The organism is Acinetobacter haemolyticus CIP 64.3 = MTCC 9819, from assembly GCF_000369065.1.
Classification (GTDB): Bacteria; Pseudomonadota; Gammaproteobacteria; order Pseudomonadales; family Moraxellaceae; genus Acinetobacter; species Acinetobacter haemolyticus.
The window spans coordinates 303193-360863 of sequence record NZ_KB849799.1 but is presented as its reverse complement, the minus strand read 5'-3'; the positions used below and the strand labels follow the sequence as shown (position 1 = coordinate 360863).

Genomic DNA, 57671 nt, shown 5'->3' with positions numbered 1-57671 from the left:
CTCAAAACTAACGGGGTTTGCAATGGTATACCGATTTGATCTGCACCAACTGCGGCAGCTGGAAGCATTGCAGATAGGCAATGTGCGGCATCGAGCAGCCCAAAAGCAAGGCGATCACGCAAACTTGCCCAAGAAGCTTCTTTAACCAAACTGATATTTAATCCGACATCTTCAAAATAGCCACGTTGTTTGGCCCATAATAAGGCAACACAGTCCAGTAATGGTATGTAGCCAAGCTGCAAGTCTACTTTTTCTAATTCTACTAAATGGCTCATCTATTCATCCTTTAGTTGATTATTTAAAAGTTGTTGCGCATCGAGTAGGCGACGAGCCATCTCACCAATAGTCATGCGATGACTCATGGCATTTTTTCTGAGCAGCTGAAAGGCAGTGTCTTCACTTAAATCATGTAATTGCATCAATAAAACTTTGGCTTTCTCGATATCTTTGCGATCCGCAAGTTTGGTTTTTGCATCTCTAAGATCACCTTCAAGTTTTTTATGCTTTTTATATTGCTCAATTGAAATATCTAAGATGGTATGTAGGCGAGATGGTTCTATACCATCAACAATATAAGCAGTTATGCCTGCATCAATCGCTTGTTTAATGGTGTTTTTATCGGTGTTTTTGGTAAACAATACAGTTGGTAGATCAAAGTTACTGACACAGCTTTCGATTACATCACGATGTGGATGATCCATATCGAGTAAGATTACATCTGCTTGCAGATGTTCAAGTTTGAATATATTTAAGTGATCAAGGGTAAAGCAAGCAACCACATCAAAATCATGTTCTATTAAACAGGTTTTAATGTATTCCGCCCGAGCCTGATCATCGTCTATGAGTACGATCTTGAGTTTCGGCATAAGTATAAAGTCAAACAGTCGGTTTATGCACGTTATGAAGTCAGTGCTGTGGGTTTTATTATTTAAGCAAAATTAATGCCATGAGAAAATTTAATATAGTGCAAAAGTTCCAAAGGCGATCTATTGATGCGCTGTATTGTATCGCTGCTTAAATATTTAACGAAATAATTATTTGGTTTTATCCATCTATTTTATTGGGATGTGCATTTTTGGTGCGTAAAAAGTCATGTTTTGAAGCAAGCTGAATTGTGCTTTAAAACAGGTCATCTGCATATTTGTGTTGATGAGCACAATTTAGTGCGTGTTAAGAAAACTCATTGTTTTGGATAAAATACTTATAAAACAATAGTTAATCAAATATTTTTGTTTGAGTAATAAAATATGGCATGACATTTGCTAAATCTTTACTAAGTCAAAGACGACTTTTCAAATAAAATGTAAGACGGCCAACGATGTCCGATCTGATCGGTTTGTTTACACAATGATTTGTGTCGACAAAGCAGTATACGTTCAGTATAGGAGATGGCAATGTCTTTAGATCTATCGGCTAAAAAAGCCACATCAATTAAGTTATTTAACTTTTCTGCTCCAGCGATGCGGGCATTCCATATGAGTTGGCTTGCTTTCTTCGTATGCTTCTTTGCTTGGTTCGCATGTGCACCTTTGATGCCAGTGATTGCTGGCGAATTCAATTTAACCAAAGATCAGATTGCCAATATCAATATTGCAGCAGTGGCAATCACGATTGTCGTGCGACTTATTGTTGGTCCATTGTGTGATAAATATGGTCCGCGAATCACTTATACCGCTTTACTGTTGATCGGAAGTATCCCTGTATTTGGAGTTGCCGCAGCCAATAGTTATGAATCATTTTTATTCTTTCGACTGTTGATTGGTGCAATTGGTGCAAGTTTTGTCATTACGCAATATCACACCAGCATCATGTTTGCTCCAAATGTTGTCGGAACCGCAAATGCAACAACCGCAGGCTGGGGAAATGCGGGTGGTGGTGCAACGCAAGCACTGATGCCTTTAGTCCTTGCAGCATTGGTAATGTTTGGTGTTGAACAGGCGATGGGCTGGCGTGTTGCGTTAATCGTACCTGGCTTGATGATGGTTATCGTCGGGATCTTATATTGGAAATATACACAAGACTCACCACAAGGCAACTTTAAAGAGCTTCGTGCACAAGGTGTGGTTGTCGGTAGCGATAAAAAAGGTGGATTAGCAATTTTAATGCACGCAGCACGTAACTATCGTGTGTGGATTCTCTTTATCTCTTATGCTGCTTGTTTCGGAATTGAAATCTTCATCCATAACATCATCGCGATGTATTACGTCACGCATTTTGAGTTTGGCTTAAAAGAAGCAGGCTTAGCTGCAGGAATCTTTGGTCTACTTGCATTATTTGCACGTGCTTTAGGGGGGATGGTATCGGATCGAGTGGCGCTTAAAAAAGGATTGGATGGGCGTACAAAGGTTTTATTCCTTCTCATTTTAGGTGAAGGCTTATTCCTGATTCTTTTTTCTCAAATGAACAGCGTGACATTAGCAATTTTGAGTATGACGATTTTCGCTTTATTTACCCACATGGCGTGTGGAGCGACTTATGCATTGGTTCCATTTATTGATCGTGAGGCACTAGGTGGTGTTGCAGGCATTATTGGTGCTGGTGGCAATGTGGGTGCAGTTGCAGCTGGGTTCTTATTGAAAGGTATGTTGGATATCCAAACTTGTTTAATGGTTTTAGGTGGCTTGGTTGTTATTGCTGCGGGTTCTGTAATGTTTATTCGCTTTTCAGTAGAGCATAAAGAAAAAGAGCAGCGTCTATTTGAACAAGCACTTATAGAACGCCACGCAGAACAAAACAGCGCAGCTTAATTGCAATCAGATTTTAGGAGAAACACAATGAAATTAGTGATGATTGGTCACGGTATGGTGGGGCATAAATTCATCGAAGCCATCTTAGAGAAAGCAGATGATGAATTAGAAATTACAATTCTTGCTGAAGAACCTCGCATTGCATATGACCGCGTACATTTGACAGAATATTTCTCTGGTAAATCGGCAAAAGACTTGTCTCTTGCACGTTTCGATTTCGCCGATGCACATGGAATTGATCTTCGTTTAAATACCAAAGCGACTGCCATTGATACAACTGAACAAACCATCACAACCAACCATGGTGATGTGATTCATTATGATAAATTGGTGTTGGCAACTGGTTCATACGCATTTGTTCCACCAATTTCGGGTAACGATCGTGAAAATTGCTTTGTATATCGTACCATCGAAGATTTAGATGCAATCCGTGCAGCAAGTCTAAATGCGAAAACAGGTGTGGTTATCGGTGGTGGTTTACTTGGATTAGAAGCGGCTAAAGCTTTACGTGATTTAAATCTAGAAACCCATGTAGTCGAGTTTGCACCACGGTTAATGGCGGTACAGATTGATGATTTAGGCGGTAAAGTATTACGCCGTAAAATCGAAAACTTAGGTGTAAAAGTTCATACTCAAAAAGCGACACAATGTATCGAAGCAGGGAATGACGCTACACATGTGATGAAGTTTGCCGATGGTAGCGAACTTGAAACAGACATTATTTTATTCTCTGCGGGGATTCGTCCGCGTGATGAATTAGCACGTTCAAGCGGTTTAGCGCTTGGGGAGCGTGGTGGTATCAAGATCAATGATTACTGTCAAACCTCTGATGAAAACATTTACGCAATTGGTGAATGTGCGCTTTGGGACAATAAAATTTATGGTCTCGTTGCGCCGGGCTATGACATGGCACGTATCGCAGCCAAGCATATCTTAGCTGAAGAAACACATTGTTTCGCTGGTGCTGATATGAGCACTAAGTTGAAATTGATGGGTGTAGATGTGGCATCGGTTGGTGATGCTCATGGCATGACACCGAATTCGCTTAGCTATTTCTATGCTGATGAAGATGCATTAGTTTATAAGAAAATCGTTGTCGATGCAGACAAAACCAAATTACTGGGTGCAGTACTTGTTGGTGATGCAAAAGAATATAATGATCTTCTGCAAATGATGTTGAATGGTATGGCATTGCCAGAAACACCTGAAAGCCTGATCATGCCAGGATTTGCTGATTCTGGTGCGAAGGCGGGTGGCAGTGGTGTTGATTTACTTCCAGACAGCGCAACAATTTGTTCATGTAACAACGTGTCGAAAGTAGATATTTGCCAAGCGATTTGTGATGGTTCGACCTCTTTAGGTGCTTTAAAGAAATGTACCAAAGCAGCAACGGCATGTGGTGGTTGTGCGCCATTAGTTACTCAAGTTTTAAAGTCTGAGTTGCAACGTCAGGGTGTAACGGTTAATAACCATGTCTGCGAACACTTCCCATACTCACGTCAAGAGATCTATCACTTGGTGCGTGTCAATGAAATCAAAACATTTGATGATTTGATTCAACAACATGGTCATGGTTTAGGTTGTGATATCTGTAAACCAATGACAGCAAACATTTTGGCATCGTGCTGGAATGACTTTGTATTGGAACCAACGCATGCAGGTTTACAAGACAGTAATGACTACTACTTAGGAAATATCCAAAAGGATGGTTCATATTCAGTTGTACCGCGTATGGCAGGTGGTGAAGTTACGCCAGATGGTCTGATTGCTGTCGGTCAAATTGCTAAAAAATATAACCTTTATACCAAAATTACTGGCGGTCAACGTGTTGACTTATTTGGTGCTCAACTGCACGAGTTACCATTGATTTGGGAAGAGTTGAATGCAGCAGGCTTCGAGTCAGGTCATGCTTACGGTAAATCATTACGTACAGTGAAATCATGTGTAGGTAGCACTTGGTGCCGTTATGGCGTAGATGATTCTGTTGGTTTGGCGATTGAATTAGAAAACCGCTACAAAGGCTTACGCTCACCGCACAAACTAAAAATGGCTGTGTCGGGTTGTACGCGTGAGTGTGCTGAAGCACAAGGTAAAGATGTTGGTGTCATTGCGACAGAAAAAGGCTGGAACCTATATGTATGTGGTAATGGTGGAATGAAACCACGCCATGCAGAGCTTTTAGCTTCTGATCTAGATACTGAAACTTTGATTCGTTATATCGACCGCTTCTTTATGTTTTATATCCAAACTGCTGATCGTTTACAACGTACCAGTGTATGGCGTGACAACATGGAAGGTGGTTTAGATTATCTCAAAGCTGTGATTGTTGATGATTCGCTTGGTCTTGCAGAAGAGCTTGAAAATCGCATGGCACATGTCATTGGAACTTATCAAGACGAATGGCGTACAGCGGTAGAGAATCCTGAGATTCGTAAACGCTTCCAAACTTACATTAATGCAAGCGCTGAAGAGCAAGCTGATCCATATATTCAATTTACTGAAGTGCGTGATCAGATCCGTCCATTAAATGAAGCTGAACGTTCAGTTGATCGTATCCCGATGGTAGAAGCATAAGGAGAATCAAAATGACAAATCTAAAAGACATGAATATGCTTCCAGAAAATCAATGGATTGATGTGTGTCATCTTGATGACATCACGCCAAATACAGGTGTAGGTGCACTTATTGCGGGTCAATCCGTTGCTTTATTCCGCGTAGGGAACGAAAAACGTATTTACGCATTAAGTAATAAAGATCCGTTTAGCCAAGCAAATGTAATGGCGCGCGGTATTATTGGTGATTTGCAAGGTGAGCGTGTTATTGCCTCACCGATTTACAAACAACACTTCAGTTTAGCAACAGGTCGATGCCTAGAAGATAAAGATCAAAAGCTTTCTGTTTTTCCAACCAAAATCGAAAATGGTCGAGTTTGGGTAGGTACTGTTCCGCAAAAAACTTATATTACCAATAATGGTGTTTCTCAAGAAAAACTGAAGCTCGTTTTGATCGGTAATGGTTTGGCTGGAATGCGCTGTCTAGAGGATTTACTCGACATGGCACCTGATCGTTATGATGTGACGGTGATTGGTGAAGAGCCTTGGGGTAACTATAACCGTATCATGCTTTCACCAGTGCTTTCAGGTGAGAAAACTATTGATGACATTATGTTGCATCCACATGCATGGTACAGCGATAAGGGCATCAAGCTTATAGCGGATGATCCTGCGGTGAAAATCGATCGTACTCGTAAAGTGGTACATACGCAAAATGGCGAAAGTGTCGATTATGATCGTCTGATTATTGCAACAGGTTCATCGCCATTTATCCCACCTGTACAAGGCGTGGATTTGAAAGGTGTGATCAGCTTCCGTGATATTTTCGATGTCAACACCATGATTCAATACGCTGAAAGTAAGAAGAATGCTGTGGTGATTGGAGGTGGTCTGCTTGGCTTAGAAGCTGCATATGGTCTTATACAACGCGGTATGAATGTTACGGTTCTTCATTTGATGGATCGTATCATGGAGCGTCAGCTTGATGGTCGTGCCAGTTTAATGTTGCGTCATAGTATTGAGCAAAAAGGCATTAATATTATCACTGAGGCAAATACTGAAGCATTGATTGGTCAAGATGGCCATGTGAGCCAAGTCCGACTGAAAGATGGCACGGTGTTGGATGCTGATCTTGTGGTGTTTGCAGTCGGTATTCGTCCAAATATTGCTTTGGCTCAAAGTGCTGGTTTACGTTGTAATCGTGGTATTTTGGTCAATGATACGATGCAAACATTTGACCCAAGTATTTATGCAGTAGGTGAATGTATTGAGCATCGTAATCAGACTTTTGGTCTTGTAGAGCCATTGTGGGGACAAGCATTTATCTGTGCAACACACTTGGCAGAACACGGTAGTTTAACTTTCAAATCACCAACCGTTCCGACTCAGCTTAAAGTTAGTGGTGTTGATGTATTCTCGGCTGGAAATTTTGAACCGAAAGAAGATTACGAAGACATTATCTTGAATGATGAAAAACGACAAATTTACAAGCGTATCATTATTCAGAAAGATAAAGTCATTGGTGCGGTACTGTTCGGTGATACTGAAGATGGCATGTGGTATGCGGAATTGATTGCAGATCAAACACCAATTTCAACATTTAGAAATAAATTGTTATTTGGTAAGGATTTTGCAATGAAGAAAGCAGGATGAAAGCTAATCCTTTCGTAAAGATTAGGTTAAGCGTTAAAGGCATTGCCGCATATGTTGTGTAGGAGCAGATGTTTTTTGCAAATGCATTGCCTTACTTTTCAGGGATGAAAAGTAACAAAAATCCTTTGTTGAGCTGACGGTACGTCCTTGCTACCGCAGCCCAACAAGGCGGCATCCATGCCGCCTGTCACGGTAATGTTTGAGGAGAAAATTCCAGTATTAGAATGGTGATCTAAGCTAAAACTGGGGAAGAACTCAGAATGATTTTTTAGTTAAGTGTAGAGTTCAGCGGATTAACTAGGTAAAAGGGGCAGTCATGAACAGTTTTCAAAATTTAGAACACAGTCGCTCCGATAAAGCAGAAACAATTATTACAAAAACAACGTGTCCCTATTGTGGGGTTGGGTGTGGTGTTGATGTCACGGTAAATCACAAAGCACAAGGAACAACGGTTCAGGTTGCTGGTGATTTGGAACATCCATCTAATTTTGGACGCCTTTGTATTAAAGGCAGTAATTTGGCGGATACTCTAGGATTAGAGACTCGCGTTTTGCATCCGATGTTTGGTCGTAAGAATCATCGTAAAGTAACGACATGGGATGCAGCCATAGAAAAAATCGCAGATCAATTCCAAGCGTGTATCGATCAACACGGTCGTGACAGTGTGGCATTTTATGTATCAGGGCAGCTATTGACTGAGGATTATTACGTCGTCAATAAGTTTGTGAAAGGCTATTTAGGTACAGCCAATATCGACACCAATTCACGTCTGTGCATGTCTTCAGCAGTTGCCGCGCATAAGCGTGCTTTTGGTGAGGATATCGTGCCAGCAAGTTACGAAGACTTTGAATTTACCGATATGGTGGTGTTGGTGGGTTCTAATACTGCATGGTGTCATCCTGTACTGTACCAACGCATCATGCAGGCGAAAAGTAAAAATCCAGATTTATTCGTTGTTGTGGTTGATCCCCGTTTTACCAGTACCTGTGAACAAGCAGATTTGCACCTTCCAATTTTACCTGGACAAGATGTCGCATTGTTCAATGGTCTATTGCAGTATTTATATAAGAATAACTTTATTGATCAACATTTTGTCGATACACATACAGAAGGTTTAGACACTTTACTAGAATCTAGTCAGACTGAAGCTGATTTTGACTCAGTCGTGAAACGTACGGGAATTTCAGCAGAAAAGCTAAAATTCTTCTTCGAAAAATTTGCAACAACTGAAAAAGTTGTGAGCTTATTTTCAATGGGTGTGAATCAATCTTCTCAAGGGGTGAATAAAGCCAATAGCATTATCAATTGCCATCTTTTGACAGGGAAAATTGGTAAGTTAGGTGCTGCGCCATTCTCAATGACAGGTCAACCGAATGCCATGGGTGGCCGTGAAGTAGGTGGTTTAGCCAATATGTTGGCAGCACATATGGACATCGATAATCCATCACACCAAACACTTGTACAAAACTTTTGGAACAGTCCTGTGATTGCCAATCAAGCGGGACTCAAAGCAGTTGACTTATTCCAAGCTGTAGAGTCTGGGAAAATTAAAGCCATATGGATTATGGCAACCAATCCTGTGGTGAGTTTACCTGATGCGGATCAAGTAAAACGCGCATTGAACAAATGTGAGTTTGTCGTGGTTTCAGATATTTGTGCTGATACAGATACCACAGCTTATGCGGATGTATTGCTTCCTGCGTTAGGTTGGGGTGAAAAAGATGGAACTGTGACCAACTCAGAGCGCCGTATTTCACGTCAAAGAGCTTTTTTACCTGCTCCAAAGCAAGCAAAAGCAGACTGGTGGGCCGTTGCTGAGGTTGCGAAAAAATTAGGTTTTTCTGGTTTTGATTTTAACAATGCATGTGACATCTTTAATGAGCACGCAGCCTTATCTGCGCATCAAAATGCAAGTTTGGATCAACGTGATCAAGTTGAAAACTTTCGTTATTTCAACCTAAAAGGACTAATGAATTTGTCTTTGGATGAATATGATCATTTACGTCCGATCCAATGGCCTGTTTGGGAAAAAGGTCAAAGTACTGCGGTTGAGCAGTTATTTGATCAAGGTTTGTTTAGCCATAAAAGCAAAAAAGCAAAACTGATCCCGACAGTGGCAATTGATCCAGTTCATGCAGTTTCTGAAGATTATCCATTGGTGTTGAATACAGGACGTATTCGTGATCAATGGCACACTATGACACGAACAGGTTTATCAGCAAATCTGACCACTCATCGAGCTGAACCTTTCTGTGAAATTCACCCGAATGATGCTTTGAAATTTGGTATTCGTGATAAAGCATTGGCTGAAGTGAAGTCGCAATGGGGCAGTTGTGTTCTGCGTGTCACTTTGGCTCAAGGTGTTCGCCGTGGTCAAATTTTTGCACCGATTCATTGGACTGAGCAAGTTGCCTCTGATGCCCGTGTCGGAAAAGTGGTCAATCCAGTTGTAGATGCAATATCAGGCGAACCTGAGTTTAAACACACACCTGTTGCGATTCAGCCGTTCCATACGACATGGCAAGGTGTTTTGTATGTTCGAGATGGGTTTGAACAACAAATCAAAACCTCATTGCAAACATGTGCATGGTGGGCAAAAGTTAAAATAGCCAAAGCAGTTCGTTTTGAAATTGCAGATCGTCACAACTTTGATCAAACGCAGAAGAATTTAAAAAGTTTCTTGCCTTTTGTAGATGAAACTTATGAATGGTTGAGTATTGAAGATGTTTCAGCGCAAATGAGTCATAGCATCATTCTGAAAGATGGGATTTTGATTGCCAGTCTTTATATTGCGCCATCGGATATGTTGCCTGACCGTGATTGGGTTGCGAGTTTATTCAAACGTGAGCGTTTAAGTGCATTACATCGTAAAGCACTGCTTGCTGGTATGCCGATGTCAGCCGCAAATAATGATGGACCATTGGTTTGTAGCTGCTTTAAAGTAGGTAAAAATAAGATCATTGAAGCGATTAAAACGCAGAATATTACTCATGAAAAACAAGTGACAGCTTGTCTAAAAGCGGGTGGTAATTGTGGTTCTTGTTTACCTGAGATCAGAGGTTTGATTAAAACCTGCCAGTTGGAGGCGGAAGCATGAATACAGATTTTCCCGCTACAGATCTCGTGATCTTGGCGGGAGGACAGGCACGACGAATGAATGGGATGAACAAACTATTGCAACAGTTTGATGATCAGATTCAATTGTCAAAAATTTGTCAACGCTTTAAATCGGAAGTTCAGCAGATATGGGTCAATAGTCATCGTGATAGCTCGATCTATAAAAGCATAGAGCCGACTGTTGAATGTTTTTCTGATGATCAAAACGGCTTTTTAGGGCCGTTGATGGGAATGAAAAGTGCATGGTCGCGTGTACAAGCAGAATATGCATTATTTATTCCTTGTGATGTGACTTATATCCCAAATCAAGTGCTTGCAAAGCTGCATCGTGCCTTAGAGAAAAATCCGCAAGCATCCGTGGCGTATGTAAATATCAATGGCGATGCCTTGTATCCATTTTGCTTGTTAAAAAGAGCGAGTTTATCGATATTAGAACACCAGCTCGCTGCAAATAAATTAAGTTTAAGAGAAACTTTTAGGCAACTACACGCTCAACACGTTGTTTTTCAAAAGCAAAGCCTGTTTTGCCATAGCATCAATTCATTGGATGAGCTTCAACAATACAAGCAGATGAAAGCTTTTAAACAGATGTTTGTTTCAAACTGATCGGTTAAAAAAGCTTTCTTATTTAGATGTTGATATGGATGTTTAGATTATGGATTTTTGCAAATAAATTTCCATTTCTTCGACTGGAACCATACCACCACCAGTTGCCCAAACAATGTGATTAGCATTATTCATTTGTTGTGCAGTCAGTTGATGCATAGCAGCATATTCTTGGTGCTGACTGATTAAGATTGGACCCAACATTCCAGCTAACGCGGATGGTTCCAGTTTTAAATCTTCTGATTGATTGAGTAGCCCCAATAATTTATACATGCTTTGATCATCCAGTGTGTAGAAAGCATCGAGTAGTCTCTGCATCGCTCGACCCACAAATCCAGATGCGCGTCCTACTGCTAAGCCATCTGCTGCGGTAATGTTATCAATGCCTAGGTCTTGTACTGAGATTTGATCATGCAAGCCTGTTGCTACACCTAGCAGCATGCAAGGTGAGTGAGTTGGTTCAGCAAATATACAATGTACGTGATCACCCAAAGCCATTTTTAAACCAAATGCGACACCGCCAGGCCCACCACCAACGCCACATGGTAAATAAACAAATAAAGGATGCTCTTGATCAACCGTAATATTTTGAGATTCTAATTGTGCTTTTAAGCGTTCACCTGCAACGGCATATCCTAAAAATAAAGTTTTTGAATTTTCGTCATCAATAAAAAAGCAATTTGGATTTTTTAATGCTGCTTTACGACCTTCTTCAACTGCAACACCATAATCCTGTGCGTATTCAATAACGGTAACACCATGTGATCTTAATTTATCTTTTTTCCACTGACGTGCGTCTGCCGACATATGCACAGTGACATCAAAGCCAAGTTTGGCACTCATGATACCAATCGAAAGTCCTAAATTTCCTGTAGAGCCAACGGCAATACTGTATTGACTAAAAAAATCTCTAAATTCTGGACGATCTAATTTTGAATAATCATCTTCAACTGTTAATAAGCCTGCTTGAATGGCAAGTTTTTCAGCCTGATAGAGCACCTCGTAAATACCGCCACGTGCTTTGATCGATCCTGAGATTGGCAAATGACTGTCTTTTTTTAGCCATAATTTTCCAGTGATATCTTGTTTGAAATGAGCTTCAAGTGTTTGCTGCATCGTTGGAATAGAAACCAGTTCGGACTCAATGATTCCTTTACTTATCTCAGTTTCAGGAAATACGGACATCAGATAAGGAGCGAAGCGAGCTAAACGATCACGAGCATCATCAATATCTTGTTGAGTCAGTCCTACAAAGGGCAAACCTTGTGCTAAAGAGGTGGTTTGGGGATTCAACCAAATTGTTTCTTTAAGTTGAATCAGATCATCGACAATCGGATGTTGTGCAACAAGGGTTTCAATTTGGTTTGAATTCATTGGGCTGCTCATAAGATCTTTCTATTATGGAGAGGAATAATTGAAGAAATTTCATTCTTTTTAGATATTCATGTATTACAGCGATTAGATCAATAAAAATTATATTTTTATATCAACAACCTTATTCATTTATAAAAACTCTGTATAACTAAATCTTAATTTTATTTCGGATAATTGTACTTGATCTTTATTTAAATAAGTTCTATTTTGGAACTTGTGTGATTTTAAGCCATTGTCCAAATGATTTGTTAAGATTGAACATCATGTTTGGATAAGTAAAAAGTCAGAAAAATAATCGAAATAAGTGCTTGTTGTGCTTTTTCATCATTTGTAGGTTGAACCTTGTTTACTTTTAAAAATCAAAAAGACCTTTAACGGATGAGATTGCAAATCATAGGGAGAATAAAATGCCAATGTCGACTACGATAGCAAGACAGGATGTGACTGCTTGTATTTTATGTTCGAGAAACTGTGGTTTAAGTGTTGAAGTTGAAAACAATCAATTTAAGAAAATTAAAGGTGATGATCAGCATCCGTTTTCACAAGGTTACATTTGTCAAAAAGCAGCACGTTTACAGCATTATCAACAACATGCAGATCGTTTAACTCATCCCTTGAAGCGACAAGCTGATGGTTCATTTCAAGAAATTTCTTGGGATCAAGCGATCCAAGAAATTGCAGATCAATTGGTTAGAATTCGTGATGCACATGGCGGAACAGCATTTGCATCGGTTGGTGGTGGTGGACAAGGCAATCATCTGGGGGCGGCTTATGGTCGCCAACTATTGTATGCAATGAAAAGCTTTTATGCCTATAACTCACTTGCTCAAGAGAAAACTGGTGATTTCTGGGTAAATGGACGTTTGTTTGGCAGTCAAGCCTGTCACACAACTGAAGATGTGGAACATGCGGATTATGTTTTATTTATTGGAACCAATCCGTTTCAAGCACATGGTATTCCAAATGCTCGTGATACTTTAAAACATATCAAGAAAGATCCAAACCGAACAATGGTGGTTTTTGATCCGCGTGTTACTGAAACGGCTAAGCAAGCTGATATCCATGTGCAATTAAAACCTGGTACAGATTCCTATTTGATGTCTGCAATGATTGCGATCATGTTGCGCGAAGATTTGTATGATCAAGCATTTATTCAAAAACATACGCATGGGTTTGAGCGAGTTAAACAAGCATTTTCTACAATACCAATTGAAGAATATATTGAGAAGGCAGATGTCTCTGTAGAGCTGATTTATCAAATTGTACGGGATTTTGCCAAAGCTAAGCGTGGTTGTGTTCGGATTGATTTAGGTATTCAGCATACTTTAAACACCACCTTAAACGGATATTTGGAAAAACTACTTTATTTGCTTGCAGGACATTTTGGTAAACAGGGAACGAATAACTTACACACCATGTTTATTCCGATCTTGACCAATACTGATGAGCGTAATCCTAAATATCGTCGTACGGTTCATCATAAGATGTTCCCAATATCAGGTTTTTTCCCACCAAATATTTTGCCTGACGAAATTCTAAAAGCAGGCGAGAAGCGAGTACGTGCAGTCTTTGTAGATAGTTGCAATCCATTGCTCACCTATCCAGATACCGCAGCTTATGAACAGGCATTCCAGTCATTGGAATTGTTAGTTGTGGTTGATGTTGCGATGACAGAAACAGCACGATTAGCCCATTATGTATTGCCAGCGCATAGTCAATTTGAAAAGTGGGAATTTACGGGCTTTAATTTAGAATTCCCACAAAATGGTTTCCATTTACGTCATCCGCTTTTTAAAGCTCAAGCCAATACACTGCCTGAAGCGGAAATCTATACTCGCTTACTTGAAGCAATGGGTGTCATTCCCAAACTGTTTCCTTTACTGAATAAGATCGCGCAAAAGGATTCTCCGAAGACAGCTTATCTAGGTTATTTTGCTGCACTTGCTGCTAGTTTTGTGAGAAATAAAAAGTTAGTCCCATTTGCGGCATCTATTGTTTATCGAACACTTGGGCAGACATTACCCAATGATGCTGCATCAACGGCTTTATTATTGCCTTTGTGTATGCAGTATTCTGCACAACACTATAAAGCTGTCAAACAAGCGGGTTATAAAGGGAATCGTTTAACATTAGGCGTAAACTTATTCCAAGCGATATTACAAAAACGTTCTGGCGTTATTCTCTCTAAACATAACTATGATGATGTCTGGGATTTGGTTGCTTATAAAGATAAAAAGATTCATTTAGCAATCCCTGAAATGTTGATTGAATTAGCACAACTGAATCAACAAACTCAAGGCACAAGTGAACAGTTTCCATTTATCTTATTGGCGGGTGAACGCCGTAGCTATAATGCAAACCAAATCTACCGTGATCCGGCATGGCGTAAGGTTGATGCAGAAGGTCGACTGAGAATGAATCCTGAAGATGCAATTCATTTTGGCGTAGATACAGGTCACTCATTACAGTGTATTTCAGAACATGGTCGGATCACAGTGGTTGTCGAGATTGATGAGGGAATGCGAAAAGGGGTCGTTTCGCTGCCGCATGGTTATGGTTTACGTTATAGCGGAGGTCAGGCGATTGGACCTGAATTAAACCGATTAACTTCGTTAAAGCATTGCGATCCTTTGTCGAAAACCCCATATCATAAATATGTGCCTGTACGACTAGAGAAACCTGCGGCATAGTGGATGGATTGAGTTGATTTGCACTATTTTATTGCGTTTAAATTGATATGTGTTTTGAAATAGTGCAATCTCGTTTAACGATAATCTCCTATAAATCATCAGATTTTGTTCTAGGATTAAAATGATAAGTTCATTCAACCAAAGATAGAGCATATAGTTGAATGAGTTTTAGGAATTGGAATAATAATTGCTTAGGTAAAATTCTCATATGTTCAAGAAAATAGATAAGCACATAACTTGTGCTGAACATGATGGGAAAATTCACAATATGAGTGCATATGATGAAGTATGAAATACCTGAAACGAATTTACCGATCTTGCAAGATCAGTATGCTCGTATTAAGCGTAAGTTACGTATTTCGGTGACGGATCGTTGCAATTTTAAATGTGTGTATTGTATGCCCGAGCATCCAGAGTGGATGAAAAAGCAAGATTTATTGAGCTTTGAAGCATTATTTTTATTTTGCCAGTACATGGTCAGTCAAGGAATTGAAAACATCCGTATCACGGGTGGTGAACCACTCATGCGACAGGGAGTGGTTCATTTTATTGCTGATTTACAAGCTTTACGTGCAGAAGGGCTAAAACGTATCTCGATTACCACCAATGCTCACTATCTCACCAAATATGCACAACAATTGAAAAATGCGGGATTAGATGATTTAAATATCAGTCTTGATAGCTTAGATCCAGCCCAATTTAAGTCGCTGACTAAAAAAGAGTTAGCACCTGTTTTGGCAGGTATAGAAGCGGCTAAGCAAGCCCAACTGCCATTTAAAATAAACTGTGTGTTAATGAAAGGCCAAAATGATGATCAAATTGTACCGATGGTCAAATGGGCTAAACAGCAAGACATTCCACTACGATTTATTGAGTTTATGCCATTGGATGGTGATCAGCACTGGTCACAACAGGCAGTGGTGAGCGAAGCAGAAATTTTGGAACAGCTTAAAGCACATTATGAAATTCAGCTAATTCCGCAGCAACATGAGCCAGCCAGACAATACCAATTGGATGGAAATTATCGCATTGGTATCATTTCTACGATTACTCACTCTTTTTGTGGGGAATGCGATCGAATTCGTTTAACTGCACAAGGTGAACTATTCAATTGTTTATTTGCTCAACAAGGTTTGAATATCAAAAACGATTTGTTGAACACGATTAAACAACATATTGGTTTATCTGAACTGTCATATCAAATGTTAGATCAAAAAATTAAACCTTATATCTGGCATAAGGCCAAAGGTTATCACGCGATACAAAACCAACAAGTACGTAAAATTAGTATGCACATGCTTGGAGGTTAGATTGAAAAATATGGAGAGGGTATGCAAACCATAGAAATTAAAATAGAAGCTTTTGGAGAGATAGAAAGATTACTACCCAAACCACTTCAATTTGAGTTTGCTAAAGAAAGTTTAATTTTAGATGTTTTAAATCATATTGTAGATCGTTATCCGGATGCTACAAAGGCGATGGATAAATGTGCTTGCGCGATAGGTGAAGATATTGTGACACGTCAGACCGTACTAAATTCATCATGCACAGTGGTGCTTTTGTCACCAGTTGCGGGAGGTTAGAAATGCGTGAGTTTTCAAGAGTTCAAGATCAAGCATTAAGTTTAGATATTTTTGATCCTATTCAGTCATTTCCTGAATGTGGCGGGATTGATGTTTTCATTGGAACAGTACGAAACCATCATAAAGGAAAAGCAGTAAAAGCACTTAAATATACCTCTTATACGCCTGTCGCTGAAAAAATGATTCGTGAAATCGAACAGGAAATTAAAGATAAATATCAGGTTTCTTATGTGCGCGTGATGCATCGTATTGGCTATTTAGATGTGAGTGATACTGCGATTATCGCGATTGCTTATGCTGCGCATCGCCGTGAAGCATTTCAAGCTTGTGAAGAGGCTGTTGAACGAGTCAAGCATGAGGTTCCAATTTGGAAAGAGGAATTTTTCACAGATGGAACAAGTCATTACGTTGAAGGCTGTTGTATTCGTAAAGATAGCCCTGATACGACTACTCCAGAAAAACATAGACATGAACATAACCATCAACATTGCGCACATGAGCATACACACGAATAAGGTTTTAGGAAGTTAAGATGAAAAATGTAGGGATGAAACCTGAAAGTTATCGTGTTGCAGAAGCACAAGCGATTTTACATGCACCACCACATTGTATTCAGTTACTTCGAGATGGAAACACAGAAAAAGGTGATGCTTTAAAAACTGCACGGATTGCGGGTATTTTAGCAGCAAAACGTACCGATGAGCTGATTCCATTATGCCATCCCTTACCGATCTATCGTGCAGATGTAGAATATGATTTACACGAAGATCATGTTGTGATTTTAACGACGGTTGAGACGATTGGACCAACTGGCGTTGAAATGGAAGCTTTAACTGCTGCAAGTTTAGCAGGCTTAACGATTTACGATATGTTAAAGCCACATTGTGAACCAGATGAGCTATGTTTAGATCAATGTAAATTGCTTAAGAAAAAGGGCGGTAAGTCTCATTTTAAACGTACCTTACGTCAACCTGTTTCTGCTGCAGTGATTGTTCTCTCAGATACTGTGGCAGCTGGTCGAAAACCTGATACGGCAGGAAAGTCAGTTGTTGATACTTTGACAGAAGCTGGTTTTGATCCAATTCATTATCAAATTCTGCCTGATGAATCTGATCAGTTAAAGGATCTAGTGCTAGAGTTAACCAAATCTTATGCGTGCATTATGACTGTTGGTGGTACAGGAATCGGGAAGCGTGACATTACTGTCGACACGTTGGAGCCGCTATTAGAACGTAAATTAGATGGATTGATGGAAGCTTCTCGAGCATTTGGTCAAAGACGTACACCTTATGCAGCGATGTCTCGTGGTGTGGCAGGCTTTATTGATCGTTCATTGGTTGTGACTTTGCCGGGTAGCCGTGGTGGTGCAACTGAATCAATGGCTGCAATACTGCCTGCTTTGGTGCATATCTTTGATGTATGCCGTGATCTGCCTCATCCGGGAGGCTATGAATAATGTCTGGATGCGGGGCTGAAAAAGGTTTAATCAGTATTGATGAAGCATTAGCTTTGATTCAAACCCAACCTAAAACTCTAACAGCAGAGACGCTGGCTTTAGCAGACAGTTTAAATCGTTATCTGGCAAAGGCGGTGTATTCTGAGGTTAACTTACCGAGCTTCTCTCAAAGTGCAGTTGATGGTTATGCAATTAACTGCTCGCTTGATGATCTTCAAAATGCTAGCTTCAAGCTGAATGGGGAAATCAAAGCAGGTACTGTTTCCGAGTTACCTTTGCAGCAAAACCACGCGATTCGGATTTTTACAGGTGGGAAAATACCTGAGGGAACGACCCATGTCGCTCGCCAAGAAATCGTGATCCTTGAAAGCGCTGATCAAATTCGCTTAAGTGAGCACATTAAACCACAAGCTGATATTCGATTTACGGGTGAGGAAGTCCAACAAGGACAACAATTGGCAGATGTTGGACAAAAAATCAATATTGGTACACTCGCTGCTTTGAGTATGGCAGGAGTACAAAGTTTAGACGTCTTCTGCAAGCCAAAAGTCGCTGTGGTGATTACGGGGGATGAGGTTGCTAAAACGCCTGAGGATTTGCAAAGTGGCAAAGTTTTTGATGCGAATGGCCCACTTCTAAAGGCTTGGTTCAAAGATTATGGGCAGGATGTTGAAATCATACATATTGCCGATACTGCAGAGCAAGTAAGTGCATGTTTTGAGCAACTTAAACAAAAATATGATGTAATCATTACGACAGGAGGTGTTTCTGTTGGTGATTATGACTTTGTTCGTCCTTGTGCTTTTGAGACAGGATTTCAACAGGTTTTTTGGAAAGTGAAGCAAAAACCGGGTAAACCACTTTTTTTTGCTGAATATATCCAAGCTGATGGTCTTCATCATTGTTACTTATTAGGATTGCCGGGAAATCCTGCGGCTGTTTATGTTGCTATGCAGATTTATGGAAAAGCGTTGCTTGATGCCCTGCAAAGCCAAACACAAACCTTACAGTGGTTTAGTGCAACGCTGACCCATGCACTAAAACCAGATGCGCGTGAGCGTTTCTTGAGAATGCATGCTTATTTTGAAAATGGGCAGCTTAAACTTCAAAGTTTGGCCAAACAACAATCTCATATGCTCAGTAACCTTATGCAAGCGAATTGTCTGGTGCGCGTCCCATCCAATATTCAACTAGAAGCAGGTCAACAGTTGTCAGGTTTATTTATTCAAAATTAAATTTTGAATAAATTAAAATTATCCTGAGTTTTACCAAGTTCCGATATTGCACTGATGTGAAAGGTGATTTAGTGTATATTCTATATCTTGCTTATTTTGTAAGCATAACGGTTCAAGGTATCGCTGCGATATCTGTTTAAAAAGATTGGGTGATAATAATGAAATGGGAAGAAATTGGTGACCAGCCATGTTCTGTGGCTAGAACACTTTCGATTCTTGGAGATCGTTGGACGATGCTTATTTTGCGTAATGCTTTTATGGGCGTCCGTCGTTTTGATGATTTCCAACGTAGTCTGGGTTTAACCAGACATGTTCTCTCCGAACGACTGAAGCGTTTGGTTGAGCATGATATTCTTGTTAAAGTTCCATACGTAGAACGACAGGAGCGTTTTGAGTATAAATTGACCGAGAAGGGGTTGGATTTATATCCTATTATTCTTTCAATGACCCAATGGGCAGATAAGTGGATGGATATGGGTTTAGGTAAACCAATTGAATTTACACATAAAACCTGTGGAAATAAAATGACCCCTAAAATGGTTTGTTCAGAATGTAATGAACCGATCAAGGCAAAAGAAGTACGTGCAAGTGCTGGTCCTGGCTATTTTGCTTATATCGAACAAAAACAAAAAAGTGCATGATTTAGTTTTTTTGTAGTTCTATTTCCTGTTGAATCGCGTGAGATAGAACCTCAAAAACTTTTTGCTCGGAACATTGAGCGACATTAAAGCGGATAAAGTTTTTATAATTTTGACTTTGGCTAAACGCATTTCCCGGCGCTAAAATGACATTATTTTCGAGACACGTTTGGGCGATACGTGCAGTATCTAAATTCTTAGCTAATTCACACCATAAGAAAATACCTGCTTGAGGCTTTATCCAAGGTCTGATCTTCAACTTTTCTAATTGTTTAATCGTAAAGTCCATTGATTTTGCTAAACGTATTTTTAATTCATCTAAATGTTTGCGGTAAGTTCCGTCGGTTAAAGCAGCGTATAAGATTTCCGCGGATAGATGGCTACCACCAAAACCAGTCGCAATTTTTATATCTGTGAGATCTTCTATCCATTGAGATTTTGTTGCGATATAGCCTGTACGTACAGAACCTGACAACGTTTTAGAAAAACTACCAATGTGAATCACCTTTGAAAGGCCATCTAGTGCTGCCAGCCTAGGTGCTGGATCTAATTCTAAATCTGCAAAAATATCATCTTCGATTACAATCAGGTTGGATTGTTCAACCAATTTCAATAATTGATAGGCTGTTGATGCTGTTAGTCTTGCACCTGTAGGGTTATGAATACCAGAATTGGTTATATATAACCGTGGATTATGTTGTGTGATTGCTTGTGAAAAAGCATTTAAATCTGGACCCGTAGGTGTATAAGGAATGCCAATAATTCGAATTTGGTGAACCTTGAGTAACGCATGAAAATTAAAATAACAAGGATCATCTACCAGCACGACATCATTTGGCTTTAAAAAATATCGACAAATTAAATCAATAGCTTGTGTACCCGAGTCTGTTAATAAGATTTGGTTAGGTGTTGCTTCGATTCCTTTACCTAGAATTTTACGCGCTAATAGCTCACGTAAGGCAGGAGAACCAAGTGGTGATGAATAATCAGTTAAAATTTTTGATTCAACTTTAGAAATTTTACGAATTGCTTTACGGATGTTTTCATGTGGCATCCAGTCATCAGGTAACCAACCACAGCCGGGCTTAAGCATATCTGGCTTGGCTTCTAAAGACTGTCTTGAAATCCATAAAGGGTCTATGTTCCGATCAATTTTGGGATGAATCTGAGAGATAGATAGAGGCGGAATTGGTCCAGATACAAAAAAACCAGACCCTGTCTTAGACTCGATTAGACCTTGTGATGCAAGGCGCTCATAGGCTTCTACGATCGTAGAGACAGATAAATTGAGTTGCTTGGCCAGAGCTCTGACAGAAGGTAGACGTGAGCCCGCTGAGATTGAACGAGTTTTAATTAGTTCATGGATATGTTGTATAACAAAATCTATTTTTGTGGTTTTCATTGTGATCATCTTAAACTGTATTGTTAATATATACAGTACAGTTATTTGGAATTGTACTGGATTGTGTATGGTGTATCTACCATAACACAGTTTAAATTCTTCATATAGATGTGGAGAGTTTAAATGAAATATTTCAATAATGGATGGGTAAATGGACTGGTTGGGGTCATGATTTTTGCTGGCTCTTTGCCGGCCACACGTGTTGCTGTACTTGAATTTAGTCCTACTTTCTTAACTGCTGCAAGGGCTGCTATTGCTGGTCTTTTTGCAGTGCTGTTATTGGTGTTGTTGCAGCAGCAGTTACCAAAACGAGTAGATTGGCTACCATTGTTTTATGTTGCGATCGGTGTAGTTGTCGGCTTTCCACTTTTTACAGCACTCGCTTTGCAATATGTGAGTGCAGCACATAGCATTGTTTTTATTGGGTTATTGCCATTAGCGACCGCTATTTTTGGTGTGGTGAGGGGTGGAGAAAAACCGAGCCAAAAATTTTGGTTTTTTGCAATTTTGGGGGCCGCTTTAGTCTTTGGCTATATGTTAGTTCAAACCAAGAGTTGGTTATTTCATTATGGTGACTTTTACATGGTGTTGGCGATTTTACTTTGTGGCTTTGGCTATGCTGAAGGGGGACGGCTTTCAAAGCATTTAGGCGGCTGGCAAGTAATCTGTTGGGCACTACTTTTAACTCTACCTGTAATGCTATGGATCTCATGGTTATATATGCCAAACAGTTTTGCTGATATTTCATGGTCAGCAAAGTTAGGTCTAATTTATGTCTCAATATTTAGTATGTTGATTGGTTTTTTCTTTTGGTATAAAGGCTTAGCTCAAGGAGGGATTGCTGCAGTGGGGCAGTTACAGTTATTGCAACCGCTATTCGGATTGGCAATCGCAGCTGTTTTATTACATGAACATGTCAGTATAACGATGTTTGCAGTTACGGTTGCTGTGATTGCCTGTGTTGCTTGTGCTAAAAAATTTGCTTAAGAAAATTATAAACAATTTGCAGGTTTAGGAACGCCAGCCAAACGGCTTAAATGACGAGCGACTAAACCTGTATTGAATCTTTGTTGTAAAACAGCATTATTAATTTCTGGACTGACAGTTTTCATTAAAAACTTGATCAGTGGTCGAGTTGCAGGTGAATGTCCGAACTGTTGATAGAACTGACGAACCGCTTGAAGTACTTCGAAATGCCATTCAGTTAATTCTAAATCTAGAGACTGCGCTAATACTTGCGCTACATCATGATTCCAAATCGTGTAATCAACTAAATGACCGTCTTGATCTAAATCTAATTGCATAAAATAGCCTAAGTGTATTTCAAATTGAAAGATGTTATTTCAAGCTAATACAGCGTTTAAACTGTAATGCAAGCTGAGCAAATTGAGCGTAATCAATGCACTTTACACGTGTTTTTAAGTCATCACTCAATAAAGCAGAGTCACTTTCTAAACAATATAAATTAGGGTACGTCTCAATGATCATGTGATTGATACCCAATACAGCATCACTCATCATAACGATATGATCATTTGCCTGAGCCATTTGTGTTAAATCTTTGCATATTTTTTCAATATGAAGATAAGGGGCTTGAATCAAAAAAAGTGTAGCTTCTTTCATTATGGCTCCTTACCAATACAGTACGTGATCAAATGATTGGATGAGCTCGGGATTGAGTTCAATAAACTCAATCTCTTGTTCTGAGTTCTGAACAATCTCGAGTTGTTGATTTTTTGTTTCGATGAGCAAGGGGGTTAAATCATAAAACTCGAAACTTTCCACCATATTTGAGGCAATTTTAAAGGCGTGTTGAATAGAATCAAAAGTAAGCTGATCATTGAGTAAGCTGAGTGCAGCATCTTTTAATAATACTTTGACAGAAATCCCAAAGGTTGCTAAAACCATAGTTGCAGATAAACTTTCGTTAATTTGCAAACTGGTTAAGTTGGGCTGCGTTAGGATGACGAGTACAGATTTCACACAATATACCTTTTAAAAGCAACACTCTATTAAATAACTTAAACTAAAATTGAATTAAGCGAGAACAATCTTGCACTGCATCAGCAAGTTCGCCAAGACCGACTAGCTCAAAGCCATGGGCTAAGTTATGGTGTTGGAGAGAATGGCGTTGTGCATTGCTCGCATCGGTGATACCCCGGGCAAGGGCAGCACTGACACAGACAGGGAGTCGAATGCCAAGCTTTTGCCATTCTTGTTTTAGGTTGCGCTGATCATCAGGAAACCACTGTAAATCATTCGCAACTTGAACTCCATCTTGGTAAAAGAAGACACGAAATTCTTCACGCATATTGTGTAATGCTTGTGCCAGACCAAATGCATGCCAAGCCATGACAGAAGTTGGTGCGGAGGTAATTAGCAGTAATGTACTCATTGAATATTCACGGTCATGTAGGCGAATGATGCGGACATAATTAAAAAAGAAGGTAATTATACAATGATTTTGGTGACAGGTGGTTTAGGCTTTATCGGTTCACATATTGCTTTGAGTTTGCTGGCTCATGGAAAAGAGATTGTTATTGTCGATAATTTAGCGAATTCAACGTTACAAACCTTGGAACGACTTGAATATATTTCAGGGATGTATATCCCATTTGCAAAATTAGATGTCAGAAATACGCCAGCGCTCAATAAAGTGTTTGAACAATATTCCATCGACACCGTCATACATACCGCTAGTTTTAAATCACTTGAAGAATCCACCTTAAAGCCGCTTGAATATTACAATGATAACGTAAGTTGTATTATGAGTTTACTCAGAGCGATGCAGCGTATGGGTGTTCGTCAACTCGTGAACTTGTCCAGTATTGCAATATATGGGCAGTCGGATGCATTGCTTTCGGAGGAGACTGCGTTTAATTACAGTTATCCGAACCCTTATATCCGTTCTCAGCAAATCGTAGAAGATATTATTGCGGATACTTATAAAGTTGACCATGAATGGAAAATCGTAAACCTACGTTTATCCAATATTGTAGGTGCATTTGAACATGGAGTACTCGGTGAGTATGTCGTTCAATTACCTAAAAATATTGTCCCTTTAGCATTACAAGTTGCAGCGATGCAAAGAGAATGTATCGATCTACAGAATCAAGCAGAAACCGATGATGGAACTGTCGAGCGCAGTTTCTTGCATGTATTAGATGTTTGTGAAGCTGTAATGATGACGATGAATTGGTTAGAAACACAAAATAGCTGCTTAGAAGCATTTAACCTTGCACATAAACAATTGACTTCAATTCAAACCTTATTAGATGAAATAGCGAAAGTTACACAAGCTGAGATACATGTTCAGCCTGCGGTTTATCAACATCAAGAGCTAGCAAGATTAGGTGCAAATATTGAAAAGGCGAAGCAGGTCCTCAATTGGGAACCAAAGCGGTCTTTGACCCAAATGTTAGAGGATGAGTGGCGTTTTTATCTCAATACGCTAAAAGGAAACTAGATAATGATTCTTATTTACATAATTTCATTGTTCTACGATAATGGTCAAGCTAATCAAAAATCCGTCATGGATTGATTCTGATTTCGCTAGCCAAAGCATCTATTTGCTTCAGCCCGTGAGAACTTTAACCAAATAGAGCAGAGGTTGTTTTATGCAAATGCGAATTGAACACGATACGATGGGTGAAATTGAAGTTACCAATGAAGCCTTGTGGGGTGCGCAAACGCAACGAAGTTTACAGAACTTCAAAATAGGTCAGGAGCGTTTACCACGCGCGATGATTCGAGCAATGGGGTTAGTAAAAAAAGCCGCAGCTATCACCAATGCAGAATTAAAACAACTCCCAGAAGATTTAAGCCAATATATTGTTCATGCAGCTGAAGAAGTGATCGCTGGTCAATGGGATGCTCAATTCCCATTAGTTGTATGGCAAACAGGTTCAGGTACGCAAAGTAACATGAACTGTAATGAAGTGATTGCCAATATTGCGAACCAAAAATTAGGTCAAACACTCGGTGCGCAGAAGCCAGTACATCCAAATGATCATGTCAATCGTGCCCAATCAACCAATGACTCATTTCCAACAGCGATTCATGTGGCAGCAAGTCTGCAAATCAATGAGTTGTTAATCCCAGCGGTAGAGCAATTAAAACAGACATTAGCGCGTAAATCAGAAGAATTTAACGATATTGTTAAGATTGGCCGGACCCACTTGCAAGATGCGACACCTTTAACTTTAGGGCAAGAGTTTAGCGGCTATGTTTCTCAATTAGAGCATGGCTTAAAGCGTTTGCATCAAGCACTTGCGGGTTTATATGAACTTCCTCTAGGCGGTACAGCTGTAGGCACTGGCTTGAACGCACATCCAGATTATGCAGTCAAAGCAGCAGCGCAATTAGCTGAATTAACTGGCTTGCCATTTGTGACTGCACCAAATAAGTTTGAAGCTTTGGCTGGGCGTGATGCTGCGGTATTTGCTTCGGGCGCCTTGAAAACATTAGCTGCAAGTTTAAATAAAATTGCCAATGATATTCGCTGGCTAGCGAGTGGCCCACGCTGCGGATTTGGCGAGATTCGCATACCAGAAAATGAACCTGGTTCAAGTATTATGCCTGGAAAAGTCAATCCAACTCAAAGTGAAGCAATGACGATGGTTGTGGCTCAGGTCTTAGGGAATGATACAACAATCAATGTGGCAGGAGCATCAGGCAACTTTGAGTTAAATGTGTTTATGCCCGTCATTGCGTATAATTTATTGCAATCTATTCAGCTGCTTGGTGATGCTTGTAATAGTTTTAATGATCATTGTGCAGTCGGTATTGAGCCAAATCGAGAGAAGATAGATTATTTCCTTCATAACTCTTTAATGTTGGTAACCGCTTTAAACCCTGTTATTGGTTACGAGAATTCAGCAAAAGTCGCGAAAACAGCTTATAAAGAAAATAAAACCTTAAAACAGGTCGCGGTTGAACTTGGTTTAGTAACTGAGGCGCAATTTGATGAAGTGGTGAAACCAGAAAATATGGTGTCGCCAAATAGTAAATAGTATCTTGTGGTGCAAAGTAGCTTTTCTCATGAGGAAAGGCTATTTTTATCAGTGGTTTTTATAAAGTGAACTGCGTACAATATCGGTTTGATTGACTAGACCAACGTTTTATTATGCTTAATATTTACTTAACAGATACCCAAACCCATATTCAATATTCTGGTCTATCACATGAAAATCCTGTTAAGTTTTTATTGAATCTAAAGAAAATTTTTCCAAGTACAGCCGATTTATTGTTACCCGTCTTGCCTGATGACAATAATCTAGAAAATGTAACTTGGGAAGCAACATCTAAAGATTTTGAGGTATTTAAAAAGTTACTAGAAGGTTGGGGAATTATTGAGTTGCGTTTAAGTGCAATCACAACCTACAAAGATAAGAATTTTGCCAATGAACTGGTAAAAAAAGCACAAGCTCGACGTAAAAATATTGCTCAAACACAGCCGCAGCTATCTATGATTGCTTTAGATTATATTCTTATGCATGAGATTCATGCGCTGATAGATGCTGAGTTGGTGATGATTGGCGAAAAATTCTATCTGCCGACCTTGCGTGAGCTTTGGAAAGGACAATTTTCTGAACAAATTTTGCAAGCGAAGTTTTAACTTTTAAAAGCAGACCATTGGTCTGCTTTTTTGTGTTTGATTTAGAAGTCATTATTTGATCTACAAACTTTTACAAGATTTTCTTATAGATTTTTTTTCAAACGGCATATATATTGCTTAGAAGGGATATAAATATTATTGCGGGAGAGAAGTTCTTCAATGAACTCGCCGAAGGAGCAACGACCCCGGAAACTCTCAGGCAGAAGGACTGTAATAATAGACATACAATCTGGAGAGCAGTGCTCAATTTGTAGAAATTTATAAAATCTGATCTACGATATACACTCACCGAAGGGGAAGGCTTAATGATTAATTGGTAATCATCTGCCGAAACTCTCAGGTACCATGACAGATGGGGCTATGCATTAAGGAATGTTCTACATTTCTAGGAGTTTGCTATGCCACATGTTGTTGTCATTGGTGCGGGGATTACAGGTGTAACGTCTGCTTATGAACTAATTAAGCTAGGTTATCAAGTCACTGTCATTGATCGTCATCTATTTCCAGCAATGGAAACCTCTTTCGCCAATGGTGGGCAATTATCTGCGTGTAATGCTGAAGTTTGGAATCAAAAGGCAACGGTGCTCAAGGGTATCAAATGGATGAGCAAGAAAGATGCACCATTATTGCTCAATCCATCATTCAGTCTGCACAAATATCGTTGGTTAATTGAGTTTTTAACTCATATCAAAGATTATAAAGCCAATACCATTGAAACCGTACGCCTAGCTTTATTGGCAAGACAGCGTTTATTTGAAATTGCAGAAAAAGAGAATATTTCTTTTGATTTGGAAAAACGTGGCATTTTGCACATGTACCATACCAAAGAAGATTTTGAGATCGCGAAAAAGGTCAACGATGTATTGGTTGAGGGAAAGTTAGAGCGGAATGCGATTACACCTGAGGAAATGAAGGCAATTGAACCGAATTTGACAGGTGATTATTATGGTGGATATTACACAGCTGGAGATGCAACGGGCGATATTCACAAGTATTCAGTGGGTTTGGCAGAAAAAACACAAGAATATGGAGTTAAATATCGCTTTGGTTTGGATGTTGTGGATGTCAAATGTTTGCAAGACAAAGTCCTTATTCAATGTAAAAACAGTTCTGAAAATATGCATCCAGAATCGGATGTCCATACTGAAATTGAAGCTGATCTCGTCTTGGTGTGTGGTGGCGTGGGAAGTTATCAATTGGCGGATCTGCTAGGCGATAGTGTCAATGTCTATCCTGTGAAGGGTTATTCGATCACGGTTCAACTTAAAGATGAGCAAAGTGTCAAAAATGCACCTTGGGTAAGTTTATTGGATGAGAGTGCTAAAATCGTCACCTCGCGATTAGGCGCAGATCGATTCCGTGTTGCAGGCACAGCTGAGTTTAATGGATACAATCGTGATATTCGTGCAGATCGGATTCAGCCTTTAATCAATTGGGTAAATCAAAACTTCGATATCTCGACGGAACATGTTGTGCCTTGGGCTGGTTTGCGTCCAATGATGCCGAATATGCTACCTGTAGTGAAGCAAGGGAAACAGCCGCGAGTATTTTATAATACTGGACATGGTCATTTAGGGTGGACGTTATCGGCTGCTACAGCAGTGGTAATCAGCCAAGAAATTGCGCAAAAATTTCCAAGTTAAGATTCAAAAAAGCCGATGTTTAAACATCGGCTTTTGGTTTGTTTAATCATACAAACGATAAATGCCTGTAAAGCGTTCGCAACCTTTTTGTTCTGATCTGACCACGAGTAATGCACGTTGAAAGTCAAACTGATATTCACATTTTTTCTCGTTGTCGATAATCTGATTTTTTTGATCAGATGTACTATACGCCAGTAGAGACATCGTTTGCGTTTCTAATCGATTGTTTGGGCTGCGATAGGCCGTTCCTTCGATTTTGAGACGGTCTTTATCGAGTTGGTGGATTTGGATGTGCACAGGTTGCTTAGCTAGAGCGCCGTGTTCATATTTTAGATAATGTTGTGTAAGTGTTTGGTTGATTGATGTGTAAAAGTTCAAGTCATCCATGCGAGCATCAAACTGTTGTAAGTAGCAAGTTTTAGATTTGCACTGTTGTAGCTGACGTAACCACATTTCTTGGGTTGCGTGCAAAAGTTGCACAGGTGCATCCGTTACTAAATAAGCTGTTAAAAATTTATCATTCAGCTTAAATCGTTGTTCTTCGTATTGCTTAGAACATACATTCTGAAAGTCGGCACGCTGATTAGAGCAGTCAATTGCTTTAGCAAACGCAAATGTTGAGCATAAACAACTCAATGTGATGATACAGCCCGTTTTCTTTAATTGATTTCTTACAGTGTTCAACAGCATAATCACTTATACTTTCAGTCTAATTTGCTCACTGTACTATAGCGAAATAGAAAGCCTGAATTCAAGATTAGTTCAGTATATTCTAAAAGGAAAATCATATGGTTGCTCAGATTCGAATTGGACAAGGCATCGATGTACATGCTTTTGACGACGGGCAGTATGTTACTTTGGCAGGCATTAAAATACCGCATACACATGGTTTAAAGGCACATTCTGATGGTGATGTAATCCTACACGCGTTGTGTGATGCTTTGTTAGGGGCACTTGCCTTAGGGGATATCGGTCAGCATTTTCCAGACACAGATCCCGAATATAAAGGTGCAGATAGTTGTATTCTACTAAAGCATGTTTATCAATTGATCTTAGATCGTGGTTATCATTTAAATAACGCAGATATTACCGTTGCATGTGAACGACCAAAACTAGCACCACATAATTTAGAAATGCGTCAAAGTATTGCTGATGTATTAGATGTGGATATTACGCAGATTAGTATTAAAGCGACGACCACTGAAAAACTAGGTTTTACTGGCCGTCAGGAAGGTATTTTGGCGAGTGCAGTTGTACTACTTTCACATCAAGCAAAATGATCTGCATTGATCATGGATTGTTGGAGTTCTTGTGTTGCTTTACGACCTTGGAGTTTTAGGGCAATACTATGAATGAGACCCGTCCATGTTTCATTAGGTTCCCAGATTTCATGTAACAGCGCTTGCGCGGTCGGTAGATCAATATTCATATAAAATTGACGATAGAGATACATCAAGCTACTCACACGCATATTCTTGGCACAATGCAGCCAAACCACTTCATTCTGAACAAGATGATCGATTAAATCTAAAACAAGTAGGCATTGTTCTGAGCAAGGTACATCCCAGTCAATAGGAATGTGAATATAGTTAAGACCTAGGTCTAAACAAATTTGATCTTGTTTAACTAAATGATTTTCAGATTTACTTGTTGCGAGATTGATGACAGTGCTGCATCCATACTCTTTAATTAGTTGCAACTCTTCAGTAGAAGGTTGGGCTGAAGTAAAGAGGTGTTCATGCACTAAGGAAAAACTAGGAATTTGTGTGAGTGTTTGTTCTAATGAAGTCATCATGTACGCTATCGCAAGCATTTAATCGTGTCGATAAACTACTATAAGTGTTTTTGTTGGAGTGTTCAATTTAAGCGTATAAATAAAAACAGCACCACGAGGATGCTGTTTATAGGATCAAAGTAAGCGAATACAAGCTTAATCTTTTTTCATATTCTCATTGAGTAAAAATTCCATCAATGCTTTCTGTGCATGTAGGCGGTTTTCTGCTTCATCCCAAACGACCGCATTTTTGTGATCTAACATGTTTTCAGAAATCTCTTCACCACGATGTGCTGGCAAACAATGCATAAATAAACAATCAGGATGAGCGAGATCCATCAATTGTTCATTGACTTGGAAATCTGCAAATGCTTTTTCACGAAGCTTTTGTTCTTCTTCCTGTCCCATGCTTGCCCATACGTCGGTGACAATCAGGTCGGCATTTACAGCAGCATCTTCTGCTTTGTTAAAGACTTCCACACAATCTGCAAACTCAGCTAGGAATTCTGGTTTTGGCTCATAGCCTTCAGGAGAGGCGATTTTGAGTTTAAAGCCCATCATATGTGCCGCTTCAACATATGAGTTACACATATTGTTGCCATCACCAATCCAAGCGACAGTTTTTCCTTCGATACTGCCACGATGCTCTTGAAACGTTTGCAGGTCGGCAAGTAGTTGACAAGGATGATGGTCATCAGTGAGACCATTGATCACAGGTACTTTTGAATAGGATGCAAAGCGTTCAACAATATCATGACCAAATGTGCGAATCATGACGATGTCAAGCATGCTTGAGATAACACGAGCAGAATCTTCGATGGGTTCACCACGACCAAGTTGTGTATCGCGCGGGGAAAGGAAGATCGCACTGCCACCGAACTGACAAATACCTGCCTCAAAAGAAATGCGGGTACGCGTGCTCGATTTCTCAAAAATCATTCCCAAAACTTTACCAGCAAATGGTTGATACAACGTATTGCTATGCTGCATGCGTTTAAGTTCTTGTGCGCGATCTAAAATGCGTTGCAGTTCTAAAGAAGATAGGTCACGTAAAGTTAGAAAATGCCGAAGCGCCATAGCTACTCCCACAATAATTATTGAGTAAAAACAATAATTAATTGTTGTTTGACGGGTGGTGAATAAAAAAGAATTGAATACTATACTACAGGTATTCGAAAATGCAAAAGAATTAGACCTTTTGATGAGCTTTTAAAAACAAATCTACTGAATATTGAATATAATCAAAGATTTCTAGATCATTTTCTGGGATCTTTAAGCCCATTAAAATGCGCCATTCGACATCACGTAAAATACCGAAATACATTGTTGCTGAGTAATGTGGTTGTGTACAGATGATTTCATTTTTGAGATGGGATTGATGTAGTGCACATGCAATTGTATTTTGAACATTCACCGCACATTTATCATAGAAATAATTTGCCAGTTGCGCATCTTTCTGGGTTTGCTCTGTAAACATGCGCATAAATGCAATATTTTCTGGTTTGATAATGTGGTGGTAAAAGCGTTGAAGCGTTTGAGTTAAATAATGATTCAAACTGACACAATCTGGAGAGTAAGGTAAACATACACCATTAAAAAAAACCTCTCTTCGATAATCACAAATCGCAGTAAAAAGACCTTCTTTATTACCAAAGTATTTATAAATAGAGGCTTTTGATCCTCCAGCATGACTTACGATGTCATCCAAAGAAACATCATCATAACCCTTTTCAAGAAATAGATCGGTTGCACAAAGTAATAGCGCAAGACGACGCTCTTGTCCGCGACGGGTTTGAGGCTGTTCACAGTTTGGGTAACAAATATCTGCCATTGTATTCGGTACTATTGATGGTGGGGTTGCGATTATTATAGCAAAAACCATATGTGTTGTATGGTGTTCTAGAGGAAGTTGTTTTCTGCTGTTAAATAGAAAAAAGCGAGCTGATATTGAGCTCGCTTTTTTAATGACTTCTAAGGCTTAGGCTGAACGAATTTCTTCATCGTCATCATCTTCAGTCGAGTCCATGCCAAGCTCTTTAAGTTTACGGGTTAGGGTGTTGCGTCCCCAGCCTAAAAGCTCAGCGGCATGACGTTTTCGACCACGGGTTTGCTGTAAAGCTGCTGTGATCAGTGTGCGCTCGAACATCGGTGTTGCAATATCAAGTATTTTCATTTCACCATTTTTGAGTTTTTGGATAGCCCATTGTGCCAATAACTCATCCCAATGATGAACAGCAATTCTTTCCACAATATTTGGGTTGCTCGGAACTGTTGAGGCTGCTCCATCATTTGGTGATTTTTGGATCGAAACTTGTTTAAGTTCAGCAGGTAAGTCCTCTGGGTAAACTTCACGACCTGTGATCATTACTGTAAGCCAACGACAAGTATTTTCGAGTTGGCGAACGTTACCTGGCCATGGCAACTGCTGCATATAGTCCGTAGTTTCGGTACGTAAAATTTTAGGACTCACGCCGAGTTCTTTACCTGCACGTGCCAAGAAATGCTGTGCAAGCATAGGGATGTCTTCGCTTCGATGAGCAAGTTTAGGAATATGAATACGAATGACATTTAAGCGGTGATATAAGTCTTCACGGAAACGACCTTCATTTACAAGTTTTTCGAGGTCTTGATGTGTTGCTGCGACGATTCGTACATCTACTTTCACAGGAATGTGTCCGCCAACACGGTAGAATTCACCGTCCGCAAGAACACGGAGCAAACGTGTTTGGGTTTCAAACGGCATATCGCCAATTTCATCGAGGAATAAAGTGCCACCATTCGCTTGTTCAAAACGACCTTGATGTTGTGTGTTAGCCCCTGTGAATGCGCCTTTTTCATGACCAAATAACTCGGTTTCAATCAAGTCCTTTGGAATAGCAGCCATGTTTAGTGCAATAAAAGGTTTGGCGCGACGAGGTGAGTGTTTATGCAGTGCATGGGCAACCAACTCTTTACCTGTACCAGATTCACCATTGATTAGAACAGTAATATGGGATTGTGATAGACGTCCAATGGCACGAAATACTTCCTGCATAGCAGGTGATTCACCAATAATTTCGGTCGATTGCAGTGGTGAAGCAGTTTTGGTTGCTTCTTGTTGCTGTAATTTATTGATATGTAAGATTGCACGATTAACGAGCGCGAGTGCCTCATCAATATCAAAAGGTTTTGGTAAATACTCAAAAGCACCTGTTTGATAACTAGAGACAGCTGATTCAAGATCAGAATGTGCTGTCATAATAATTACAGGTAAATCAGGGTGTGAGTTCTTAACCTTAGATAAGAATGTTAAACCGTCAATTCCAGGCATGCGGATGTCGGTCAGAATGACATCAGGTGCATCATCATGTAAGCGCTCAAGAGCAGTTTGTGCTTCTTCAAAGTTGGTGACATCAAAACCTTCTTCTTTGAATGTTTTTTCAAGTACCCAACGCATGGCACGATCGTCATCTATAACCCAAATTTTATTTCGTGACATGGTTTGACTCCCAAGGTAGATATAAGCTAAATACGGTTTTTCCAGCAACGGATTGACATTCAATCATTCCGTTATGTTGATGCATAATGTTTTGAGCAATACTAAGCCCCAGTCCTGTACCTTTAGCACGTCCTGTGACCAGTGGATAAAAAACAGACTCCAGAATACTTTCCGGTACGCCTGGTCCATTGTCTTCTATGTCGATTCGGATCGTTGATCGATTTAACACGCCATTAATTGTGACAAGTCGTTGAATCCGAGTTCTTAAAATCAGTTCAGGTTCAGAATCAACAAAGAAATCCTTGTTTTCAGTCATGGCTTGTACTGCATTGACACTAATGTTGAGCATGACTTGAATGAGTTGGTCACGATCAGCCATCACGTCAGGTAATGAAAGATCGTAATCACGAGTGATCTTGATTTTCTTTTTAGTTTGGTTGGTAATTAATGAGCGTACTCGCTCAAGTGGCTCATGCACATTGACATGCTCGTAACTAGGCAGTTGGCGTGAACCAAGCATCGTATCTGCGAGGTTGGTCAGCCGATCTACTTCACTAATAATAATGTCTGTAAATTCACCATAACTATCATCATTTAAGCTGCGAGCGAGTAGCTGAGTTGCACCACGGATTCCAGCCAATGGATTCTTGATTTCATGTGCGACTCCTCGAACGAGTTGACGAGCAACTTGATGCTGTTGAACTAGATTTTCTTCTTTCGAAATTTTCAGCATGCGATCAATCGGGTTGAGCTCAATTAAAAGTAAACTAGATTGATTTTTACCTGTATTGAGTTGTGAAACTGTATAATCGACATGGATGGATTTGAAGTTGACATTTATTACAGCTTCACGACGAGTGTAATGTTGTCCGCTTTTCAAGGTATTTAATAAAGCTTCATAGGTGTTAAATGGATCATCATGCGCATGTAATAGATTTAACACAGGCTGACCAGATGCACGTAGCAAACTAATATCAAATAATGCTTCACATGCTGAATTTAAATAAAAAATATTAAGCTGACTATCGACCAATAAAATGGCAGTTGTTAGGTTATCGACCAGTAGTCGATAGTCGATAGTGTTATGTTGATCCATTTGTGAATCGTCCTGTTTTAAAATGGCGCAATTAAATATCAATTTGAATAGATTGCCATTAACTTCTTAAATGTACGTTATGCAAAATGCAAGCCAACTTTGTATTGGCTAATTTTCAATAGCTTATTGATGAATACATCCATTTATACGGTATTTTTCACATAGATAGGATGATTTAATAATTTTATCATGTTCCAAAATGGTGCATGTGTGGATTTTTATCAAAACTTTGGTTGTATTTTGGTGCATTACACAAAGAGATGGCTTTGTAGCTATGCGTAAGGCGAGAAAAGACATACAATACGCCGATTCAAGTGGAGCGCAGATTCATGAAGACCCCCAAAGTCGGTTTTGTATCTTTAGGTTGTCCTAAGGCATTGGTAGATTCTGAACGAATTTTAACTCAGTTAAAGACTGAAGGTTATCAAGTTGCATCAGATTATGATGGTGCAGATTTGGTTGTGATTAACACCTGTGGTTTTATTGAATCTGCAGTACAAGAGTCTTTAGATGCGATTGGCGAAGCCATGAGCGAAAATGGTCGAGTTATCGTTACAGGTTGCCTAGGTAAGGACGAAGATAAAATCCGCCAAATGCACCCAAATGTTTTAAAAGTAACAGGTGCTGCGGCATATCAAGATGTGATGGAAGCTGTGCATGAGTATGTACCAGCACCACCAAAACACAATCCATTTATTGATTTAGTTCCTGAGCAAGGTGTGCGTTTAACGCCAAAGCATTATGCTTACTTGAAAATCTCAGAAGGATGTAACCACCGTTGTACATTCTGCATCATCCCAAGTATGCGTGGTGACTTGGTTTCTCGTCCTGTAGGTCAAGTGCTCGATGAAGCAGCAGCGCTTAAGCGTGCGGGCGTAAAAGAAGTTTTGGTGATTTCCCAAGATACTTCTGCGTATGGTGTAGATACTAAGTACAAGTTGGATTTTTGGAATGGGCAGCCAGTCAAAACCAAATTCTATGATATGTGTGAGGCACTTGGTCAATTAGGCATATGGGTACGTTTACATTACGTTTATCCTTATCCACATGTGGATGCTGCGATTGATTTAATGGCACAAGGCAAAATTTTACCTTATTTAGATATCCCTTTTCAGCACGCCAGTCCGCGCATCTTAAAATTGATGAAGCGACCAGCTCACAGTGAAAATACATTAGAGCGCCTTAAATTGTGGCGTGAAAAATGTCCTGAATTGGTGATTCGTTCTACTTTTGTTGTTGGTTTCCCTGGCGAAACAGAAGAAGATTTTCAAATGCTCTTAGATTGGTTGAAAGAAGCACAACTTGATCGTGTTGGATGCTTTACATATTCGCCAGTTGAAGGTGCTACAGCAAATGATTTGCCAGATCATGTACCAGAAGAAGTAAAACAAGAACGCTATGAACGTTTTATGGAAGTTCAGCAGCAAATTTCGGCTGCTAAATTACAAAAGCGTATTGGTCAGCGAATGATCGTGTTGGTTGATAGTTTGGAAGAAGAGTTCCCGGTTGCAGTCGCACGTTCGTATGCTGATGCACCAGAGATTGATGGTAATGTTTTTGTTGAAGATATCGACAAGAGTGTAATTCAAGCCGGTAATTTGCTTGAGGTCGAAATTACAGATGCAGATGAATATGATTTATTTGCAAAGTTAATTGCGATTAAATCTACTTAATGTTGAATGAGATATAAAGAATAATTTTTGAGATTGGTCGGTTTGGAGTAACAGTATGTCAACGTCTAAAAATCCACGTTATGCGCGAATTTTGCTAAAGCTTTCGGGTGAAGCTTTAGCTGGAAATAAAGATATGGGTATCGATGCCCAAGTTCTAGATCAAATGTCACTTTCAATTGCGCACCTAGTTGGTTTGGGTGTTCAGGTCGGTATCGTGGTTGGTGGTGGTAATTTATACCGCGGTAGCCAATTGCAAAAAGACGGCTTGGTTGGACGTGTAACTGGCGATCAAATGGGAATGTTGGCAACCGTTATGAATGGCCTAGCAATGCGAGATGCATTGGTTCGTCGCAATATTAAAACCCGTTTAATGTCAGCTTTGTCGATCGGAACAGTGGTGGAGTCATATTCTAGTCGCGATGCGATTCGCCACTTAAGTCAAGGCGAGGTTTGTGTTTTTGTTGCAGGCACAGGCAATCCATTCTTTACAACCGATACCGCGGCTTGCTTGCGTGGTATTGAGATCGAAGCGAATTTGATCTTAAAAGCAACCAAAGTTGATGGTGTATATAATAAAGATCCAAGTAAATATGATGACGCTGTAAAATATGACAATCTGACTTTTGATCAAGTGCTTGATGAAAAGCTAGGTGTAATGGATCTTACAGCAATTTGTTTATGTCGTGACCATAATGTGCCATTACAAGTCTTTGATATGAACAAATCTGGTGCATTGCTTTCCGTCGTAATGGGCGAAAAAGAAGGAACTCACGTTACGAACTAATGTACGTAAGCCTGAAAGCTCTTTATACTACGCATAATTTTTTTGTAATATCTCATGAATAAGTAAGGAAGATCATATGATTAACGATCTTAAAAAAGACGCAGAAGACCGTATGAATAAGTCACTTGACTCGTTAGAACATGGTTTTGCCAAGGTTCGTACTGGACGTGCTCACCCATCAATTTTAAATGGTGTGATGGTTCCTTACTATGGTTCTGATGTTCCGCTTAACCAAGTTGCAAACATTGGGCTTGAGGATTCACGTACTTTACTCGTGCAACCATTCGAACGTTCAATGGTTTCTGCAATTGATAAAGCGATACGTGAGGCAGGTTTAGGATTGAATCCTATTACGGCTGACGCTATTCGTGTACCAATGGCAGCATTGACGGAGGAAACTCGTCGCGATATGCAAAAAGTTGCACGTAATGAAGCTGAAAATGCAAAAGTGGCGATTCGAAATATTCGTCGTGATGTATTGGGTGATATCAAAGCATTATTGAAAGAAAAAGAAATTTCTGAAGATGATGATCGTCGTGCATCAGATGAAATTCAAAAAATTACGGATAAATTTGTTGCCGAGGTTGATAAGCGTCTTGCAGCGAAAGAAGCAGAATTGATGAAGGTCTGATTTATGACCTCATCAGAAGAACATCATCCTCCTCAACATGTTGCCATCATTATGGATGGCAACAATCGTTTTGCTAAAAAAAAGCAAATGCAAAAAGGCGATGGGCATCGTGAGGGTAAAAATGTCCTAGATCCTGTCGTTGAACACTGTAAAAGATCAGGTGTACGTGCTTTAACTGTTTTTGCATTTTCAAGTGAAAATTGGAATCGACCACAATATGAGGTTGATTTACTCATGCAGTTGCTCAAAGAAACAATCTATGAGCAGCTTCCTCGTATGGAAAAATTCAATATTGCATTACGTTTTATTGGTGATCGATCTAGATTATCTGAAGAATTACGGGATTTGATGCAAGAAGCGGAGCAGAAAACAGCTGCGTTTGATTCTATGACACTTTCTATTGCAATTAGTTATGGTGGTATGTGGGATATGGCACATGCTGCAAAATCTATTGCTGAAGATGTGGTTGCAGGAAAGCTCCAAACAGATCAGATAAATGTTGATTTATTTGATAAATATGTCAGTCTAAATGATTTACCAGCTGTCGATTTGTTGATTCGTACAGGCGGTGATTATCGTTTGTCTAACTTCTTGCTGTGGCAGGCGGCCTATGCGGAGTTGTATTTTACCGATACTTTATGGCCAGAATTTACCATAAAGGAGTTAGATCACGCATTTCGTGTTTTCTCAGGGCGAGAAAGACGTTTTGGTAAAACCTCTGAACAAATTCAACAAGCGAAAATAGAGAATTAATAATGTTTGAGCGGATTATTACCGCATTGGTGTTAGTTGCAGTTGTTTTAAGTTGCATGTTTGCAACGCAATCACATTATCCAATGTTTGTGCTTATGATTTTAGCTGCGGGGGTAGCAGGTTATGAGTGGTTTAAACTCATGCCTCGTGTTCAAACGACTGCCTCAAAACCCAAAGCATGGGTGTATGGTGGCTTTGTCGCACTGGTTTCGACACTTGCATTGTTTTATGATGATGTTGCACTGTTACTTTGGGCTGCATCTATTCTTACTTGGCTAGGTAGTATTTATTGGGTGAGGAATTATCCCGAATCTGATAATTGGTACAATCCGTCATTATATCTTATTGGCTTTATCTTAATTTCAGCTGCGGTTACAGCGCTATATGCGGTTTGGCATAGTTCACCATGGTGGTTAATGTATTTGTTCCTTTTGGTTTGGGGAGCAGATAGTGGGGCTTATTTTGTGGGTCGTAAGTTTGGTCAAAAGAAACTTGCACCTTCAGTCAGTCCAAATAAATCACTAGAAGGTTTGTATGGTGGTATTGCAACAACTGTAATTATTATGTTGGTTGTTCAATATTTCTATCTAAATCTAACAATTGTACAGTTGATCCTATTTTTAATGCTCTCCATCATTACTGTATTTGCGTCAGTTTTAGGTGACTTATTTGAATCTATGATTAAGCGTCGTGCAGGTATTAAAGATTCTGGACGCGTGTTGCCAGGTCATGGTGGTGTGCTTGATCGTATTGATTCTTTACTTGCAGCCGCTCCGATTTTTGCAGCTGGAATGTATATTTTAAAACTTATTGGTGTAGATCTTTAGATGACTCAAGCTGTATGTATATTGGGTGTTACGGGCTCAATTGGACAAAGTACTTTAAGAGTATTACAACAACACCCAGATCAATACTCAGTATTTGCAGTTTCTGCTTATAGTCGTTTAGATGAACTTTTAGAAATTTGTAAACAATTTCATCCGAAAGTTGTTGTGGTTCCAAATAAAAAAGCATTGGAATTACAACAAAGATTCAAGCAAGAAAATTTAAACAATATTGAAATATTAACCGATGAAGCAGGTCTTGTTGCAATAGCTGAGCATTCAGAAGTTGATATTGTGATGGCAGCAATCGTCGGTGCTGCTGGGCTTTTGCCGACCTTGGCTGCGGTCAAGGCAGGCAAGCGTGTATTACTTGCGAATAAAGAGTCACTGGTGATGTCTGGTGATATCATGATGCAAGCTGCTAAGCAACATAATGCATTGTTATTGCCTGTAGACTCCGAACATAATGCAATTTTTCAATCACTTCCACATGATTATTTAGATGCTGAAAGAACGGGACAACCTCAGTTAGGCGTGTCTCGTATCCTATTAACAGCATCAGGTGGTCCATTTTTAAATCATTCGTTGGAACAATTATCCAAGGTCACTCCTCAACAAGCGTGCAAGCATCCGAATTGGTCGATGGGGCAAAAGATTTCTGTTGATTCTGCAACTCTGATGAATAAGGGGTTGGAATTGATAGAGGCGTGTCATTTGTTTTCAATATCCGAACATTTTGTTACAGTTGTTGTCCATCCACAAAGTATTATTCATTCGATGGTGCAATATGTGGATGGTTCGACTTTGGCACAAATGGGTAATCCTGATATGTGTACACCAATTGCACATGCATTGGCTTGGCCAAAACGTTTGGCAACAGATGTTCCAGCGTTAAATTTATTTGATACGGCACAGCTTGATTTTCAAGCACCTGATATTATTAAGTTTCCTGCATTGGATTTAGCTCGTCAAGCGATGCGTGCAGGCGGTTTGGCACCAACGATCTTAAATGCTGCGAATGAAATTGCTGTTTCGGCTTTTTTGCAGCATAAAATTAAGTTTACAGCGATTCCTGAAGTTGTTGGACATACTTTACAAGTTGTACAAAACGCTAAAGCAGAAAATATAGACATCATTTTGCGTACTGATATGATCGCTAGACAAGTTGCAGAGACGTATATTGTGGATATAGGGGGCTAAATCGTATGAATGCACTATTTATGATTGTTGCAGCGATTTTATTACTTGGTCCACTTATCGCTATTCATGAATTTGGTCATTATTGGGTTGCTCGTAAATTAGGTGTCAAAGTCTTGGTTTATTCCATTGGTTTTGGTCCTACGTTATTGAAATGGCAATCCAAAAAATCAGGTATTCAATATCAGCTTTCTGCATTACCTTTGGGCGGTTACGTCAAAATGCTCGATGAGCGTGAGGGAAATGTCGCTGAAAAGGATCTTCCTTATGCATTTAATCGACAATCACCTTGGAAAAGGATTGCGATTGTTGCAGCAGGACCACTGGTTAACTTGATTTTTGCTGTATTACTGTTCTGGATTTTATTTTTACCCGCTCAGGAACAATTGAACACACGCATTGGCAAGATCATGCCGGATACTGTTGCTGCACAGGTTGATTTACAGGTGGGTGACAAGGTGGTTGCTGTTGATGGTCAGTCAACACCAACTTGGGAAAAACTAAATTTTGCATTAATTAACCGTATTGGTGAGTCTGGGCAGGTTTCAGTCGTTGTAGACCGTGATGGTTCTGAAAAACAATTTAATTTGCCGATTCAGAACTTCCTTAAAGATCAAAGTCAGTCTCCTTTGGATGCATTGGGGTTTTTACCTTATCGGCCGATGATTCCAGCAGTAGTAAAAGAGCTGACTACTGATGGCGCTGCAATACGTCAAGGCATGAAAGAGGGTGATCGAATTGTTGCGATTAATAATGTCGCAATGAATGACTGGTTTGATGTGGTTAATGTAGTACAAAACTCCCCTGAAAAATTGCTGAACATAGATGTAATGCGTCAGGGTGAATTGGTTCATTTACAGATGATCCCTCGTGGTCAACGTGACAATATGGGTAACGTTACGGGTGTTTTGGGTGTTAAAAGTGATGCAGGTAAAGTCACGATACCAAATGAATATAAGCAAACAATTCAGTACACACCTTTAGAGGCTTTAGGTGTTGCTTTTGATAAAACAGTACAACTTTCACAGATGATTTTTAACTCGATCGTTAAAATGATTCGAGGATTGATTGGTCTGGATAATTTATCTGGTCCAATTACGATTGCTAAAGTGGCTGGACAAAGTGCGGAAATGGGATGGCAAACTTTTATTTCCTTTATGGCACTTATGAGTGTGAGCTTGGGAATTTTAAACCTGTTGCCAATTCCTATGCTTGATGGTGGTCATCTGGTTTATTACTTTATCGAGATCATCCGTGGAAAACCTGTTTCTGAACAAATACAGATATTGGGTCTAAAAGTTGGTATGTTACTGCTCGGTAGCATGATGCTTTTGGCTTTATTTAACGACTTCATGCGTTTATAAAAACGCAAATGGAATTTAACTTACTGGAAAATATATGGGCATGCGTCACACACATTTATTAATGCCTTTGGCACTGGTTAGTGCGATGGCAGTGGTACAACAAGCATACGCAGCAGATGAGTTTCTTGCACGAGATATACGAATTGATGGGCTAGTGCGTTTAACACCTGCAAGTATCTATTCGATGTTACCAATAAATAGTGGTGATCGTGTAAGTGACCCAATGATCGCGGAAGCAATTCGTAGCTTATATGCTTCGGGTTTGTTTGATGATATCAAGGCATATAAGCAAAATGATGTTTTGGTCTTCAACGTTGTCGAGCGACCAGTTATTTCAAAACTGGAATTTAAAGGCAATAAACTCATTCCTAAAGAAGCCTTAGAACAAGGCTTAAAGAAAATGGGTATTGCTGAAGGGGAGGTTTTCAAAAAATCTGCGTTACAGATTATTGAAACTGAACTAGAGCAACAATATACCCAACAAGGGCGTTATGATGCTGATGTGACGGTTGAAACCGTAGCACGACCAAATAACCGTGTTGAGTTGATGTTGAATTTCAACGAAGGTACTGCAGCAAAAGTTTTCGACATCAACATTATCGGCAACACAGTATTTAGTGATAGTGATATTAAGCAGGCTTTTGCAGTAAAAGAAAGTGGTTGGGCTTCTATTGTTACTCGTAATGACCGTTACGCTCGTGAGAAAATGGCAGCGAGTTTAGAAGCATTGCGTGCTTTATATCTGAATAAAGGTTATATCAACTTTAATATTATTAACTCTCAACTTAATATCAGTGAAGATAAAAAGAATATCTTTATTGAAGTTTCAGTAGATGAAGGCAGTCAATTTAAGTTTGGTGAAACCAAATTTTTAGGTGATGCTCTTTATAAACCAGAAGAGTTAAATGCCTTAAAGCTTTATAAAGACGGTGAGACTTATTCGCAAGAGCGTGTAAATGCGGTTAAGCAATTATTACTGCGTAAGTATGGTAATGCAGGTTATTACTACGCTGAAGTCAATGTCGTTCCAGATATTAACAATGAAACTGGTATTGTTAATCTAAATTATTATGTGAATCCTGGGCAGCAAGTTACAGTTCGTCGTGTTAACTTTTCAGGAAACAATAAAACTGCTGACGAAGTCTTACGCCGCGAAATGCGTCAGATGGAAGGTGCTTTAGCAAGTAACGAAAAAATCGACCTATCTAAAATTCGTTTAGAACGTACTGGTTTCTTTAAAACAGTAGATGTAAAACCTATTCGTGTTCCGAACTCGCCAGACCAAGTTGATCTGAATGTTGCCGTAGAAGAGCAACACTCAGGTACAACTACACTTGCTGTGGGTTATTCACAAAATGGTGGTGTGACTTTCCAAGCAGGTTTAAGTCAAACCAACTTTATGGGTACTGGTAATCGTGTTGCGATAGATCTTTCTCGTTCAGAGACACAAGATTACTACAACTTAAGTGTGACTGATCCATACTTTACGATTGATGGTGTAAGTCGTGGTTATAACGTTTATTATCGTAAAACGAAGCTTAATGAAAACTATAACGTTAACAACTACGTCACGGATAGTATAGGTGGTAGTTTAAGTTTTGGTTATCCAATTGATGAAAATCAGAGTTTAAGTGCTTCACTTGGTATTGATCAGACTAAAGTCAGAACTGGTCCAAGTGTATCGACTTATATTCGTGATTATTTACTTGCAAATGGTGGGAAACAGACAGGGTCAAGCTCTTATTGTGCAGGTTCTTACAAATCACAAAGAGAAATTGATATACATAATGGCCAAGAGAAACCTGTTCCTCCTGACGGATATGATTTACCGATTCATTGTGTTGATGATGAGTTTAAAGCATTAGAGTTAGATGAGTATGGAAATGCATTTGAAGGTAAGTACCTGACTTATATGCTTAATTTGGGTTGGTCATACAATACACTGAATCGCCCTGTATTCCCGACTTCGGGTATGTCACATCGTGTTGGTCTTGAAGTTGGTCTTCCTGGTAGTGATGTTGATTATCAAAAACTGACCTATGATGCTCAAGCATTTAAATCACTCGGCGCCGGCTTTGTTCTCCGCGGTTACGGAAAGTTAGGTTATGGTAATGATTTACCATTCTATAAAAACTTCTATGCTGGTGGTTATGGTTCAGTACGTGGTTATGATAACAGTTCTTTAGGGCCTAAATATCCAAGTGTGATTTTCCAAGAAACCGAACGGAATGATCCTGATCCAGAAGAAGTGGGTGGTAATGCACTTATTCAGTTTGGTACTGAATTAGCCTTGCCAGTTCCATTTAAAGGTGACTGGGCTAGACAAGTACGACCAGTCATATTTGCTGAAGGTGCACAAGTTTTTGATACCAAATGTGATATTTCAAATAGCGCGTATGGTGAGAAAGGTATGACCATTAATGGGCAAAAAATTACCGATGTTAAGCAATACTGTAAAGATAATTACGGTTTAGATTTTGGAAATTTACGTTATAGCGTAGGCGTTGGTTTTACATGGATTACCATGATTGGGCCTTTATCACTGAGTTATGCTTACCCGCTTAATGATAAGAAGGGCGATGATACTAAATCAATCCAATTCGAAATTGGTCGTACTTTCTAAGTACGACCTCGGTTAAATTTGTAAAATATATAAAAGACGGACTCATGAAAACATTAACAGCACTGGTATTCGGTTTGGGTTTAACTGTATCAGCTTTTAGCAATGCTGCTGGTATAGCAGTGGTAGACTTAGCAAAAGTTGTTGAAAGCAGCACTTATCTCAAACAACAAAATGCAAGCTTAGGTCAGTCAGTAAAACCAACATCGACGAAGTTAGAGCAGTTAGGCAAAGAAATTGAGACTTTACAGCAACGTGCTCAATCGGCAAATCAAGCGGATTTGCAGAAACTTTCGGCTCAGTACCAAGCAAAAGTGAATGAATTCAATACGACACAACAAAGCTTGCAGACTAAAGTTCAGTCAACTTTGCAAACGATGAATAGCACATTTGAGAATCGTGTGAAGCAAGCAGCTGAACAATTGCGTAAAGAGAACAATTTAGACTTTATTTTGAATAAAAATTCTACGATTGCCTCTGACGCTCAGTATGATTTAACTGATAAAATGATTCAAAAGGTCAATGCAATGAAATAATCAATGAATAGACGTAGTTACCGTTTAGAAGAAATTGCTCACCTTGTACAAGGTGAGTTTTTTGGTGAAAAAGACTTCGAAATTTTTAACTTAGCAAGTTTAGAACAAGCACAAAGTCAGCACATAAGTTTTGTAAATGGTGATAAGTATTTAGCACAGGCTGAGTCAAGTCTTGCTGGCGTTTATATCGTCACACCGACATTAAAAGCGCAATTGAAAGATAAGAAAAACTTTATTATTGTTGAAAATCCTTATTTAGCTTTCGCAATGTTAACCCATGTTTTTGCAAAAAAAATAACTCAACGTGGAATTGAAAGCACAGCCCAGATCCATCCTTCAGCTATCATCGCAGATGATGCCTATATTGGTCATTATGCTGTAATTGGTGAAAACTGTGTGGTTGGTGCTAACACGATTATTCAAGCTCATGTATTTTTAGATGATCATGTTGAAGTGGGCAAAGATGGTTTCATTGATACTCATGTGACGATCACAGGCGAAGCAAAACTTGGTGATCGTGTTCGTATTCATGCAAATACAGTGATTGGCTCTGAAGGTTTTGGTTTTGCACCATACCAAGGAAAATGGCATCGAATTGCCCAGTTGGGTTCTGTTCGTATCGGAAATGATGTTCGTATCGGTTCAAATTGCAGCATTGATCGTGGTGCTTTAGATGACACAATTTTAGAAGATGGTGTCATTATTGATAACCTTGTGCAAATCGCTCACAATGTACAGATCGGTGAAAACACTGCGATAGCAGCGAATTGTGGTATTGCAGGAAGTGCGAAGATTGGCAAAAACTGCATACTTGGTGGGGCGAGTGGGGTTGTTGGACACCTAGAAATCACAGATAATGTGACACTTACAGCAATGTCAATGGTCACAAAAAATATTTATGAAGCTGGAACCTATTCTTCAGGAATGGGACTTTTTGAAAATAAGCACTGGAAAAAGACGATTGTACGTTTAAGACAATTAGCAGATGTGCCATTGACCCAAATAATGAAAAGACTGGATCATATGCAAGCTCAATTAGAGTCCCTTGAATCAACCTTAAAGTTACGTAAATAATTTATTATGACCGAGTCTACATTACCAGCATTTACAATGCCTGAATTACCAATGGATATTCTCACCATTCGTGAATATTTACCGCATCGTTATCCTTTTTTATTGGTTGACAGAGTAACAGACGTTACAGAGAACAGCATCGTTGGCTATAAAAATGTGACGATCAACGAGGAGTTTTTCCAAGGGCACTTTCCAGCTTACCCAATTATGCCTGGTGTTTTAATCATTGAAGCATTAGCGCAAGTCTCTGGTATTCTGGGTTTTGTACTCACTAACCAAAAGCCAAAAGCAGGTTCATTATTTTTATTTGCCGGTGCAGAAAAAATAAGATTTAAGAAACAGGTTGTTGCGGGTGACCAGCTTGTCTTAAAATCTGAACTTGTGATGCAAAAACGTGGCATTTACAAGTACAATTGTACTGCAAGTGTTGACGGCATTGTTGCGGCAACAGCTGAGATTATTATTTCACACCAGAAAATTGAGCAGGCATGAGTAGTCAAAATTTAATACATCCTACAGCAATTATTGATCCGTCTGCAGAAATCGCATCTGATGTGCAGATCGGACCTTATTGTATTGTGGGTCCAAATGTAAGTATTGACACAGGTACAAAATTACACTCACATGTAGTGATTGGTGGTTTTACACGGATTGGTAAAAATAACGATATTTTTCAATTCGCAAGTGTTGGGGAAATCTGCCAAGATTTGAAGTATAAAGGCGAAGAAACTTGGTTAGAAATTGGGGATCACAACACGATTCGTGAGCATTGCACATTACACCGCGGTACTGTACAGGATCAAGGTCTGACTAAAATTGGTAGTCATAACCTTTTTATGGTCAATACGCACATTGCACATGACTGTATTATTGGTGATCACAATATTTTTGCCAACAACGTGGGTATTGCTGGACATGTACATGTGGGAAATCATGTCATTGTTGGTGGTAATGCCGGTGTACATCAATTCTGTCGAATCGATTCATATAGTATGATTGGTGGCGCTGCGTTGATCCTGAAAGATGTGCCTGCTTATGTGTTGGCTTCCGGTAATCCTGCACATGCGCATGGTTTAAATATCGAAGGTATGCGACGCAAAGGTTGGTCGAGAGAAACGATTCAGGGTCTAAGAACTGCATACAAACTGATTTATAAATCAGGTTTGACAACTGAACAAGCAATTGAGCAAATTCGAAATGAGATTTTAGGCTCAGTTTCAGAAGCGCAGTTGTTGATTGACTCATTAGAACAATCAACACGTGGCATCGTACGATAATTTATTGGTCATTTAAAAAAGACACCTCGGTGTCTTTTTTTATTTGTACAATTTAAGGTTCAACTTCAACATATTGCTGTCGATATTGCTTAGGTGATAATTCGAAAGTTCGTTTAAATGCTTGGCTGAAAGCTGTTTCAGATGAATAGCCCACTTTATTGGCGATGACTTGTATAGAGTAGTTGCTTTTACGTAAATATTGGCTTGCTAGGCGCATACGATGCTGTTGTAAATAGGCGAGAGGAGACTCACCAATTACTTCATGGAATAAACTCGCAAACTTCGAGCGTGACATACAGCACTGCTCTGCAAGGGATTCGACAGTCCAAGCACCTTCCGGATGATTGTGAATTGCTGCGAGACTATTACTAAGCTCGGGGTGATTTAATGCACTAAGCCAGCCATGTTGACTCGAAATTTGTTGAATATGGTCGCGGATACATTTGATCAGTAAAATATTAACTAGATGATCGATAATAATATCTCGACCTGCTTGAATATTTTGAGTCTCTAATGCCAGAAAATGTAATCCAATTTGCAGCCATTCAGGCGCTGTATTATCACCTTGTTGAATATGAATGAGTGAGGGTAGAGCTTGAATAAATGGACGAGCCATAATCGTATCAATTTGACATCGGATGGTAAGTATCAGATTTTTTTCAGATGATTCTGTACCAAACTCAACTGCTTCTTCACGATGACCGTCAAACAATTTTGAGATATCAACCGCATCAATAAGCTTGGTGATGGCATTATCTGCGCCTGTATGTGCCTGTCCCGATGGTATTAAGACAATTTCACCTGCATGTGCGACGAGATTATTCTGCGCATTAATTTGAATATATACTGAACCGACTAAAACAATGTGTACGATCAAAGCAGCTTGATCTTGGCAAATGAATCCCCATTCTCCTTGTGTTTTCAAATAGATATATTCAGTGTGATTTAAATGAATATCTGCAAAAATTTTACTTAAGGCGTCCATATGCGTTTTATTTAATGTATGTAATTTAAATTATAGAGAGCTATTGTAATAACTCAATATGTGTTTTTAGGACAAAAACAGGGGGGATTACGCCAAAGACTTATACATAGGTTTTTTGGACGCTTGCAACTGTCATCGCCTTCATAATTCTTCAAAATATACATATATATACGAAGACATGGATACGACGATGAATGCGCCAGTAAATGTTAGTCAAGAACTTACGCCAGTAAGCATTCCAAAATCAAAAACTGAATTGGATCGTAAACGTTATCTATGGGCCATCAGCCCAGCTTTACCTGTAATTGGAATTGGAATTTTAGCAGGTTATCAATTTGCACCACGTCCCCTAAAGAAAATTTTTGCTTTGGGCGGACCGATTGTTTTACATATTGTCATTCCAACAATTGATACGATTATTGGTAAAGATGCGAATAATCCAAGCGATGAAGATATTAAATTGCTGGAAAAAGATCCGTATTATTCTCGCTTAGTAAAAAGCTTTATTCCATTACAATATGCTGCAAACTTATATGCATGTTATTTAACAAGCCGAAAAGAAACCTCTTTTCTTGATAAAATTTTGCTTGGTGTTTCAATGGGTGCGATCAATGGTATCGCCATTAATACGGCACACGAGTTGAGTCATAAACATGATCGTGTTGATCATATTCTTTCTCACTTAGCATTGGTACCTACAGGTTATAACCATTTCCGTGTTGAACATCCTTACGGTCATCATAAGCGTGCTGCAACTCCTGAAGATCCAGCGTCTTCACAAATGGGAGAGACTTTTTACGAATTTTGGCCACGTACAGTGATTGGTTCTTTAAAATCTGCAATTGAGATTGAAACCAATCGTTTAAAACGTAAAGGCAAAGAGTTCTGGTCTACAGAGAATGAGTTGTTACAAGGTTGGGGCATGAGTGCTGCATTTCATGGTTCAATGGTTGGTTTATTTGGAAAAGGTGTAATTCCATATTTAGCAACTCAAGCATTTTATGGCATTAGTTTATTTGAAATTATTAACTATATTGAACACTATGGTTTAAAACGTCAAAAAGATGCAAACGGCAAGTATCAACGTACAATGCCAGAGCATAGCTGGAACAACAATAATATCGTAACGAACTTATTCTTGTACCAATTGCAACGTCACTCGGATCATCATGCTTATCCAACTCGTCCATTCCAAGCTTTACGTCATTTTGATGAGGCACCAGAGTTGCCAAGTGGTTATGCAAGTATGCTTCTACCAGCATTGATTCCACCTTTATGGTTTAAAATGATGGATAAACGTGTTGTTGATCACTACAAAGGTGATTTAAACAAAGCGAACATTTATCCAAAACGTCGTGCAAAACTTTTCAAAAAATTTGGCGGGGTTGATCAATCATTAGTACAAACGTCTACGGAAACTACAGACTAATACTAAAATTTGAGGTCTATTAATATTTACAGACGCTCATCATGTTCCAAGCACTGTTCAGAAATGATCAGTGCTTTTTTCTTGTATTAAAAAATTAAAAAACCACGGTTTTTACAAATTCTTATTGTATATCTATATAACCTAGAATCAAAACAGCACTTACGATAGATTTTACGAGGCGATGATGACAAAACATTATGATTATATTGCGATTGGCGGCGGTAGTGGCGGGATTGCATCAGTTAATCGTGCTGCAATGTATGGAAAGAAATGTGCATTGATTGAGAAAAGTGAAATTGGGGGGACGTGTGTAAACGTGGGATGTGTGCCTAAGAAAGTGATGTGGTATGCAGCACATGTTGCGGAGACGATACAGAAATATGCACCAGACTATGGATTTAATGCACATGTTGAATCATTTGATTGGCAGCATTTAATTAAAAATCGGCAAGCTTATATACAGAGAATTCATAAGTCTTATCAAAATAGCCTAAGTAGCAATAAAGTGGATCTTATACAAGGTGAGGCGACCTTTATTGATACTCATACGATTGAGGTTAATGGTAATCGACTTACTGCGGATCATATTTTAATAGCTACAGGGACACAGCCATCATTACCTGATATTGAAGGGGTTGAATATGGGATTGACTCTAATGGCTTCTTTGAGTTATCTGATTTACCTAAAAGAGTAGCTGTTATAGGTTCTGGCTATATTGCGGTTGAACTTGCTGGTGTACTCAATACATTAGGCTCCGAGGTCGGGCTATTTATCCGTCAGAATCGACTAGTACGTCGTTTTGAATCATTTATTAGTGAAACACTTATGACTGTGATGCAAACAGATGGTATTACGGTACACACGCAAGCTGTTCCCAAAAAAGTCACAAAAAATGGGGATGGTTCGGTGGTGCTCCATTTAGAAAATGGTGAAAGTCATACGATCGATTGTCTTATCTGGGCAACAGGTCGAGAACCGAATACAGCAAGTTTAGCTCTAGAAAAAGCGAATATTGAGCTTGATGATAGGGGCTATATCTGCGTTGATAAATTCCAGAATACATCGCAAGCGGGCATTTATGCTGTAGGGGATATTACTGGAAAAATGGAACTTACACCTGTTGCTGTGGCGGCAGGACGTCGATTATCAGAACGGCTTTTTAATAATAAACCTGAAGAACATTTAGATTATGAAAATATTCCTACAGTGGTCTTTAGTCATCCGCCTATAGGTACTGTTGGAATCACTGAAGATGAAGCGGTAGATCAATATGGTCAGGAAGCTGTAAAGGTATACAACACCTCTTTTACGGCTATGTTTAGTGCAATTACTGAACATCGTCAACCTACGAAGATGAAGCTAGTTTGCGTGGGTAAGGATGAGAAAATTGTGGGGATTCATGGTATTGGATTTGGGATGGATGAAATTCTACAAGGCTTCGCTGTTGCTCTAAAAATGGGAGCGACTAAGAAAGATTTTGATAATACCGTTGCGATTCATCCAACTTCTGCCGAAGAGTTTGTGACCATGAGATAAAGTATTAATGAAATGTAAAGGCTAAAGGACGTTATAAAAACGTCCTTTAGCCTGTCAGAAGAGGAAATTATTTTAATTCGCTCGATGATTTACCCAATTCACGACGCGCGATGATCAATTGCTGAATCTGTTGTGTACCTTCAAAAATATCTAGAATTTTTGAGTCACGTGCCCATTTTTCCAGCAATTCATCTTCACCATAACCTACACTTGCAGCTAGCTCTACACATTTCAGCGTAATTTCATTGCCGACACGACCAGCTTTGGCTTTAGCAATTGAAGCTTCTTTAGAGTTCGGCTTTTTATTGTCTGCCATCCATGTCGCTTTAAGCATAAGTAAACGGGCGGCTTCCCACTCAGCCTCCATACGATAGATTTGTGCAGCCAGATTTGAACTTTGCAAATACGGTGTTTGATAGTCAGGATCAAGTTGATCTTTGAAAATCTCTTTGATACGTTCTAAAGAGGCTTTTGCACAACCAATTGCCATCGCTGCAACAAGTGGGCGTGTATTATCAAACGTTTCCATTACTCCTGCAAAACCCTTCGCCACGTCGATATCAGGATTACCTAATAGATTTGCAGCAGGCACACGACAGTCGATGAAACTAATGACTGCAGTATCAGATGCTTTGATTCCAAGTTTATGTTCGAGACGTTCGACTTTCATTCCCGGTGTGCCTTTAGTCACAACAAAGGATTTAATCGCAGCACGTCCAAGTTTCTTATCTAAAGTTGCCCAAACGACAACTGAATCAGCACGTTCACCTGAAGTAACAAAGATTTTTTCACCGTTTAGAATATAATCATCGCCATCTTTGGTTGCAGTTGTACGAATAGCTGCAGAGTCAGAGCCACAACCCGGTTCAGTGATTGCCATTGCAGCCCAAGTGCCTTTGAAGCGTTCAAGTTGCTCATCATTGGCAACCGCAGCAATGGCAGAGTTCCCCAAGCCTTGGCGTGGCATACTGAGTAATAATCCAGTATCGCCATAACACATTTCAATAATGCCAAGTGCTGCTGACATATTACCGCCATTTACGATCGAATCTGGATTGGCTGTACCGCGCTTGCTAGCATTTGCTGCACCTACGCCTTCGCCACTTTCATTCATCCCATCTAGTAAGGCAGCTAACATATCCAGTTCTTTGGGATAGGCATGTTCAGCTTTATCATACTTACGAGAAATTGGACGTAATACATTAATGGCAGTTTCGTGTGCTTGATCAACCAGCATTTTAAATTTTTTCGGATTCTGTAAATTCATTATTATTCTCCAAAATTAAGCGTGTAAGCCAGAATGCAAGATTGCGGTCGCACGTAAATCACGATACCAACGTTCAACAGGATGCTCTTTGGTAAAGCCATGCCCACCCAAGATTTGAAAGCCATCCGTACCGATTTTCATTGATTTTTCAGCACAGAGTAGTCGTGCCAAATACGCTTCGCGGTGGAATGGTTGTCCAGCTTCCGCCAAACTTGCTGCGTTAAGTACCAACATACGCATCGCGTCAATTTCAATGGCCATATCAGCAATCATGAATGCAACGCTTTGACGGTGTGAGATTGGTTCACCAAAGGCAGTACGTTCGTTTGCATATTTGATGCAATACGCTTTTATAGCTTCACAAGTCCCGATAGCCATTGCACACCACATCAAATTACCTAAATCCACAAACGCAGTGTAATCGAAGTCTGTATCACCTAAGCGAAGAGCAGGAGTTTGATTGAATTGAAGTGTCGCAGTCTCTGCTGCTTTTAAACCCATCGCGGGATTTGCTTTGATTGCAATCGTTTCATCACACTGCACTACAAAGATATCGGGTTTTCCGTTCCATTCAGCACTGACAATAAAGACATCTGCTGTATCACCTAAAACAACGAGAGTCTTTTCACCTGTGATATAGAATTGTCCATTTTGCTCAGTTGCTTTTGTTTTTAACTGGAATGGATTAAATGCTGGGGTTGCTTCTTGGAAGGCGAAAGTAGCAGTAACATCTGGATCTTCTGCAAACACAGGTAAATACATAGATTGAACTTGGGTTGAACCCCAACGAGTCATTGCATTGATCACACTAAAGGTACTTAATAGGCCTGCGGTTAAACTGAAATCACCGTTAGCAAGACTTTCTGCAATTAGAATATTACTGACAATATTTTGTTCAGCCGCAACACCGCCCAAAGCTTCGGGTAATGCGTAGTAATTTAAACCAAGATCAGTTAAATGCTGCCAAAGTTCTTCTGGAAATTGGGCATGATGATCTGCATCATGCGCTAAGGTATATAAAACCTCTTCAGCAAATTGTGACATGGCATCGCAGGTCATTTGCTGTTCTTCAGTTAAACTCAGATCAAATAGGTTTTTATTGCTTTGATTTGGTAGACGCTGTTTATCTATTGCTTGCGGTTTAAAGGCTTTTTGTGTTTTAGTCAGCACCTTAAAGCCAGTCTTTGAACCTTGATATAGCGATTTTTCAACAAATTTTCGTAGCTTGAGTTGATCAAGCATTTCGCTTCCTGCGATTTTTGTGATTAGAGATAGCCCGAAACCTTGAGCCTTATTCATCATATTAGACATGACTTTATCCTAGGGGATGATTGTAAATTCATGCTGACATGCCCCAGTTAAAAAAACTATGTCTTCTTTGACACGCTGAATTGAGAACGATAAAGCGTAATGTGAATACCTAAGTGGATTTATCTTATTGTTTTTTAAAATTTTAAAAAAATGATGAAAAATAAAAATTAAAAAAAATTGACCAATCTGACAAATCAGATTGGTCAAGATGACTTTGTATAGGTATTTTATGCAAATTGACGAATCATTTTACGGACGTTTGTCTTTGCATCAATGACGGTCATAAAGGTATATGCACCAATAAATTTACGGCTAATAAACATAAATTCTTTTGGGGGAACCGAGAAGTAGCGAGAAGCCATTGATTGCGCTGCTTGTTGCATCACTCGACTATGAAGGTGACTTTTCTTCCAGTCATAGCGATCTTGATCATCTATAATACCAATAGGCATGTCTGGATTGTTTTCAGGGCAACTAAATGCTTCAGTTGCAATTAAGAAAACATCTGCCATGCCTGGTTTAATACTTTCTGGCATACCATCAAAAAATTCGTAGCCTGTCATCGCTTTGACCATGGCTGCTTTGTCGTGATCATAGCCCGCTTGAATTAGGTTACGCGCAACAGACAGCAAATTCTCATCGAATTGACGTATCGCACCAAAATCAAGTAATACAATTTTATCGCGGACGTCAGTACCGTTCCCTAAACGGACTAAATAATTACCGAAGTTAGGATCGGTTTGCATTTCACCCCATTCAAATAATTCACGTACTGCGATCTCTAATGATGCTTCGCCCAATTGATTTCTACGTTCTTGTGGCAAAGAGAGCATGACAGGGCTGTTTACAGGAACACCACGCTCGAAAGTCATACAGAGCACTTTTTCAGCACAGAATTCATTGACAATCTGAGGGACAATATATCGAGGATCTTCTTTTAAACGTGCAGCAAAGCGACGTGTGGTCGCAGCTTCGATGCCATAATCAACTTCTCGATGCATCATTTCTCTAACTTCATCAAACCATTGATCAAATTCACGGGTCTGCGGAACCATGCGCGTGAGTTTAAGCATGTTTTTGAACAGATTCATATCTGAATCAATCGCTTCAGCTACACCTGGATATTGGATTTTAAGCACTAATTCTAAACCATCCGATTTACGGATAGCACGATGTACTTGAGCTAATGAAGCTGTACCGATTGGCTCATGGTCGATGGTCAGATCGTCCATTCTAGAGCCTAGTTGTTCTTGTAAATGTGCTTTAATAGCAGGCCAAGCCAAAGCAACAGTTTGGTTGTTCAGCGTGTTTAATGCTTGAGTAATTTCTTCAGGCAGGAAATGTTCGCCATATAAGGCCATCATTTGCCCGATTTTTACGATCGAGCCTTTTAACTTTCCAATTTCAGAAACCAAATAATGAGCTTGTTCAGCCATCGCTTTCTTACGTTTCTTTTCTTTATCTTCTTCACTTGAAAACATAGAAGTAGCACTTGCGGTTGCCCAACGTGTTCCAGCAAGTAATGAGGCTTTAGCGATAGATAAGCGACGATCCACAGATGAGGTTTTTAGGTTCTTGAGCTTATCGTTCTGATCTGACATGAAAGAAAAATCCTATGCTGAAATCGGAGGGTTGAAAGCTGAGCGTAAATTGTAGTGGATATTACAGCGTTTGAACGTATTAAAATAGTTCAATCTCTTGAATTATCAGTCTAAATTTGTGAAATAGATCAATATTTATAAAATAGCCTAAGTAAATAATCGAATTTTTTAGACGCTAATGGATCTCTACATTAAATTCTAAACTGAATTTTTAATTCAGATTTTTTCATCAAATAAGTACGGTTACTTTGGATGTGCTGCTTTAACATTTGTTTGACTGAATTATGGTGAAAACCTAATGCATGAGCTTTAACAATAATAATACTGGGCAGGGTAAAGAAAAAATATTTGGTATCTTCTAAAGTCGCGTCTTTAAAGATCCCTTCTTCAATTAAGGTGTGTTTAAGCAATTGTTTTTCAGCCTGTACGATACTTGAAGACTCATCATTCCAGTAGTTTTGGCGCATTGCCATTAGATTATTATGTTTGTAGCTCATTTGATTGCAGGTCCTATTTTTGATCAACATTGAAGAATATATGCGGGTAGTTGAGTAATTATCAAGAATAGATTTATATCAAAAATAGCCTAAGTAAATTTAAACATTTAACCTAAAATGCTACACTATTCCCACTTTAAAATTTTTATAACATCACTGAGTAATCATGACGCCAGCTTGTAAATTGCTTGAAAAACACAAAATACCTTTTTCAATTCATGAATATGAGCATGATGTAAATGCTAAAAGTTTCGGTCTAGAAGCTGCTGAAAAACTAAATTTGAATGTTGAAGAAGTATTTAAAACGTTGATGGTTACTGATGAAAAAAACTTTTTTATTGCGATATTACCTGTAAACCATCTATTAAATTTGAAAAAGGTTGCTTCTGCAGTTGGTTGTAAAAAGTTGCAGATGGCAAATCCCAAAGATGCTGAGCGTTTGACTGGCTATCTTGTTGGGGGGATTAGCCCCTTGGGTCAAAAGAAACGCTTAAAGACTGTGATCGATAAAAGTGCACAAGCATTTGATAAAATTTACGTTAGTGGTGGAAAGCGTGGGCTTGATATTGGACTAAAGCCGCAAGATTTGGCAAGTTTATTAAATGCTTCATTTTTTGACATATTAGATTTTTGATGTGGGGAAATATTACATTTGAGACTATTTAAAAATTTTATACATCTATAAAAACTATTGATGGCTACAAGCTGATCATTTTATTTAATGAGAATTATTATTATCTTTTTGTATCTTTACTGAGCAATATCCCTTATTAAACAAAATAAATTCAATGATTTAGTGCTGTTTTTCTAGGTTCTTTTATGGAATTGAAATAGTAAATGATAATAATTATCATTAGTTCCATCTTAACTACAAACTCCCTTGTACTTAAGATGTGTTTCAGGCCTAAAACATTTCGAAAAACAAATTAACTCTTTTGAAAGAGGATATCGACAGATGCAATCACTTGCTAATCGGTTGGCGTTACAACATTTCGTCAATGCATATACGCAAGAAACTGGCAAAGGTCACTTGCTTCATAAAAGTCAGCAATCTCTTCAACTACAGACGTTTAGCCAAGGTTTGACGCTGTTATCAATACCGATTACCTCTATTCAAGCACGTTGCTTTTTCCCTTTATCTTATGTGAGCTGTGTGGGGCGACATCGCTTAGCAGATCTTCCGCAAATTATTATCGATGAAAAAATTAAGGTATTTAGTCCTGTAGCAATTGTTGGGTTGTTGCTAGAAGAACTTGTTCAAGAAGCCGCTGTTCATCTAGATGCTGCTTCATTAGTTGAAAAATGGATTCAAAGTCGAGATGCGCTACAACAGTTTTTACAAAATCGTGAATATGAATTTGATGATTTAGTAAAAGCAGGGCAAAGCTTTATTGAAACAGAGCAAGCTTTGATTTTAGGGCATAGTATGCATCCCGCGCCAAAAAGTAGGACAGGCTTTGTTCATGAAGATTGGTTGAACTTTTCTCCTGAAAATAAAGGTAAGACTCAACTTCATTATTGGCTAGTGCACCAAGATTATATTGCAGAAGGTAGTGCGACTGATGAACCTATTTCAGCGCAATTAAAAACCGCGTTACAGTGGTATTTATCTGAAAGTGATCTCAATTTATTAAAGACACATGCGGAATA

Annotated in this window: 53 protein-coding genes and 2 riboswitches (2 of these 55 only partly in view); of the genes, 34 read left to right on the top strand and 19 right to left on the bottom strand. The window is 39.3% G+C overall.

Annotated elements, in window-relative coordinates:
• Both F927_RS01755 and F927_RS01750 read right to left on the bottom strand, forming a co-directional pair.
• A protein-coding gene (locus F927_RS01755; protein WP_005080941.1) for an ABC transporter substrate-binding protein crosses the window boundary here: on the bottom strand, positions 1-275 show its 5' portion. Its footprint begins 760 nt before the window's first position; the window shows 275 of its 1035 coding nt (coding positions 1-275); it begins with the start codon at positions 273-275; the stop codon falls past the left edge of the window.
• A complete protein-coding gene (locus F927_RS01750) occupies positions 276-866 on the bottom strand; it encodes an ANTAR domain-containing response regulator (RefSeq protein WP_004638917.1) in 591 nt (196 codons plus the stop codon).
• Between the two features lie 528 nt (positions 867-1394).
• On the opposite strand from F927_RS01750, the gene F927_RS01745 reads away from it, so the two are divergent.
• The 5 genes from F927_RS01745 to F927_RS01725 all read left to right on the top strand — a co-directional run bounded on the left by F927_RS01745 (position 1395) and on the right by F927_RS01725 (position 10675).
• A complete protein-coding gene (locus F927_RS01745; RefSeq protein WP_005080938.1) occupies positions 1395-2747 on the top strand; it encodes an MFS transporter in 1353 nt (450 codons plus the stop codon).
• A gap of 27 nt (positions 2748-2774) precedes the next feature.
• Positions 2775-5321: a nitrite reductase large subunit NirB gene (gene nirB, locus F927_RS01740; protein ID WP_005080936.1), complete on the top strand. Its 2547-nt coding sequence runs from the start codon at positions 2775-2777 to the stop codon at positions 5319-5321.
• Positions 5322-5332: 11 nt separating this feature from the next.
• Positions 5333-6952 (top strand): nitrite reductase small subunit NirD, encoded by a 1620-nt coding sequence (nirD, locus tag F927_RS01735; protein ID WP_005080934.1) that lies wholly within the window; start codon positions 5333-5335, stop codon positions 6950-6952.
• Positions 6953-7268: 316 nt separating this feature from the next.
• Entirely contained in the window at positions 7269-10049 is a 2781-nt protein-coding gene (locus F927_RS01730) for a nitrate reductase (RefSeq protein WP_005080931.1), read from the top strand.
• A complete protein-coding gene (locus tag F927_RS01725) occupies positions 10046-10675 on the top strand; it encodes an NTP transferase domain-containing protein (RefSeq protein ID WP_005080929.1) in 630 nt (209 codons plus the stop codon). The genes F927_RS01730 and F927_RS01725 overlap by 4 nt, the downstream gene beginning before the upstream one ends.
• A gap of 42 nt (positions 10676-10717) precedes the next feature.
• On the opposite strand, the gene dsdA is transcribed toward F927_RS01725, so the two are convergent.
• Entirely contained in the window at positions 10718-12049 is a 1332-nt protein-coding gene (gene dsdA / locus F927_RS01720) for a D-serine ammonia-lyase (protein WP_005080927.1), read from the bottom strand.
• A gap of 407 nt (positions 12050-12456) precedes the next feature.
• On the opposite strand from dsdA, the gene F927_RS01715 reads away from it, so the two are divergent.
• From F927_RS01715 to F927_RS01685, 7 genes are all read left to right on the top strand, one after another.
• Positions 12457-14739, top strand: coding sequence for a molybdopterin-dependent oxidoreductase (locus F927_RS01715; protein ID WP_005080925.1), 2283 nt, complete (start codon positions 12457-12459; stop codon positions 14737-14739).
• 272 nt (positions 14740-15011) lie between these two features.
• Entirely contained in the window at positions 15012-16049 is a 1038-nt protein-coding gene (gene moaA / locus F927_RS01710; RefSeq protein WP_370736362.1) for a GTP 3',8-cyclase MoaA, read from the top strand.
• A gap of 21 nt (positions 16050-16070) precedes the next feature.
• The gene (locus tag F927_RS01705) at positions 16071-16322 is read left to right on the top strand and encodes a MoaD/ThiS family protein (protein ID WP_004638937.1); all 252 of its coding nucleotides are present in this window, start codon (positions 16071-16073) and stop codon (positions 16320-16322) included.
• A gap of 2 nt (positions 16323-16324) precedes the next feature.
• Positions 16325-16837: a molybdenum cofactor biosynthesis protein MoaE gene (locus F927_RS01700; RefSeq protein WP_005080921.1), complete on the top strand. Its 513-nt coding sequence runs from the start codon at positions 16325-16327 to the stop codon at positions 16835-16837.
• Between the two features lie 17 nt (positions 16838-16854).
• Positions 16855-17778 (top strand): bifunctional molybdenum cofactor biosynthesis protein MoaC/MoaB, encoded by a 924-nt coding sequence (moaCB, locus tag F927_RS01695; RefSeq protein WP_004638941.1) that lies wholly within the window; start codon positions 16855-16857, stop codon positions 17776-17778.
• Positions 17778-19013, top strand: coding sequence for a molybdopterin molybdotransferase MoeA (locus tag F927_RS01690; protein WP_005080918.1), 1236 nt, complete (start codon positions 17778-17780; stop codon positions 19011-19013). Before moaCB ends, F927_RS01690 begins: the two co-directional genes overlap by 1 nt.
• A gap of 158 nt (positions 19014-19171) precedes the next feature.
• The gene (locus F927_RS01685; RefSeq protein ID WP_005080915.1) at positions 19172-19654 is read left to right on the top strand and encodes a winged helix-turn-helix transcriptional regulator; all 483 of its coding nucleotides are present in this window, start codon (positions 19172-19174) and stop codon (positions 19652-19654) included.
• Between the two features lies 1 nt (position 19655).
• Here the strand turns inward: F927_RS01685 and F927_RS01680 are convergent, their stop codons facing one another.
• Entirely contained in the window at positions 19656-21053 is a 1398-nt protein-coding gene (locus F927_RS01680) for an aminotransferase-like domain-containing protein (protein WP_005080913.1), read from the bottom strand.
• Between the two features lie 123 nt (positions 21054-21176).
• Between F927_RS01680 and F927_RS01675 the strand changes: the two genes are divergently transcribed.
• Entirely contained in the window at positions 21177-22040 is an 864-nt protein-coding gene (locus F927_RS01675; protein ID WP_005080911.1) for a DMT family transporter, read from the top strand.
• A gap of 5 nt (positions 22041-22045) precedes the next feature.
• Here the strand turns inward: F927_RS01675 and F927_RS01670 are convergent, their stop codons facing one another.
• Genes F927_RS01670 through tusD form a run of 4 tightly spaced genes read right to left on the bottom strand, consistent with a single transcriptional unit; the run spans position 22046 to position 23448 of the window.
• The gene (locus F927_RS01670; protein WP_004638950.1) at positions 22046-22357 is read right to left on the bottom strand and encodes a TusE/DsrC/DsvC family sulfur relay protein; all 312 of its coding nucleotides are present in this window, start codon (positions 22355-22357) and stop codon (positions 22046-22048) included.
• A gap of 34 nt (positions 22358-22391) precedes the next feature.
• Positions 22392-22676 (bottom strand): DsrH/TusB family sulfur metabolism protein, encoded by a 285-nt coding sequence (locus F927_RS01665; RefSeq protein WP_005080909.1) that lies wholly within the window; start codon positions 22674-22676, stop codon positions 22392-22394.
• Between the two features lie 9 nt (positions 22677-22685).
• Entirely contained in the window at positions 22686-23036 is a 351-nt protein-coding gene (locus F927_RS01660; protein WP_004638953.1) for a hypothetical protein, read from the bottom strand.
• A 43-nt stretch (positions 23037-23079) separates the two neighbouring features.
• A complete protein-coding gene (tusD, locus tag F927_RS01655) occupies positions 23080-23448 on the bottom strand; it encodes a sulfurtransferase complex subunit TusD (protein WP_005080906.1) in 369 nt (122 codons plus the stop codon).
• A 63-nt stretch (positions 23449-23511) separates the two neighbouring features.
• On the opposite strand from tusD, the gene F927_RS01650 reads away from it, so the two are divergent.
• The 4 genes from F927_RS01650 (at position 23512) to F927_RS01635 (ending at position 28313) form a co-directional block, all read left to right on the top strand.
• Positions 23512-24519 (top strand): SDR family NAD(P)-dependent oxidoreductase, encoded by a 1008-nt coding sequence (locus F927_RS01650; RefSeq protein ID WP_004638959.1) that lies wholly within the window; start codon positions 23512-23514, stop codon positions 24517-24519.
• A 151-nt stretch (positions 24520-24670) separates the two neighbouring features.
• Positions 24671-26065 carry a class II fumarate hydratase gene (gene fumC / locus F927_RS01645; protein WP_005080903.1) on the top strand — a complete coding sequence of 465 codons (1395 nt, stop codon included), beginning with the start codon at positions 24671-24673 and terminating at the stop codon, positions 26063-26065.
• A 113-nt stretch (positions 26066-26178) separates the two neighbouring features.
• Complete coding sequence (locus F927_RS01640) at positions 26179-26670, top strand: hypothetical protein (protein WP_005080902.1); 492 nt, start codon at positions 26179-26181, stop codon at positions 26668-26670.
• Positions 26671-26801: 131 nt separating this feature from the next.
• A riboswitch (glycine riboswitch) is annotated at positions 26802-26891 on the top strand.
• Between the two features lies 1 nt (position 26892).
• A riboswitch (glycine riboswitch) is annotated at positions 26893-27032 on the top strand.
• Positions 27033-27068: 36 nt separating this feature from the next.
• The gene (locus F927_RS01635) at positions 27069-28313 is read left to right on the top strand and encodes a D-amino acid dehydrogenase (protein WP_005080900.1); all 1245 of its coding nucleotides are present in this window, start codon (positions 27069-27071) and stop codon (positions 28311-28313) included.
• A gap of 42 nt (positions 28314-28355) precedes the next feature.
• Here the strand turns inward: F927_RS01635 and F927_RS01630 are convergent, their stop codons facing one another.
• Entirely contained in the window at positions 28356-29003 is a 648-nt protein-coding gene (locus tag F927_RS01630) for an A1S_1983 family putative colistin resistance protein (RefSeq protein WP_005080898.1), read from the bottom strand.
• Between the two features lie 98 nt (positions 29004-29101).
• Between F927_RS01630 and ispF the strand changes: the two genes are divergently transcribed.
• Complete coding sequence (ispF, locus tag F927_RS01625; RefSeq protein ID WP_005080895.1) at positions 29102-29593, top strand: 2-C-methyl-D-erythritol 2,4-cyclodiphosphate synthase; 492 nt, start codon at positions 29102-29104, stop codon at positions 29591-29593.
• Here the strand turns inward: ispF and F927_RS01620 are convergent.
• The 5 genes from F927_RS01620 to glnL all read right to left on the bottom strand — a co-directional run bounded on the left by F927_RS01620 (position 29581) and on the right by glnL (position 34661).
• Complete coding sequence (locus tag F927_RS01620) at positions 29581-30105, bottom strand: protein tyrosine phosphatase family protein (protein ID WP_017394717.1); 525 nt, start codon at positions 30103-30105, stop codon at positions 29581-29583. The genes ispF and F927_RS01620 overlap by 13 nt on opposite strands.
• 138 nt (positions 30106-30243) lie before the next feature.
• Complete coding sequence (gene argF / locus F927_RS01615; protein ID WP_005080892.1) at positions 30244-31164, bottom strand: ornithine carbamoyltransferase; 921 nt, start codon at positions 31162-31164, stop codon at positions 30244-30246.
• Between the two features lie 112 nt (positions 31165-31276).
• Entirely contained in the window at positions 31277-31918 is a 642-nt protein-coding gene (locus tag F927_RS01610) for a TetR/AcrR family transcriptional regulator (RefSeq protein ID WP_005080889.1), read from the bottom strand.
• Between the two features lie 147 nt (positions 31919-32065).
• The gene (glnG, locus tag F927_RS01605; RefSeq protein WP_004638982.1) at positions 32066-33565 is read right to left on the bottom strand and encodes a nitrogen regulation protein NR(I); all 1500 of its coding nucleotides are present in this window, start codon (positions 33563-33565) and stop codon (positions 32066-32068) included.
• Complete coding sequence (glnL, locus tag F927_RS01600; protein WP_004638983.1) at positions 33552-34661, bottom strand: nitrogen regulation protein NR(II); 1110 nt, start codon at positions 34659-34661, stop codon at positions 33552-33554. The genes glnG and glnL overlap by 14 nt, the downstream gene beginning before the upstream one ends.
• Positions 34662-34990: 329 nt before the next feature.
• Here glnL and rimO point away from each other — a divergent pair, with 329 nt between their 5' ends.
• From rimO to lpxA, 12 genes are all read left to right on the top strand, one after another.
• A complete protein-coding gene (gene rimO, locus F927_RS01595) occupies positions 34991-36334 on the top strand; it encodes a 30S ribosomal protein S12 methylthiotransferase RimO (RefSeq protein WP_004638985.1) in 1344 nt (447 codons plus the stop codon).
• 55 nt (positions 36335-36389) lie between these two features.
• A complete protein-coding gene (gene pyrH / locus F927_RS01590; RefSeq protein WP_004638988.1) occupies positions 36390-37118 on the top strand; it encodes a UMP kinase in 729 nt (242 codons plus the stop codon).
• Positions 37119-37194: 76 nt separating this feature from the next.
• Positions 37195-37749: a ribosome recycling factor gene (gene frr, locus F927_RS01585; protein ID WP_004638989.1), complete on the top strand. Its 555-nt coding sequence runs from the start codon at positions 37195-37197 to the stop codon at positions 37747-37749.
• A 3-nt stretch (positions 37750-37752) separates the two neighbouring features.
• On the top strand, positions 37753-38502 hold the full coding sequence (gene uppS, locus F927_RS01580; protein WP_004638991.1) for a polyprenyl diphosphate synthase: 750 nt from the start codon (positions 37753-37755) through the stop codon (positions 38500-38502).
• Positions 38503-38504: 2 nt separating this feature from the next.
• Complete coding sequence (locus tag F927_RS01575) at positions 38505-39329, top strand: phosphatidate cytidylyltransferase (RefSeq protein WP_004638994.1); 825 nt, start codon at positions 38505-38507, stop codon at positions 39327-39329.
• The gene (ispC, locus tag F927_RS01570; protein ID WP_005080885.1) at positions 39330-40526 is read left to right on the top strand and encodes a 1-deoxy-D-xylulose-5-phosphate reductoisomerase; all 1197 of its coding nucleotides are present in this window, start codon (positions 39330-39332) and stop codon (positions 40524-40526) included.
• 5 nt (positions 40527-40531) lie between these two features.
• Entirely contained in the window at positions 40532-41887 is a 1356-nt protein-coding gene (gene rseP, locus F927_RS01565; RefSeq protein ID WP_005080882.1) for an RIP metalloprotease RseP, read from the top strand.
• A gap of 34 nt (positions 41888-41921) precedes the next feature.
• A complete protein-coding gene (bamA, locus tag F927_RS01560; RefSeq protein WP_005080880.1) occupies positions 41922-44510 on the top strand; it encodes an outer membrane protein assembly factor BamA in 2589 nt (862 codons plus the stop codon).
• Between the two features lie 44 nt (positions 44511-44554).
• Positions 44555-45043 carry an OmpH/Skp family outer membrane protein gene (locus F927_RS01555; protein WP_005080877.1) on the top strand — a complete coding sequence of 163 codons (489 nt, stop codon included), beginning with the start codon at positions 44555-44557 and terminating at the stop codon, positions 45041-45043.
• Between the two features lie 3 nt (positions 45044-45046).
• A complete protein-coding gene (gene lpxD, locus F927_RS01550) occupies positions 45047-46117 on the top strand; it encodes a UDP-3-O-(3-hydroxymyristoyl)glucosamine N-acyltransferase (RefSeq protein WP_005080875.1) in 1071 nt (356 codons plus the stop codon).
• Between the two features lie 6 nt (positions 46118-46123).
• Positions 46124-46609 (top strand): 3-hydroxyacyl-ACP dehydratase FabZ, encoded by a 486-nt coding sequence (gene fabZ / locus F927_RS01545; RefSeq protein ID WP_004639006.1) that lies wholly within the window; start codon positions 46124-46126, stop codon positions 46607-46609.
• Positions 46606-47394: an acyl-ACP--UDP-N-acetylglucosamine O-acyltransferase gene (gene lpxA / locus F927_RS01540; RefSeq protein WP_004639009.1), complete on the top strand. Its 789-nt coding sequence runs from the start codon at positions 46606-46608 to the stop codon at positions 47392-47394. The genes fabZ and lpxA overlap by 4 nt, the downstream gene beginning before the upstream one ends.
• A 52-nt stretch (positions 47395-47446) precedes the next feature.
• On the opposite strand, the gene F927_RS01535 is transcribed toward lpxA, so the two are convergent.
• Positions 47447-48379, bottom strand: coding sequence for an AraC family transcriptional regulator (locus F927_RS01535; protein WP_005080871.1), 933 nt, complete (start codon positions 48377-48379; stop codon positions 47447-47449).
• A 190-nt stretch (positions 48380-48569) separates the two neighbouring features.
• Here F927_RS01535 and F927_RS01530 point away from each other — a divergent pair, with 190 nt between their 5' ends.
• Together F927_RS01530 and gorA are read left to right on the top strand one after the other, a co-directional pair.
• Positions 48570-49808 (top strand): alkane 1-monooxygenase, encoded by a 1239-nt coding sequence (locus F927_RS01530; protein WP_005080869.1) that lies wholly within the window; start codon positions 48570-48572, stop codon positions 49806-49808.
• Positions 49809-49992: 184 nt separating this feature from the next.
• Positions 49993-51345, top strand: coding sequence for a glutathione-disulfide reductase (gorA, locus tag F927_RS01525; RefSeq protein ID WP_005080868.1), 1353 nt, complete (start codon positions 49993-49995; stop codon positions 51343-51345).
• Positions 51346-51412: 67 nt separating this feature from the next.
• On the opposite strand, the gene F927_RS01520 is transcribed toward gorA, so the two are convergent.
• The 4 genes from F927_RS01520 to F927_RS01505 all read right to left on the bottom strand — a co-directional run bounded on the left by F927_RS01520 (position 51413) and on the right by F927_RS01505 (position 56021).
• Positions 51413-52612, bottom strand: coding sequence for an acyl-CoA dehydrogenase family protein (locus F927_RS01520; protein ID WP_005080867.1), 1200 nt, complete (start codon positions 52610-52612; stop codon positions 51413-51415).
• 15 nt (positions 52613-52627) lie between these two features.
• A complete protein-coding gene (locus F927_RS01515; protein ID WP_171057161.1) occupies positions 52628-53914 on the bottom strand; it encodes an acyl-CoA dehydrogenase family protein in 1287 nt (428 codons plus the stop codon).
• A gap of 236 nt (positions 53915-54150) precedes the next feature.
• Positions 54151-55524, bottom strand: coding sequence for an ABC1 kinase family protein (locus F927_RS01510; RefSeq protein WP_005080863.1), 1374 nt, complete (start codon positions 55522-55524; stop codon positions 54151-54153).
• A gap of 191 nt (positions 55525-55715) precedes the next feature.
• Positions 55716-56021 carry a hypothetical protein gene (locus F927_RS01505; protein ID WP_005080861.1) on the bottom strand — a complete coding sequence of 102 codons (306 nt, stop codon included), beginning with the start codon at positions 56019-56021 and terminating at the stop codon, positions 55716-55718.
• 166 nt (positions 56022-56187) lie between these two features.
• On the opposite strand from F927_RS01505, the gene ybaK reads away from it, so the two are divergent.
• Positions 56188-56655, top strand: coding sequence for a Cys-tRNA(Pro) deacylase (gene ybaK, locus F927_RS01500; RefSeq protein WP_005080857.1), 468 nt, complete (start codon positions 56188-56190; stop codon positions 56653-56655).
• Between the two features lie 321 nt (positions 56656-56976).
• On the top strand, positions 56977-57671 hold the 5' end (the start) of the coding sequence (gene acbA, locus F927_RS01495) for an acinetoferrin biosynthesis protein AcbA (protein ID WP_005080855.1). The gene runs 1090 nt beyond the window's last position; only the first 695 of its 1785 coding nucleotides appear in the window; it begins with the start codon at positions 56977-56979; its stop codon lies off the right edge, out of view.

Bases quoted from the DNA above. Each gene is read 5' to 3' on its own strand.
- F927_RS01750 (WP_004638917.1), bottom strand. From the start codon at position 866: ATGCCGAAACTCAAGATCGTACTCATAGACGATGATCAGGCTCGGGCG.
- F927_RS01745 (WP_005080938.1), top strand. From the start codon at position 1,395: ATGTCTTTAGATCTATCGGCTAAAAAAGCCACATCAATTAAGTTATTT.
- nirB (WP_005080936.1), top strand. From the start codon at position 2,775: ATGAAATTAGTGATGATTGGTCACGGTATGGTGGGGCATAAATTCATC.
- nirD (WP_005080934.1), top strand. From the start codon at position 5,333: ATGACAAATCTAAAAGACATGAATATGCTTCCAGAAAATCAATGGATT.
- F927_RS01730 (WP_005080931.1), top strand. From the start codon at position 7,269: ATGAACAGTTTTCAAAATTTAGAACACAGTCGCTCCGATAAAGCAGAA.
- F927_RS01725 (WP_005080929.1), top strand. From the start codon at position 10,046: ATGAATACAGATTTTCCCGCTACAGATCTCGTGATCTTGGCGGGAGGA.
- dsdA (WP_005080927.1), bottom strand. From the start codon at position 12,049: ATGAATTCAAACCAAATTGAAACCCTTGTTGCACAACATCCGATTGTC.
- F927_RS01715 (WP_005080925.1), top strand. From the start codon at position 12,457: ATGCCAATGTCGACTACGATAGCAAGACAGGATGTGACTGCTTGTATT.
- F927_RS01705 (WP_004638937.1), top strand. From the start codon at position 16,071: ATGCAAACCATAGAAATTAAAATAGAAGCTTTTGGAGAGATAGAAAGA.
- F927_RS01700 (WP_005080921.1), top strand. From the start codon at position 16,325: ATGCGTGAGTTTTCAAGAGTTCAAGATCAAGCATTAAGTTTAGATATT.
- moaCB (WP_004638941.1), top strand. From the start codon at position 16,855: ATGAAAAATGTAGGGATGAAACCTGAAAGTTATCGTGTTGCAGAAGCA.
- F927_RS01690 (WP_005080918.1), top strand. From the start codon at position 17,778: ATGTCTGGATGCGGGGCTGAAAAAGGTTTAATCAGTATTGATGAAGCA.
- F927_RS01685 (WP_005080915.1), top strand. From the start codon at position 19,172: ATGAAATGGGAAGAAATTGGTGACCAGCCATGTTCTGTGGCTAGAACA.
- F927_RS01680 (WP_005080913.1), bottom strand. From the start codon at position 21,053: ATGAAAACCACAAAAATAGATTTTGTTATACAACATATCCATGAACTA.
- F927_RS01675 (WP_005080911.1), top strand. From the start codon at position 21,177: ATGAAATATTTCAATAATGGATGGGTAAATGGACTGGTTGGGGTCATG.
- F927_RS01670 (WP_004638950.1), bottom strand. From the start codon at position 22,357: ATGCAATTAGATTTAGATCAAGACGGTCATTTAGTTGATTACACGATT.
- F927_RS01665 (WP_005080909.1), bottom strand. From the start codon at position 22,676: ATGAAAGAAGCTACACTTTTTTTGATTCAAGCCCCTTATCTTCATATT.
- tusD (WP_005080906.1), bottom strand. From the start codon at position 23,448: ATGAGTACATTACTGCTAATTACCTCCGCACCAACTTCTGTCATGGCT.
- F927_RS01650 (WP_004638959.1), top strand. From the start codon at position 23,512: ATGATTTTGGTGACAGGTGGTTTAGGCTTTATCGGTTCACATATTGCT.
- fumC (WP_005080903.1), top strand. From the start codon at position 24,671: ATGCAAATGCGAATTGAACACGATACGATGGGTGAAATTGAAGTTACC.
- F927_RS01640 (WP_005080902.1), top strand. From the start codon at position 26,179: ATGCTTAATATTTACTTAACAGATACCCAAACCCATATTCAATATTCT.
- F927_RS01635 (WP_005080900.1), top strand. From the start codon at position 27,069: ATGCCACATGTTGTTGTCATTGGTGCGGGGATTACAGGTGTAACGTCT.
- F927_RS01630 (WP_005080898.1), bottom strand. From the start codon at position 29,003: ATGCTGTTGAACACTGTAAGAAATCAATTAAAGAAAACGGGCTGTATC.
- ispF (WP_005080895.1), top strand. From the start codon at position 29,102: ATGGTTGCTCAGATTCGAATTGGACAAGGCATCGATGTACATGCTTTT.
- F927_RS01620 (WP_017394717.1), bottom strand. From the start codon at position 30,105: ATGACTTCATTAGAACAAACACTCACACAAATTCCTAGTTTTTCCTTA.
- argF (WP_005080892.1), bottom strand. From the start codon at position 31,164: ATGGCGCTTCGGCATTTTCTAACTTTACGTGACCTATCTTCTTTAGAA.
- F927_RS01610 (WP_005080889.1), bottom strand. From the start codon at position 31,918: ATGGCAGATATTTGTTACCCAAACTGTGAACAGCCTCAAACCCGTCGC.
- glnG (WP_004638982.1), bottom strand. From the start codon at position 33,565: ATGTCACGAAATAAAATTTGGGTTATAGATGACGATCGTGCCATGCGT.
- glnL (WP_004638983.1), bottom strand. From the start codon at position 34,661: ATGGATCAACATAACACTATCGACTATCGACTACTGGTCGATAACCTA.
- rimO (WP_004638985.1), top strand. From the start codon at position 34,991: ATGAAGACCCCCAAAGTCGGTTTTGTATCTTTAGGTTGTCCTAAGGCA.
- pyrH (WP_004638988.1), top strand. From the start codon at position 36,390: ATGTCAACGTCTAAAAATCCACGTTATGCGCGAATTTTGCTAAAGCTT.
- frr (WP_004638989.1), top strand. From the start codon at position 37,195: ATGATTAACGATCTTAAAAAAGACGCAGAAGACCGTATGAATAAGTCA.
- uppS (WP_004638991.1), top strand. From the start codon at position 37,753: ATGACCTCATCAGAAGAACATCATCCTCCTCAACATGTTGCCATCATT.
- F927_RS01575 (WP_004638994.1), top strand. From the start codon at position 38,505: ATGTTTGAGCGGATTATTACCGCATTGGTGTTAGTTGCAGTTGTTTTA.
- ispC (WP_005080885.1), top strand. From the start codon at position 39,330: ATGACTCAAGCTGTATGTATATTGGGTGTTACGGGCTCAATTGGACAA.
- rseP (WP_005080882.1), top strand. From the start codon at position 40,532: ATGAATGCACTATTTATGATTGTTGCAGCGATTTTATTACTTGGTCCA.
- bamA (WP_005080880.1), top strand. From the start codon at position 41,922: ATGGGCATGCGTCACACACATTTATTAATGCCTTTGGCACTGGTTAGT.
- F927_RS01555 (WP_005080877.1), top strand. From the start codon at position 44,555: ATGAAAACATTAACAGCACTGGTATTCGGTTTGGGTTTAACTGTATCA.
- lpxD (WP_005080875.1), top strand. From the start codon at position 45,047: ATGAATAGACGTAGTTACCGTTTAGAAGAAATTGCTCACCTTGTACAA.
- fabZ (WP_004639006.1), top strand. From the start codon at position 46,124: ATGACCGAGTCTACATTACCAGCATTTACAATGCCTGAATTACCAATG.
- lpxA (WP_004639009.1), top strand. From the start codon at position 46,606: ATGAGTAGTCAAAATTTAATACATCCTACAGCAATTATTGATCCGTCT.
- F927_RS01535 (WP_005080871.1), bottom strand. From the start codon at position 48,379: ATGGACGCCTTAAGTAAAATTTTTGCAGATATTCATTTAAATCACACT.
- F927_RS01530 (WP_005080869.1), top strand. From the start codon at position 48,570: ATGAATGCGCCAGTAAATGTTAGTCAAGAACTTACGCCAGTAAGCATT.
- gorA (WP_005080868.1), top strand. From the start codon at position 49,993: ATGACAAAACATTATGATTATATTGCGATTGGCGGCGGTAGTGGCGGG.
- F927_RS01520 (WP_005080867.1), bottom strand. From the start codon at position 52,612: ATGAATTTACAGAATCCGAAAAAATTTAAAATGCTGGTTGATCAAGCA.
- F927_RS01515 (WP_171057161.1), bottom strand. From the start codon at position 53,914: ATGATGAATAAGGCTCAAGGTTTCGGGCTATCTCTAATCACAAAAATC.
- F927_RS01510 (WP_005080863.1), bottom strand. From the start codon at position 55,524: ATGTCAGATCAGAACGATAAGCTCAAGAACCTAAAAACCTCATCTGTG.
- F927_RS01505 (WP_005080861.1), bottom strand. From the start codon at position 56,021: ATGAGCTACAAACATAATAATCTAATGGCAATGCGCCAAAACTACTGG.
- ybaK (WP_005080857.1), top strand. From the start codon at position 56,188: ATGACGCCAGCTTGTAAATTGCTTGAAAAACACAAAATACCTTTTTCA.